The following is a 53,270-nucleotide window of genomic DNA, read 5'->3' as shown; positions in this document are numbered from 1 at the left end:
TGCATGGCATGCAGGAGGTCAGCGGTTCGATCCCGCTTAGCTCCACCAATTACTGCCAGGGTTTGCATTGCAGACTTTTGCGAAGGTTACGTCCCCTTCGTCTAGTGGCCTAGGACACCGCCCTTTCACGGCGGTAACAGGGGTTCGAGTCCCCTAGGGGACGCCACGTTTACCCGCGTTTTGCGGGACTTTAAAGGCTCATTCGCATATTGAATGGGCCTTTTGTTTTTTCTACCGAAAAAATCCCAACGCCGCCCTCCGTTCTGGGGTAGACATTTTTCGTTCGCTCACTGCTAAATCCCCCTTTTGCCCTTGGGACATCAACATGAGCTGGGACCTGCCCACACCTTTCATCATCGACGTGCATGTCGGCAGTGAAGACATCGATGGCCTGGGGCATGCCAACAATGCCGTCTACGTCACCTGGCTGGAGCGGTGCGCCTGGCGGCATTCCCAACGCCTGGGATTGGACCTGGCGGCGTATCGCCGGCTTGATCGCGCCATGGCGGTGGTCCGTCACGAAATCGATTACCTCGCCGCCGCTTACGAAGGTGACGAATTGGAATTAGCCACCTGGATCGTCGACTGGGACCAGCGTCTGCGCATGACCCGACGCTTTCAGCTGCGCCGTGCGCGCGATGGGGTAGTATTGCTCCGCGCCCGGACCACCTTTGCCTGTATCGAGCTCTCTACCGGCAAACCCAGGCGCATGCCTGCCGAATTTCTGGAAGGTTACGCGCCAGCGCTGATCCTGGCCTGAAGTACGCGCAAATTTTGCTAGACTGCCGCCTTTTGCGCCGAGATCATTCCATGCAAATTGCTCTGGCCCCGATGGAGGGGCTGGTCGACAACATTCTGCGAGACGTGCTGACCCGCGTAGGCGGCGTCGATTGGTGCGTCAGCGAATTCATCCGCGTCTGTGATCGTCTGCTGCCAGCTTCTTCGTTCCATAAACTGGCCCCCGAGCTGAGCAACGGCGCGCATACGGCGGCAGGGGTGCCCATGCGTGTGCAACTGCTGGGGTCTGACCCGGCGTGCCTTGCCGATAACGCTGCATTGGCCTGCGAGCTGGGCGCCCCGGTAATCGACCTCAACTTTGGCTGCCCTGCCAAGACGGTGAACAAGTCCCGGGGCGGGGCGGTGCTGCTCAAGGAGCCTGAGCTGCTTCACGCCATTGTCCGCGAGGTCCGGCGCGCGGTGCCTGCCTCGATCCCCGTCACCGCCAAGATGCGCCTGGGTTTTGACAGCCCGGACGGGGCGCTGGACTGTGGCGTGGCCCTGGCCGAGGGCGGGGCGGCCCATTTGGTGGTGCATGCGCGGACCAAGGTTGAAGGCTACAAGCCACCCGCGCACTGGGAATGGGTGGCGCGCGTTCAGGACGTGGTCAAGGTGCCGGTGTTTGCCAATGGCGAGATCTGGACAGTCGAGGACTGGCGTCGTTGCCGGGAAGTCAGCGGCGCCGAGCACATTATGCTGGGGCGTGGCCTGGTGTCTCGCCCGGACCTGGGTATGCAGATCGCCGCCGCCAATGCCGGGACGCCCTACCAGGCCATGGGTTGGGATCAACTGCTGCCGCTACTTCAGGCATTCTGGCGGCAGGCCCAGGCCAAACTGTCACCCCGTTACGCCCCTGGACGCATGAAGCAGTGGGTCGCCATGCTAACGCGCAGCTACCCCGAGGCCGTACTTCTGTTTGCCGAGTTGCGCCGCGAAGAGGACTGCACGCGCATCGGGCGCTTGCTTGGCCTGACGCCGACGGCAGATGAAGCACAGGTAGCGTGACCGCCTGGCACCGCCGAAATTTTTTTTGGCACTGCCCTTGAAAGCACATTGATGGGCCATATCTCTTGAGTACGCGATGCCGAATTCGGGTCGCGTAATGACTTACTTGCTGATATCTCAGGAGTTATGACCATGACTACCGCTTTCTCTCTTGCACCACTGTTCCGCCACTCCGTTGGTTTCGACCGCTTCAATGACCTGTTCGAATCCGCGGCCCGCAATGAGGCCGGTAGCAGCTACCCGCCCTACAACGTGGAAAAGCACGGTGATGACCAGTACCGCATTGTGGTTGCCGCGGCTGGTTTCCAGGAAGAGGATCTCGACCTTCAGGTCGAAAAAGGCGTGCTCACCGTTACCGGTGGCAAGCGTGACAATGGCTCGGCAGAAGTGACATACCTGCACCAGGGCATTGCCCAGCGCGCCTTCAAGCTCTCCTTCCGCCTGGCTGACCACATCGAGGTCAAGGCTGCTGGCTTGGCCAACGGTCTGCTCAGCATCGATCTGCTGCGTATCGTGCCTGAAGAAGCCAAGGCCAAACGCATCCCGATCAACGGCGAGCAACCCGCGCTGAATTGATCCAGCGCATCAACAGGAAGGGCACCCTAGGGTGCCCTTCTTGCGTTGTGCTGGCGCGCCGCCACTTCAGGGCGCTTGCAACAGTTGCCGAAACGCCTGCAGCGGCAAAGGCCGGCTGTGCAGGTAGCCCTGGTACAGGTGACACCCCAGTTTTTCCAGAAACGCCAGCTGTTCGGCCAGCTCTACACCCTCGGCGATTACCGCAAGCCCAAGGCTAAGCGCCATGGCCACGATGGCGCGGACGATTTCAGCATCGTTGGGGTCTATCGTCACGTCACGGACGAACGTCTGGTCGATCTTCAGGGCATCGACTGGAAGGCGTTTGAGGTAGGTCAGCGAGGAATACCCTGTGCCGAAGTCGTCCATGGCAAACGTTACCCCGTGGCTTTGCAACTCTCGCATCTTGGCGATGGTGTCTTCTAGGTTCTGGATGACGATACCTTCGGTGATCTCGAGCTTGAGCAGTTTCCTGGGCAGTTGACTGTCGTCGAGGCAGCGCAAGACGCGGCCAACAAAATCTTTCTGGCGAAATTGCCGCGGGCTGATGTTGACGCACAGGCTGAAATCGTCGACATCGATCAAGCCGTCGGCCAGCAGGTGGGCGCAGGCAACGCACGCCTCATCGAGTACCCAGTTGCCCACCTCCAGAATCAACCCGCTTTCCTCCAGGACCTGGATGAACTGGCCCGGCGACTGCTGGCCGAGTTGAGGGTGGTGCCAGCGTAGCAGCACCTCGGCGCCGACGATCCGTTTGTCGCGCGCGTCGACCTGTGGTTGGTAATGCAGGGCCATTTCGCCACGGGCCAGCGCCAGGCGTAGATCACTCTCCATGCGCAGGCGTTCGCTGGCCGCCTTCTGCATGGTGGCGTGAAACAGTTGAGTCGTATTGCGCCCGGAGTCCTTGGCGCGGTAAAGCGCGATGTCGGCGCGTTTGAGCAGATCGGCTGGGGTTGTGCCGTGGTCCGGGATCAAGGCCACGCCAATGCTGGGGGTCACCTGCAGGCGCTGGCCGTCGAGTGACATGGGCTGGGCCAACAGGGCGCGTACGGTGTCAGCCAGCTGGCGAACCGTATGCTCCACCTCATCACGATTGCCTTCCAGGCCGCTGAGCAGTACCACGAACTCGTCACCACCCAGCCGTGCCACGGTGTCCTCCACACGTACGCTGGCCTCAAGCCTGGCCGTGATGATCTTGAGCACGGCATCACCGACCGGGTGGCCCAGCGAGTCGTTGATGTGCTTGAAATGATCCAGGTCGAGGAAAAGCAGGGCACCACGCAAGTCGCGCCGCTTGAGCAGGGCAATCTGCTGACCCAGCCGCTCCATCAGCAGGGCACGGTTTGGAAGATTGGTCAGCGGGTCATGGTAGGCAAGGTGACGGATCTGTGCCTGAGCTTGTTTCAGTTGGCTGACGTCCCTGGCGGTCATCAGCAGGCACTCTACATCGTTGAGCATGATCTGCTCCACGGACACCTCTACCGTCAGGAGATCGCCGCGCTTGTTGCGCCCCAGCATTTCCCGATGATGTACCCGGCCATGCTCGCGCAGTTCAGCCAGCAAGGCGGTTCGCTGTTGCGCATCGGTCCAGATTCCGATGTCGAATACGGTGCGCCCGACGACGTCGCCCGCCGAGTATCCAGTCAGCCGGCAGAAACCGTCGTTGATTTCCAGGTAGCGCCCAGTTAGGCATTCGGTGATGGTGATGGCGTCCGGGCTTGAGTGAAACGCCTTGGCGAATTTCTCTTCGCTGGATTTGAGCGCAGCCTCTGCCCGCTGCTGTTGAGTGATATCGCGCAGCGTGGTGACGCTGCAGGGTTGGTTGTCCACCGTGATGAGGCGGCTGGAGATCAGGCAGGTCAAGGCTTCGCCACTGCGGTGGTGGACGACCAACGCCACGTTGCTCAAGACCTGCTCGCGGATGACCCGCTCGATGCGGTGGGCTCGCAGGGCAGATTCGGCCCACAGGCCTATCTCCTGGGCCGTGCGGCCGATCAACTGCTCGGTCGTCCAGCCGAAGGTGTGGGTAAAGGCGGGGTTGATCTCGATGAACTGTCCCGTGTCCTGACGCGTCACGCAGATCGGGTCGGGGCTGACTTGAAACAGGCTGGCAAACTTTTCTTCCGAGGCACTGAGGCGAAGCTCGCGTTCAACCTGGTCGGTGATGTCGAGCAGGGTGCCCGCCATGCGCAGAGGGTTGCTGTGCTCGTCGCGATACAAGCGCGCACGGCTTTCGATATACCGCGAGACGCCGTTCTCCAACTGTACCCGGTACGTGAACTGATAATTGCCGGCCGGCCCTTCGCGCAGGCTGCTGTAGGCCTTGCGCATGGAGAGGCGCTCCTGTTCCGGAACGCCTTCGAAAAACGCATCGAAGGATTCGTGAAAGGCTACTGGCGGCAGCCCGTGCAGTTGTGCAGCCCGGGCCGAACCGTAGAGCATGCCGCTGGGAATGTGCCAGTCCCACGTGCCCAGCTGCGCCGAGTCCAGCGCCAGGTCCAGACGCTCCTGGCTGTCCTTGAGGGCAAGGTCCGCGCGCTTGCGCTCGGTGGTGTCGACGAAGGTACTGAGCTGATAGGTGGTGCCTTCGAGCTCGATGCCCTGGGTGCAAAGGATGCCATCATGGACCTTGCCGTCGCTGCCGCGGAATTGCACCTCCATGGTCAACGGGCCGCCGCTCAGGCGGGAAGAATCGAGCATGTGCTGGCGTTGCGCGGCGTCGGCCCACAACCCCAATGCCACGCTGGTGCGGCCGATGACTTGGCTGGCGGGCCAGGCGAACGTATCTTCGAAGTGCTGATTGACTTCGAAGATCATGCCGTCATCACGACGGGTCAACAAAATGGCATTCGGGCTCAGGTGGAAGAGGGTAGCGAGGCGCTTTTCGGAATTCATTAGCGCGGTTTCCCGCTCGCGCTGGCGCGTGATCTCGCGTACTACCCCAATCATCTGCGGTCTGCCGTGCGGGTCGCAAGTCAGGCTGCCATTGATCTCCAGCCAATGCAGGCTGCCGTCTGGCCAGCGAATGCGGTGGCGCATGGCTCGCCCTACCGGTTCGCCATCGAACACCGCCTGAAACGCCTTGCGTGTTCGCGCGCGGTCCTCCTCGGCCAGCAGGTCCAGGTAGTCGATGTCTCCGGGCAGGGCGCGCAGCGGGTCGAAACCGAACAGGGCCTGGGTGCCCCGGGACCAACTGACCCGGCCGCTTTCGATATCCCAAAGCCACGCACCCAGGCGTGCACCGTTCAGGGCAGCCAACAGCTGCGGCGCACTCTGCCAAGCCTGCTCCGCCGCCTCGGGCTCTGCCGCATGGATTCGCGGCAGGCGCATCAAGCGATTTGCTGATTTGGGCATGATTACCAGACCTTTGGCATGGGACACATCCTTGAAGGGGCCGGGCTGACGGCTATTCAGGCGCTTGCCGCATGGCCATCGAGCAGGGCCATGAACGCCTTGGCAGCGTTGGACAGGGTGCGCTCGGTGTGCAGAATGTAGCCTAGCTGGCGGGACAACCCAATGCCGGGCAAGGCGATGGGCGCCACCTGTTCGTCAAGCATCGTGCGCGGCAGCACGCTCCACGCTAGGCCGATCGATACCATCATCTTGATGGTTTCCAGGTAGTTGGTGCTCATGGCGATGTTCGGTGTCAGGCCTTGGCTTTCGAACAGACGCTGGACAATGTGGTGGGTGAACGTATTGCCCCCTGGAAACACGGCGGGGTGGCACGCCACATCAGCAAGGGTAACGGCGTCGTTGTTGGCCAATGGGTGCTCCGGGGCGGCTACGAAATCCAGCGCGTCCTGCCATACCGGTACAGCGTTGATCAGGGGATGAGGTTCAGGTGCCAGGGTGATGACGGCGAGTTCGGCTCGACCATGCAGAATCTCATCGTAGGCCTGTTCCGAATCCAGGAACTGAATATCCAGCGCCACTGCCGGGTATTGGCGGGTGAAAGCCCGCAGCAGTGGGGGGAGGCGGTGCAGGCCGATGTGATGGCTTGTTGCCAGGGTCAGGCGCCCCCCCACTTCCCCTGACAGATTGGTCAGCGCCCGTCGGGTATCCTCCAGTACGTTGAGAATCTGGTAGGCCCTGGGCAACAGTGCCCGCCCGGCTTCGGTCAAGGTTATCTCGCGGCCCAGGCGGTCGAATAACCGTGTGCTCAACTGCTGCTCCAGGCCAGCAATGCGCTTGCTGACAGCGGGCTGGGTCAGGTACAGGCGTTCTGCCGCACTGGAAAAGCTGCCAGTTTCCGCAATGGCGATAAATGCGCTGAGATTGGCCAAGTCCATTTACTGAATTCCTTTTGGTTATCCAAAGGATAAAAAATATGAATTTGAGTTATTCAATCTAACCCCCTAGCATCGCCCATACAAGCCAAGTGGTCTTTGGCATAGAAAGACGCTGATGAGGAACAGTCCGATGGCTGGCAAAACGCTCTACGACAAACTCTGGGAAGCCCACGAGGTCAAGCGCCGTGACGACGGCTCGTCCTTGATCTACATCGACCGTCACATCATCCATGAAGTGACCTCCCCGCAGGCTTTCGAAGGGCTGCGCCTGGCCAAGCGCAAGCCATGGCGTATCGATGCCAACATCGCCACGCCCGACCATAACGTGCCGACCACCCCCGAGCGCAAGGGCGGGATCGAGGCCATCGTCGACCAGGTGTCGCGCCTGCAGGTGCAGACCCTCGACGAGAACTGTGACGAATACGGCATCGTCGAATTCAAGATGAACGACGAGCGCCAGGGCATCGTTCATGTCATCAGCCCCGAACAGGGCGCTACCTTGCCAGGCATGACCGTGGTCTGCGGCGACTCGCATACCTCAACCCACGGCGCCTTCGGTGCGCTGGCCCACGGCATCGGCACCTCCGAGGTCGAGCACGTGCTGGCTACCCAGTGCCTGGTGGCCAAGAAGATGAAGAACATGCTGGTGCGGGTCGAGGGGCAACTGTCGCCGGGTGTCACGGCCAAGGACATCGTCCTGGCGGTAATCGGCAAGATCGGCACTGCCGGTGGCAACGGTCACGCGATGGAGTTCGCCGGCAGTGCCATTCGCGCGTTGTCGATGGAAGGCCGCATGACCATCTGCAACATGTCCATCGAAGCCGGTGCCCGTGTCGGGTTGGTGGCCACTGACGCCACCACCATCGCTTATGTCGAAGGCCGCCCGTACTCGCCCAAGGGCGAGCAGTGGACCCGTGCTGTCCAGGCCTGGAAAGACCTGGTCTCCGATGAAGATGCGGTTTTCGATACCGTGGTCGAACTCGATGCCACGCAGATCAAGCCGCAGGTCAGCTGGGGTACCTCGCCAGAAATGGTGCTTGCCGTCGACAAGCGTGTGCCGGACCCGGCTGCCGAAGCCGACCTGGTCAAGCGTGGCTCCATTGAGCGCGCCTTGAAGTACATGGGCTTGAAGGCCAACCAGGCGATCACCGATATCCGCCTGGATCGCGTGTTCATAGGCTCGTGCACCAATTCGCGCATCGAAGACCTGCGCGCGGCAGCGGAGATCGCCAAGGGCCGCAAGGTGGCGAGCAGCGTCAAGCAAGCCATCGTCGTCCCCGGCTCGGGCCTGGTGAAGGCTCAGGCCGAGCGCGAAGGCCTGGACAAGATATTCGTCGAAGCCGGCTTCGAATGGCGCGAGCCAGGTTGCTCGATGTGCCTGGCCATGAACCCCGATCGGCTGGAAAGCGGCGAGCACTGCGCATCCACCTCCAACCGTAACTTCGAAGGGCGTCAGGGCGCAGGTGGCCGCACGCACCTGGTGAGCCCGGCCATGGCCGCCGCAGCCGCCGTCACCGGCCACTTCATCGATGTCCGCGAGTTGATCCAAGGGAGCGCAGCATGAAAGCTTTCACTCAGCACATTGGCCTGGTTGCGCCGTTGGACCGTGCCAACGTCGATACCGACCAGATCATCCCCAAGCAGTTCTTGAAGTCGATCAAGCGCACAGGCTTTGGCCCCAACCTGTTCGACGAATGGCGCTACCTGGACGTAGGTCAACCCTATCAGGACAACAGCAAGCGCCCGGTAAACGAGGAATTCGTGCTCAATCACCAGCGCTACCAAGGCGCCAGCGTGTTGTTGGCGCGGGAGAACTTCGGTTGCGGGTCCAGCCGTGAGCATGCCCCTTGGGCACTGGACGAGTACGGCTTTCGGAGCATCATCGCGCCCAGCTTTGCCGACATCTTTTTCAACAACAGCTTCAAGAATGGCTTGTTGCCGATCATCCTCAGCGATGAAGACGTCGATGAGCTGTTCAAGCAGGTGGAAGCTGCGCCAGGTTACCAGCTGACCATCGACCTGCAGGCCCAGGCGGTCACACGCCCAGATGGCAAGGTGCTGCACTTCGAGATCGACGCATTCCGCAAGCATTGCCTGCTCAATGGCCTGGACGACATTGGCCTGACCCTGCAGGACAGCGATGCGATCAAGGCGTTCGAGGACAAGCACCGTGCTGCGCAACCCTGGCTGTTTCGCGACGCCTGACTAAAGCCTGCGCGCTCGCCGGCCTGCTTGCCAGCAGGTCGGTGCAAGCGGCGTCACCCACGCACCGTGGCTCAAGCCAGTGCCACTGGCGCAATGGCCGAGCCCATATCGGCGACTACTCCACCACCAGGACATTCCAATGACGCGCACGCAGCATACCGATGTGGTTCAGCGCCAGTTCGGCGATCAGGCTGGGGCCTACCTTAGCAGCGCCGTGCATGCTCAAGGCAGCGAGTTCGCGCTGTTGCAGGCCCAGTTGCAGGGGCAGGTCGACGCACGCGTGCTGGACCTGGGCTGCGGGGCAGGTCACGTCAGCTTCCAGATTGCGCCGTTGGTGGCGCAGGTGGTCGCGTACGACCTTTCCCAGTCCATGCTGGACGTCGTCGCCAACGCTGCCGCCGATCGTGCGCTGACCAATATCATGACCGAGCGTGGCGCGGCAGAATCCCTGCCGTTTGCCGATGCTTCGTTCGATTATGTGTTCAGCCGCTACTCAGCCCATCACTGGAGCGACCTGGGCCTGGCGCTGCGCGAAGTGCGCCGCGTGCTCAAGCCAGGCGGTGTGGCTGCATTCATTGACGTCATGTCGCCGGGTAGCCCGCTGCTGGACACGTATCTGCAAGCAGTAGAGGTGTTGCGCGACACCAGTCACGTTCGCAATTACTCTGCTGCCCAGTGGCAGCGCCAGGTCAGCGAGGCCGGCCTGCGTGTTCGCAGTCATGCCCGGCAGTCACTGCGCCTGGAGTTCGGCAGTTGGGTCGAGCGCATGCGCACCCCTGAGCTGATGCGCCTGGCCATCCGCGAACTGCAGCAAGCCATGGGCGAAGAAGTACGGCAGTATTACCAGATCGAGGCCGATGGCTCGTTCAGCACGGATGTGCTGGTGCTGTGGGCAGAACGTTAAGCCTTTTTCGGCGCGGCCCCATTCGCCGCGCTGCGTGAATGCATAGAGGAAAGCATGAGCAAGCAGATTTTGATTCTTCCGGGTGATGGCATTGGTCCTGAAATCATGGCCGAAGCCGTCAAGGTGCTGGAGCTGGCCAATGACAAGTTCCAGCTCGACCTGAGCCTGACCCATGACGTGATCGGTGGCGCAGCCATCGACAAGCACGGGGTGCCGCTGGCCGATGAAACCCTGGAGCGTGCACGCCAGGCCGATGCCGTGCTGCTCGGCGCCGTGGGCGGTCCCAAGTGGGACAAGATCGAGCGTGACATTCGCCCTGAGCGCGGCCTGCTGAAGATCCGCTCGCAGCTGGGGCTGTTTGCCAACTTGCGCCCGGCCATTCTCTACCCGCAGCTGGCCGATGCGTCCTCGCTCAAGCCGGAAATCGTCTCTGGCCTGGACATCCTCATCGTGCGCGAGCTGACCGGCGGCATCTACTTCGGTGCCCCACGTGGTCAGCGCGAGCTTGAAGGTGGCGAGCGCCAGGCCTATGACACCTTGCCCTACAGCGAAAGCGAAGTGCGGCGCATCGCCCGCGTGGGTTTCGACATGGCGCGGGTGCGTGGCAAGAAGCTGTGCTCGGTGGACAAGGCCAACGTTCTGGCTTCCAGCCAGCTGTGGCGTGAAGTGGTCGAGAGCGTGGCACAGGATTACCCGGATGTGGAACTGAGCCACATGTATGTCGACAACGCGGCGATGCAGCTGGTGCGCGCGCCGAAGCAGTTCGACGTCATGGTGACCGACAACATGTTCGGCGACATTCTGTCGGATGAAGCTTCCATGCTGACCGGTTCCATCGGCATGCTGCCTTCGGCGTCGCTCGATGCCAACAACAAGGGCATGTACGAGCCTTGCCACGGCTCGGCGCCAGACATTGCCGGTGCAGGGATCGCCAACCCGTTGGCCACCATCCTGTCCGTGTCGATGATGCTGCGCTACAGCTTCGACCAGTCGGCTGCCGCCGAGGCCATCGAGCAGGCGGTCAGCCTGGTGCTTGACCAGGGCTTGCGCACTGGCGACATCTTCTCCGAAGGCTGCCGCAAAGTAGGTACGCAGGAAATGGGCGACGCAGTAGTCGCAGCGCTGCGGAATCTGTAATCTCTCTGGCCCGCCATCCCCAATCCCGATGGCGGCCCACTTTTAGCAAAGGTGTAGTTGCGATGAAACGTGTAGGTCTGATCGGTTGGCGCGGCATGGTTGGTTCCGTGCTCATGCAGCGAATGCTGGAGGAGCAGGATTTCGACCTTATCGAGCCCGTGTTCTTCACCACCTCCAATATTGGTGGCCAAGGCCCGAACGTGGGCAAGGATACCGCGCCGCTCAAGGACGCGTATTCCATCGAAGAGCTCAAGACCCTCGACGTGATCCTGACTTGCCAGGGCGGCGACTACACCAATGAAGTGTTCCCCAAGCTGCGCGAAGCAGGCTGGCAGGGCTACTGGATCGATGCGGCCTCGTCTTTGCGCATGCAGGATGATGCAGTCATCGTGCTCGACCCGGTCAACCGCAAGGTCATCGATCACCAGCTCGACGCCGGTACCCGCAACTTCATCGGCGGCAATTGCACGGTCAGCCTGATGCTGATGGGCCTTGGCGGATTGTTCGAAGCCGGTCTGGTGGACTGGATGAGTGCCATGACCTACCAGGCAGCGTCCGGTGCAGGGGCGCAGAACATGCGCGAGCTGATCAAGCAGATGGGCGCCACCCATGCGGCGGTCGCCGATGACCTGGCCAACCCGGCCAGTGCCATCCTCGACATCGACCGCAAAGTGGCCGAGGCCATGCGCAGCGAGGCCTATCCGGCTGAAAACTTCGGCGTCCCCCTGGCCGGCAGCCTGATCCCCTGGATCGACAAGGAATTGCCCAACGGCCAAAGCCGCGAAGAATGGAAGGCGCAGGCCGAAACCAACAAGATTCTGGGTCGCTTCAAGAACCCGATTCCGGTGGATGGCATCTGCGTGCGCATCGGTGCCATGCGTTGCCACAGCCAGGCGCTGACCATCAAGCTGAACAAGGATGTGCCGATCGCCGACATCGAAGGCATGATCAGCCAGCACAATCCTTGGGTGAAGCTGGTGCCCAACCAGCGTGAAATCAGCATGCAGGAACTGACCCCTACCAAGGTGACCGGCACGCTGAATATCCCGGTTGGACGTTTGCGCAAGCTGAACATGGGTTCCCAGTACCTGGGGGCGTTCACGGTGGGTGACCAACTGCTGTGGGGCGCTGCCGAGCCGCTGCGTCGCATGTTGCGGATCCTGCTGGAACGTTGATACAGCCATCTGTACCCGAACCCGCGCTGCTTCCAGCGCGGGTTTTTTATTTTGCGGCGCGCAGTGCAGGTGGCAGGGGAAGTCTGCGCACAGCGGGCGACTCCCTGCCACGGGTCGGCGTTGGCCTCGGTTGTGTAATGCAGGTAAAGTGCCGCTCCCGTTTCGCCAGAGGCAGCCTGCAATATGAAACCTTCATTCGATATCGCCGTCGTCGGTGCCACCGGCAGCGTCGGTGAGGCGTTGGTCCAGATTCTCGAAGAGCTGGATTTCCCGGTCGCCACCCTGCACCTGCTCGCCAGCATCGAGTCAGCGGGCAGTAGCGTGATGTTCGCCGGCAAGAAGCTCAAGGTACGTGAGGTCGAGGGGTTCGATTTCGCGCAGGTCAAGCTGGCGTTCTTTGCAGCCAGTGCCGCGGTCAGTCGCAGCTTCGCCACCGACGCTGTGCAAGCGGGCTGCACCGTCATCGACCTGTCCGGTGCCCTGGACAACGCACTGGCTGTCGTTCCAGAAGCCAACGCCGATCAAGTGGCTGGGCTGAAGCTGCCCGCGCTGATCACCAGCCCCTGTTCAGGCGCCGTGGCCGCCGCCGTCGCCCTGGCCCCGATCAAGCATTTGCTGGACATCGAGCATGTTCAGGTGGTGGCGTCTTTGGCAGTGTCGGCTCAAGGCCGTGAGGCGGTCAACGAGCTTGCGCGGCAAACGGCCGAGTTGCTCAATGCCCGCCCGTTGGAACCGCACTTCTTCGACCGCCAGGTCGCCTTCAACGTGTTGGCCCAGGTCGGCAAGGTCGACGAACAGGGCCATACCACCGTGGAGCGGCGCATGGTGCAGGAGCTGCGCGAGCTGTTGGGCCAGCCTGAACTGAGTATTTCAACAAGCTGCACTCAAGTCCCGGTCTTTTTCGGCGATAGCTTCAATGTGGCCGTGCAGTGCCGCCACGCCGTGGATCTGGCGGCCGTCAACCAGGCGTTGGAGGTGGCGCCTGGCATCGAACGGGTAGACCTGGACGACTATCCAACGCCGGTGGGCGACGCAGTCGGGCAGGACGTGGTCTATGTTGGACGTGTACGCCATGGTGTTGATCAAGCGCAGCAGCTCAACCTTTGGCTGACCACCGACAATGTGCGCAAGGGCGCGGCGCTAAACGCTGTGCAGGTGGCGCAATTGTTGATTAAACACGGTCTGTAAAAGATACTGGCAGGCACTTTTGTCCTGCTCTGCCTGCACGTTTCGGGACGATCCATACAAGGGAAGAGTTCATGCTTCGAATCCGCAAACTGGTTCTGGCCATGGCAGCAGCCTCGGCGCTGTCCTCGGGCATGGCCAATGCTCTGGGCCTGGGAGAGCTGACCCTCAAGTCGGCGCAGAACCAGCCCCTGGAGGCCGAGATCGAACTGCTCGATGTGCGAGACCTGACCGCGGCGCAGTTGGCACCGAGCCTGGCCCCGCCTGAGGAATTCGCCAAGGCAGGCGTGAACTTCTCGAGCGCCCTGCAGGACTTGCGCTTCACGCCCGTGATCAACCCCAATGGCCGAAGCGTGCTTCGCGTGACCTCCAGCCAGCCCATGCCGGGGCCAGTGGTCAAGTTCCTGGTGCAGGTGATGTGGCCTCAAGGCCGCCTGTTGCGTGACTACAACGTCCTGCTGGATCAGGCCAAGGCCCAGGGCCCAGAAGCCGCAACAGGCAATGTCGCCGCTGCGACCACCGGCCCTGGCAGCTACACGACCCAGCGCCGCGATACTCTGTGGCAGATCGCAGCGCGTAATGCCCAGGGTGGATCGATCCAGCAAACGATGATCGCGATCCAGGCGCTGAACCCGGATGCGTTCATCGGCAACAACATCAACCAGCTCAAGGTTGGCCAGGTATTGCGCCTGCCCGATCAGCAACAGATCCAGAGCATCGCCCAAGGCGAAGCCAATCGCGAGGTCGCTGAGCAGTACGCGGCTTGGCGCGAGGGGCGTCGCCTGGGGCCGCGTGCCCGCCAGCTCGACGCCACCCGGCGTGGTGCCGCAGACGCCGCGCCCGCTGCCATCGCCCAAGGCGACAACCTGCGTCTGGTCAGCCCCGGCAACCAGCCTGGTGCTGGGCAGGCCAAGGCGCTGAACGACAAGTTGGCAGTGGCGCAGGAAAGCCTGGACACCAGTCGCCGCGACAACGAAGAACTCAAAAGCCGCATGTCCGACCTGCAGAGCCAGTTGGACAAGCTGCAGCGCCTGATCGAGCTCAAGAACGATCAGTTGGCCCGGCTGGAAGCGCAAGGCGCGGCTACCCCTGCGCCAGCAGCGACTGTCCCTGGCGAACCCGGTCAGCAGGCCCCGGCGCCGTCCCAGGCGGCTGTGCCTGTGACCGATCCGGTGCCGACGGCGAGCCAGCCGACCGTTCCCGATCAACCCGTGATCGCGCCAGCGCCCTCGGTTGCGCCAGACGCTCAACCCGCCGCACAAGCTCCGTCGGGCAGCACCCTGGACGACGTGCTCGCAAGCCGCTGGTTGCTATGGCTGATCGCCGGTTCTACCGTCTTGGTCCTGGCGCTGCTGCTCTGGCTGCTGGCGCGTAAGCGCAGGGCCCAACAGGAAGCCGAAAAGCATTTGCGCATGGCGCGCGCTTTGGAGGAGGAGCAGATCGAGGGTTTCGATCCAGAGGACGACAGCCTTGATGGCGTCGAAGTCGTGCCCCCGACTGTTACGCTGTCGCCAGCCGCAGTCGCCGCCTCAGCGGCAGCCGCAGCGGCCTCTGAAAAACCGGCTGCACAGCCTGTGCGTGAGCCTGCGGCAGACCCTTATGGGCCATTGTTGGCACAGGCGGACACGTGCATTGCCGAAGGCCGCCTGAACCGCGCCACCGAGCTGCTGGAGCCTGCAGTTGCCAGCGCGCCCAGACGCGATGACCTGCGCTTGAAGTTGATGGAGGTCTATGCCCGCCAAGGTGATCAAAGCGCATTCGCCGAGCAGGAGCGCCAGTTGCCGGCGACGGCCGGGAACACGGCAGAAGTGGCCAGCCTTCGCGAGCGTTACCCGGCGATGTTGGCCCTCGCCGCAGCCGGCGTGGGGGCTGCTGCCTTGGCAGCCAAGCTAGACGAGCAGTATGTGCAAGGGCTGCTCGATGATCAGCCAGGTTCACCGCATGCAGAGCCAGCAGAGTCGGACACACAGGCCGCCGCCGGGCCGGACGCCTTCGACGATATTCCGACGCTCGACACTGCGGCGCTGGATGATCAGGCGCTGGAGGACAACTTCGACTTGAGCCTGGACGACCCCTCTCCCGAGCCCGCGACATCGGCTGCCGACCCGGCCGATGAGGCGCTCTCTGCAGGAGGGCAGATACAAGACCCGGCCGATGCAGACTTCGAAACCTTGCTGGCGCAGGCCAGTGCTGGAGCTCAACCCGCCCAGGACCTGTCCGATTTCGACCTGGACATCGGTGAGCCCGAGGGGGCGGGTGGTCGGGATGACGCTGCGCCAAGTACGGTCGATCCGGTACCGGCTTTCGATCCGGCCACCGATTTCGACCTGCCGGCGGACTTCGACCTGTCCCTGCAGGACGACTCGCCAGGCGCGCAGCAGTTCGCCTCCGAGCTCGATGACGTCAACGCCGAGCTGGACAAGCTTTCACAAAGCCTGGAGTCGCCCTCCCTGGAGCCTCACTTCACTGCCGAGGACGCCGCTGCGCAACCTGAGCTCGAACCGATCGACGACCTGGATTTCGATTTCTTTTCCGGAGCCGACGAAGTGGCCACCAAGCTCGATCTGGCCCGCGCCTACATCGATATGGGTGATCACCAGGGCGCTCGCGACATCCTTGATGAAGTGGTCAAGGATGGCGATGAGCGTCAGCGCGAGGAAGCAGAGGACATGCTTTCGCGTCTGGTCTAGGCCCTCGCGTGAAGCCCTTGGGTTGTAACGCGTGAACCTGATGGCAGCCCTGAACGGCTGCCATTGTCGTTATAATCCCCGGCATTTGGTTCACCAACAGGTTGCAGATTCTTGGACATCATCGACACCGCCTCGGCCGAATCCGCTGCCGAAGGCTGCACGCGCATCGCCCTGGGTGTGGAATACAAGGGCGCCCGCTACCGCGGCTGGCAGCGTCAGGCCAGCGGCGTGCCCAGCGTTCAGCAAGCGTTGGAACAGGCACTTTCCAAAGTGGCCAACGAACCCATTTCAGTCGTTTGTGCAGGGCGTACCGATGCCGGCGTGCATGGCTGTGGGCAGGTCGTGCACTTCGACACCCGAGCGGTGCGTGATGAACGTGCCTGGACCATGGGCACCAATTTCAACTTGCCCCATGACATCAGCGTCGTGTGGTCCAGGCCCATGCCTGCCGATTTTCATGCGCGGTTCAAGGCTTGTGCCAGGCGCTATCGCTACGTGATTTACAACGACCCGATTCGGCCTGCTCACCTGGCCGAGGAGGTGACCTGGAATCATCGCCCGCTCGACGTCGAGCGCATGGCCCAGGCTGCCTCAAGTTTGCTTGGCACCCATGATTTCAGCGCGTTCCGCGCTAGCCAGTGTCAGGCCAAGTCGCCGATCAAGCACATTTACCACCTGCGGGTGACGCGTCACGGGCAGATGATCGTGCTGGATGTCCGGGCTACCGCCTTCCTGCATCACATGGTGCGCAACATTGCTGGCGTGCTGATGGCTATCGGCGCAGGGGAGCGGCCGGTTGAGTGGGCGCGCCAGGTGCTGGAGGGACGGGACCGCCGCGAAGGTGGCGTCACGGCCCACCCCTACGGGCTTTACCTGGTCCAGGTGGAGTACCCAGAGGCGTTTGCGCTGCCTGAGCGTTACATTGGCCCACACTTTCTGACGGGCTACGATGCATTGGCGGACTGACGCACGAAGCGCCATTTGCTAAGATTCCGCCTTTGACCGCGCAAACAGGTGGCTGTCCATGAGCATCGTTCGCAGTAAAATCTGCGGGATCACCCGCATCGAAGACGCTCTGGCAGCTGCCGAGGCCGGCGCCGATGCCATCGGGCTGGTCTTCTATGCCAAGAGCCCGCGTGCCGTGAGCGTACAGCAGGCGCGTGCCATCATTGCCGAGCTGCCGCCCTTCGTGACCACGGTCGGGTTGTTCGTCAATGCCACGCGTTGCGAGCTGAGCGAAATACTCGAAGCGGTGCCCCTGGATCTTTTGCAGTTCCATGGTGATGAAACCCCGCACGATTGCGCAGGCCATCACCGGCCGTGGATCAAGGCACTGCGAGTACGCCCGGATGACGACCTGAAACTTGCGTGCCGGCAATATGCTGGCGCATCCGGTATCTTGCTGGACACCTTCGTGCCGGGTGTGCCTGGGGGCACGGGCGAAGCGTTCGACTGGTCACTGGTGCCTGCCGACCTGGGCAAGCCGATCATCCTGGCCGGTGGCCTGTCGGCGGACAACGTCGGGCAGGCGATCGCCCAGGTGCGCCCGTACGCGGTCGATGTCAGCGGCGGGGTCGAGCAAGCCAAGGGCATCAAGGATGCGGCCAGAATAGAAGCATTCGTACGCGCGGTGAAACAGGCTTGAGCAGATGTGACGGCAGGCAGCGTGCCATCGTCCATAGCTATCTCAGCCCCGTGGGCCGGCTGGCCCCGCGTGGGGCGGTCAACCGAATTGTTCAGGGTGGCGCGGCAGGGGTACTGAACCCGGATCGTCGTTTCACCCACGTTTTAAGCATTTGAGCTCAAAAGGGCAGGGCAGGCCGGCTACGCTGGCCCCCTCCCGCCGATACTGGAGAAAGAAAGCATGAGCAACTGGTTAGTCGACAAACTGATCCCTTCCATCATGCGTTCCGAGGTGAAGAAGAGCTCGGTACCTGAAGGCCTGTGGCACAAATGCCCGTCCTGTGAGGCCGTGCTGTACCGTCCGGAGCTGGAAAAGACCCTGGACGTATGCCCCAAGTGCAACCACCACATGCGCATCGGCGCACGTGCTCGCATCGATATCTTCCTGGATGCCGAGGGCCGTGCCGAGCTGGGCGCTGATCTTGAGCCGGTCGACCGGTTGAAGTTCCGCGACGGCAAGAAGTACAAGGACCGCCTGACCGGCGCGCAGAAGCAGACCGGTGAAAAGGACGCCCTGATCTCCATGAGCGGCACCCTGATGGGCATGCCGATCGTGGTCAGTGCGTTCGAATTCTCCTTCATGGGCGGTTCCATGGGTGCCATCGTCGGCGAGCGCTTCGTGCGCGCAGCCAATTATGCCTTGGAGCATCGCTGCCCAATGGTGTGTTTCTCGGCTTCCGGCGGTGCCCGCATGCAGGAAGCGCTGATCTCGCTGATGCAGATGGCCAAGACCTCTGCCGTGCTGGCGCGTCTGCGTGAAGAAGGCATCCCGTTCATCTCGGTACTGACCGACCCGGTCTACGGTGGCGTGTCCGCCAGCCTGGCGATGCTGGGCGATGTCATCGTTGGCGAACCCAAGGCCCTGATCGGCTTTGCCGGCCCGCGCGTCATCGAGCAGACCGTACGCGAGAAGCTGCCTGAAGGCTTCCAGCGTAGCGAATTCCTGCTGGAGCACGGTGCCATCGACCTGATCATCTCTCGTGGCGACCTGCGTCCACGGCTGGCGCGCCTGCTGGCCCAGATGACCGGCCAGCAGACGCCGGTCGAAGCCCTCGAGGCGGCTGCGGTCGCGTGATGACCCAACGGACCCTTGGCGAGTGGCTCGCCTATCTTGAGCAGTTGCACCCCTCGGCCATCGACATGGGGCTGGAGCGGTCGCAGGCGGTGCTGGCGCGCCTGGCGTTGGGCAAGCTTGCCCCACGTGTGGTGACGGTAACGGGCACCAACGGCAAGGGGTCGACCTGCGCGTTCCTCGCTTCGCTGCTGCGTGCCCAGGGGTTGAAGGTTGGCGTGTACAGCTCGCCGCACTTGCTGCGCTACAACGAGCGGGTGATCATCGACGGCGTCGAAGCCAGCGATGCGCAGTTGTGCGAGGCGTTCGCAGCGGTCGAGGCGGCGCGCGGCGAAATCTCCCTGACCTATTTCGAGATGGGTACCCTGGCGGCGTTCTGGCTGTTCGAGCGTTCGCAGCTCGACGCAGTGGTGCTGGAAGTCGGGCTGGGCGGGCGGTTGGACACGGTGAATGTCGTGGACGCCGACATCGCGCTGGTGACCAGCATCGGGGTCGACCACATCGATTACCTGGGCGATACCCGCGAGCAGGTGGCCTTCGAGAAGGCCGGTATCTTCCGTGCCGGCAAGCCTGCGCTCTGTGGCGACCTCGATCCGCCCCAGCCGCTCCTGGACAAGGCCAGCGAACTGGCGGCCCCGCTGCGGTTGCGGGGTCGCGACTTCGACCTTCAGGTGGCCGAGCATGGCTGGAGCTGGTACGGGACGTCCGGCGAAGGTGAAAAAGTCACCTTGATGGACCTGCCCCTGCTGGACCTGCCCATGGAAAACGCAGCCTTGGCCCTGCAAGCCTACCTGCTGAGCGGCCTGCCCTGGAGCCCTGCGCAGCTGAGCCAGGCATTGGTCCAGACGCGCATCACGGGTCGTCTCGACCGGCGCGTGATCCACTGGCGTGGCGTCGCGGTGGAGCTGCTGCTGGATGTGGGGCATAACCCACATGCAGCGCAGTACCTGGCCCGGCGTCTGGCATCCCGACCACTGATCGGTCGGCGTCTGGCCGTGTTCGGCTTGCTTTGCGACAAGGACCTCGAGGGTGTGATTGCGTCCTTGCATCCCTTGGTCGATGAGTGGGCCGTTGCGCCGCTTGCCACCCCGCGTACCCGGCCCGCCGCGCAATTGGCAGAGGCCCTGACGAACCTCGGCGCCACGGTGAAGTCTTATGCCAGCGTCGACGCTGCCCTGGAGGGGCAGTGCGCGAACGCCACGGCAGATGATCAGATCCTGCTGTTCGGTTCGTTTTTCTGTGTCGCTCAGGCGCTGGAATGGTTGCAGCGGCATCCCCAGGAGGGTGGGATAGATGGCAGTGCTGGATAAAGGAATGAAGCAGCGCATGATCGGTGCGCTGGTGCTGGTGGCGCTGGCGGTGATTTTCCTGCCGATGCTGTTTTCGCGGCAGGATGAAATGCGTGAGGTGCATGTCGATGCCCCAAAAGCGCCTGCTGCACCGTCGCTGCCTGAAGTAAAGGTCGACCCTGTTGCCGTGCCAGAACCCCAGGCCTTGCCGGAGCAAGCGGACCCGTCGCCGGTGGTGGTAGACGAGTCGTCCGCGCCTGCGCGTGCGCCCAGCCAACCCATCACGCCGTCGCCGCAGACACAGCAGGCCCAGCCTGCGCCGGCGGCCGTGGCCAAGGCCGAGCCCAAGGCGCCGGCCGCTTCTGCGCCAACTGCGACGTCGACCAAAGCTGCCGCGTCGTCCAAACTCGACGCCAACGGCCTGCCGGTCAGTTGGTCGATCCAGTTGGCGAGCCTGTCCAACCGGGCAGGCGCCGAGAAGCTTCAGCAGACCTTGCGTAGCCAAGGCTACAACGCCTATATCCGTGCGGCCGGTGGCATGAACCGGGTGTATGTCGGCCCGCTTATCGAGCGTGCCGACGCCGAGCGCACCCGCGATGCCATCAACCGCCAGAACAGCCTCAAGGGCTTTGTCGTGCGCTTCCAGCCGGAACGCAGCTGAAGGCGAGGGGCGGCATCACCGTCCCGTGCCAGGCAGCGAGCCTGCGGGCGGTGCCCTGCAGGCTCGCTGTGCTGGCTGGATCATCCACTGACATTCCGCTTACCCAAGCCCTCGTCGCTCTGGTAAAATCCGCCGCCTCAACGATCTGCAGGCAGCACCGTGGCATTTACCCTGGTTGATTGGGCGATCATTGCGATCATCGCCGTCTCCACACTGATCAGTCTCAAACGCGGCTTCGTCAAGGAAGCCCTGTCCTTGCTCATCTGGATCATTGCCGGTGCGGTGGCGTGGATGTTCGGTGGCTCGCTTTCGGTGTACCTGGAAAGCTATATCCAGACGCCCTCCATGCGCGTGATCGCAGGCTGCGGTATCTTGTTCGTCGCCACCTTGCTGGTGGGGGCGATGCTCAATTTTCTCATCGGCGAACTGATTCGTGTCACCGGCCTGTCGGGCACCGATCGTTTTCTGGGCATGGTCTTCGGCGCCGCCAGGGGCGGCCTGCTGGTGGTCGTGGCACTCGGGCTGCTGAGCCTGGGGCCGGTTCAACAAGACACGTGGTGGCAGGAGTCTCGCCTGATACCTCGGTTTCTACTGGTAGCCGACTGGTCCAAAAACCTGGTTGTGGGCTTCACCAGCCAATGGATGTCCGGCGGAGCGATCAGTACGCCGTCTGATCTTCCGTTCAAGGAGCAGCTGCTCGGGCCGACCCGGCCTTGAGCGCTATTCACTCAAGTTTCATCAAAGTAGGGGTTGCGTCGCATGTGTGGCATCGTCGGTATCGTCGGTAAGTCGAACGTCAATCAGGCGCTGTATGACGCGCTTACGGTCCTCCAGCACCGCGGCCAGGACGCTGCCGGTATCGTGACCAGCCATGACGGCCGGTTGTTCCTGCGCAAGGATAATGGCCTGGTGCGCGATGTGTTCCAGCAGCGCCACATGCAACGCCTGGTGGGCAGCATCGGCATCGGCCATGTGCGCTACCCGACGGCGGGCAGCTCGACCTCCGCCGAGGCCCAGCCGTTCTACGTCAACTCGCCCTACGGCATCACCCTGGCCCACAACGGCAACCTCACCAACGTCGAGCAGTTGGCCAAGGAGATCTACGAGTCGGACCTGCGTCACGTCAACACCAACTCCGATTCCGAAGTGCTGCTCAACGTATTCGCCCATGAGCTGGCCGTGCGCGGCAAGTTGCAGCCTACCGAAGAGGACGTGTTCGCCGCGGTCTCCCATGTACACAGCCGTTGCGTCGGCGGTTACGCTGTCGTTGCCATGATCACCGGCTACGGCATCGTCGGTTTCCGCGATCCCAACGGTATCCGCCCGGTCGTCTTCGGTCAGCGCCACACCGACGAAGGCGTGGAGTACATGATTGCTTCGGAAAGCGTTGCGCTCGACGTGCTCGGCTTCACCCTGATTCGCGACCTGGCGCCAGGCGAGGCGGTCTACATCACCGAAGAAGGTCAGCTGTACACCAAGCAGTGTGCCGAGGCGCCGAAACTGCAGCCCTGCATTTTCGAACACGTCTACCTGGCCCGCCCGGACTCGATCATGGACGGTGTCTCGGTGTACAAGGCGCGTCTGCGCATGGGCGAGAAGCTCGCCGACAAGATCCAGCGCGAACGCCCGGACCACGGCATCGACGTGGTCATCCCCATTCCGGACACCAGCCGCACGGCCGCGCTTGAGTTGGCCAACCACCTGGGCGTGAAATTCCGCGAAGGCTTCGTCAAGAACCGCTACATCGGCCGCACCTTCATCATGCCGGGCCAGGCTGCCCGCAAGAAGTCGGTCCGCCAGAAGCTCAATGCCATCGAGCTTGAGTTCCGCGGCAAGAACGTCATGCTGGTTGACGACTCCATCGTGCGCGGCACCACCTGCAAGCAGATCATCCAGATGGCGCGCGAGGCCGGCGCCAAGAATGTCTATTTCTGCTCCGCAGCCCCTGCAGTGCGCTACCCCAACGTCTACGGCATCGACATGCCGAGCGCTCACGAACTGATCGCCCACAACCGTACCACCGAGCAGGTGGCCGAGTTGATTGGCGCCGACTGGCTGGTCTACCAGGACCTGCCTGACCTGATCGATTCGGTCGGTGGCGGCAAGATCAAGATCGAGCACTTCGATTGCGCGGTATTCAACGGTGAGTACGTCACTGGCGATATCGACGAAGCCTACCTTGACCGCATCGAGCAGGCCCGCAATGACCTGGCCAAGGTCAAGACGCAGGCGGTCAGCGCAATCATCGACCTCTACAACAACTGATTTCAGGGAGCGATGGCATGACCGATCAATGGGATGCCGGGCGACTGGACAGCGACCTGGAGGGTGTCGGCTTCGACACCCTGGCAGTGCGCGCCGGTCAGTGCCGTTCACCGGAGGCCGAGCACAGCGAAGCGCTGTTCCTGACCTCCAGCTACGTGTTCCGTACGGCTGCCGATGCGGCTGCGCGTTTTGCCGGTGAAACCCCGGGCAATGTCTATTCGCGCTATACCAATCCGACCGTACGGGCATTCGAAGAGCGCCTGGCGGCGATGGAGGGTGCCGAGCAGGCCGTGGCCACCTCCACCGGCATGGCGTCGATTCTGGCCGTGGTCATGTCGCTGTGCAGTGCAGGCGACCACGTACTGGTCTCTCAGAGCGTGTTCGGGTCGACCATCAGCCTGTTCGAGAAGTATTTCAAGCGCTTCGGCTTGCAGGTGGACTACGTGCCGTTGGTCGATCTTGCCGGCTGGGAGCAGGCCATACAGGCCAATACCAAGCTGCTGATCGTCGAGTCGCCGTCCAACCCACTGGCCGAATTGGTCGATATCGCTGCGCTCAGCGAAATCGCCCATGCCCGTGGGGCCATGCTGGTGGTCGACAACTGCTTCAGCACACCGGCCTTGCAGCAACCGCTCAAACTCGGTGCCGACATCGTCTTCCACTCCGCCACCAAGTTCATCGATGGCCAAGGCCGCTGCATGGGCGGTGCAGTGGCAGGCCGTGCCGAACAGATGAAGGAAGTGGTCGGTTTCCTGCGCACGGCAGGCCCGACGCTCAGCCCATTCAACGCGTGGGTATTCACCAAGGGCCTGGAGACGCTGCGTCTGCGTATGCGGGCTCACTGCGAGAGTGCTCAGGCACTGGCGCAATGGCTGGAACAGCAGGACGGTATTGAAAAAGTGCATTACGCCGGCCTACCAAGCCATCCGCAGCACGAATTGGCCAAGCGCCAGATGAGTGGCTTCGGCGCTGTGGTGAGCTTCGAAGTCAAGGGCGGCAAGGAAGGGGCCTGGCGCTTCATCGATGCTACACGGGTCGTTTCGATCACCACCAACCTGGGTGACAGCAAGACCACCATCGCTCATCCGGCCACCACCTCCCACGGCCGCCTGACGCCCCAGGAACGTGCGGCTGCCGGCATCCGCGACAGCCTGATTCGTGTGGCCGTGGGCTTGGAGGACGTGGCGGATCTGCAGGCCGACCTGGCGCGTGGACTGGCGGCATTGTGATCGAAATTGGTCTCAACACGCCCGGCCACAACGGCCGGGTCGCTTTGGTCACCGGTGCTGCGCGCGGTATCGGCCTTGGCATCGCCGCCTGGCTGATCTGCGAAGGTTGGCAGGTGGTGCTCAGTGACCTCGACCGCCAGCGGGGGGCGAAAGCGGCCAAGGCCCTGGGGGATAACGCCTGGTTCATCACCATGGATGTGGCAGATGAGTCCCAGGTCAGTGCCGGGGTGTCCGAGGTGCTCGGGCAATTCGGCAGGCTTGACGCGCTGGTGTGCAATGCTGCGATTGCCAACCCCCACAGCCAGACGCTTGAAAGCCTGAGCCTGGCTCAATGGAACCGCGTGCTGGCCGTCAATCTCAATGGCCCGATGCTGCTGGCCAAGCACTGTGCGCCTTACCTGCGCGCGCACAATGGCGCCATCGTCAACCTGACGTCCACGCGGGCGCGGCAGTCCGAGCCTGACACTGAAGCTTATGCCGCCAGCAAAGGGGGCCTTGTGGCACTCACCCATGCGCTGGCCATCAGCCTGGGCCCGGAGATTCGTGTCAACGCCGTGAGCCCGGGGTGGATCGATGCCCGGGATCCCTCTCAGCGCCGTGCCGAGCCGTTGAGCAATGCTGACCACGCCCAGCACCCCACCGGTCGCGTGGGCACCGTCGAGGACGTTGCAGCGATGGTCGCCTGGCTGCTGTCCCGGCAAGCAGCGTTCGTGACCGGTCAGGAGTTCGTGGTCGACGGCGGCATGACCCGCAAGATGATTTACACCTGAAGGCCCTTTTGGACAGACCAGAAGAGGAGGGGACCGCAAGGTCCCTTTTTCGTGCCCGGGCTTGGCTGGGCACAAATCAAGGTGTGCTCGGCTTTGCACTGGGTTAGCGTTAGCCGCACCTGCGAGTTGGAAAAAAACTCAACAGGGCTATTGACTTAGCGTCGTCACCTGCGTAAATTTCGCGGCCTCAGCGAAGCAAACGCAACACGTTACATCGCGAGGGTGATTAGCTCAGCCGGGAGAGCATCTGCCTTACAAGCAGAGGGTCGGCGGTTCGATCCCGTCATCACCCACCACTTCCTGAGATGTTCCTGACGCTCAAGGCTTCGCAAGAAGCTAACAGCCAGAGAGGAATGCACTGCGCAGCGGTAGTTCAGTCGGTTAGAATACCGGCCTGTCACGCCGGGGGTCGCGGGTTCGAGTCCCGTCCGCTGCGCCATTTTGATTAACAGATGGGTGCTTGTCGCCGGTCTGAAGCCACAAGGTCCAGCACCTTGGGCTGACCCAGTTTCAATCGGGCGCAAGCCTGAACGATACGCAGCGGTAGTTCAGTCGGTTAGAATACCGGCCTGTCACGCCGGGGGTCGCGGGTTCGAGTCCCGTCCGCTGCGCCATCTTCGCTCCAAGGTCCCTAGAACACCTTGAGGCACCCATGAACGAATGGTCATTGCACCGTTTTTCATGCCTTCCCCCAGCTTATCTGGTGGGTAGACCCAAGTTTCAATCGGGCGTAAGCCTGAATGATACGCAGCGGTAGTTCAGTCGGTTAGAATACCGGCCTGTCACGCCGGGGGTCGCGGGTTCGAGTCCCGTCCGCTGCGCCATCTTCGCTCCAAGGGCCTTTGAACACCTTGGCGCTACGTGAAAGCGACCTTCGGGTCGCTTTTTGCGTTTTTGGCGTTTGCCGTATTTACCTTGCCGCCTGCATGAAACCTTGCGGGTACTTCACCGACCAGTGGTTCCTGTACCTGGCTGCTGTGTTGCACAATAGGCACCTTCTTGAAATACCCGGAACCCTCGATGACAAGATCTTCCGTTTCTGGTGCGCTCGTGCTGGCCGCCCTGTTGGCCGTACTGAGCGGTTGTGCGTCCAAGAAACCTGCGGTGTACGAGCATGAGAACTTCGATGACTCAGGCACGTTCTCGCGCAGCTTTCCCTTAGGTGATGCCAACTCCTGCGAAGCGGCCCGCCGTGCGTTGCTCAGCCAAGGCTATATCATCACCAGCAGCGGCCCCAACCAGGTGGTCGGCAACAAGAGCTTCCAGCAGAACAGCGATAACCACCTGCAGATCAGCTTCAACGTCACGTGTGCCCCGGATGCGAGCGACGAACAGCACTCGACCATGTTCGCCAATGCCCTGCAGGACCGCTATGCCCTGAAAAAGTCCAATACATCGGCAAGCTTGGGCGTAGGGGTGCTGGGTTCGGTGTCGATGCCGATTGGCTCGAGCGATGACTCGATGGTGAAAGTCGCCAGTGAGACAGTCACGGCCGCGCAGTTTTACGACCGCTACTTCGCGTTGGTGGAAAGTTACCTGCCCAAGCCCAAGCCCAAGGCGCAATCGTTGAGCCAGCCCAAGGCCGAACAACCCGCGCCGAAGACCGAGAAGCCTGCGGTGGAACTGGGCTTGCCGGAGCAGGCTGCGGCCAGCCCGGCGCCGGTACCGGTCGAGGCTGCACCGGCTGCGCCAGACACGGCCCCCAAGGACGGTGCCTCACCCGCCGCGTTTGCGCCCGACCAGCAGACTGTCCAGGCACCTGCCAGTGGGGATCAACTGAGCTCGCAGCCCGTCGCGCCTCCCGCCGATGCAGCACCCATCGAGGTGCAGCAGGCTGAGCCGGTCACGCCAGCCCCGCAGGATCAAACGGCCCCTCAAGGCCAGCCCTCGACGCCATGAGTCTGCAGGGCCGGTGCCGCCACGATTCGGGCGTCGAGGCGGCCAGGCCCTAGCCAGGTTTGACAGACCGGTCGATCAGCGGCACGCCGCTGAGTTCTTGCAGCGCTTGGAACGTGATTTGCGCGCAAATCTCGACCACTTCGAGCCCCGCTGGTGTCACGTCCATTACCGCGAGGTCCGTGTAGATGCGGCTCACGCAACCAATGCCTGTCAGCGGGTAGGTGCATTTGCTCACCAGTTTGCTTTCGCCGGTTTTGGTCAGGTGGTCCATCATCACGAACACCTGTCGGGCGCCGGTGGCCAGGTCCATCGCGCCGCCCACTGCCGGGATCGACCCCTCGGCGCCGGTGTGCCAGTTAGCCAGGTCGCCGTTTACGGAAACCTGGAAAGCGCCGAGCACGGCGATGTCCAGGTGCCCACCGCGCATCATCGAAAATGAATCGGCATGGTGGAAATAGGCGCCACCGGTCAGCAGCGTCACATGCTGCTTGCCAGCGTTGATCAAGTCATCGTCCTCCTCGCCTGGCGCAGGGCTTGGGCCCATGCCCAGTACACCATTTTCACTGTGCAGGAACACTTCCTTGTCGCCCAGGTAGTTGGCGACCAGGGTGGGTGCGCCGATACCCAGGTTGACGTAGGCACCTTCCTCGATGTCGGCTGCAACGCGCTGGGCCATTGCCTCACGCGAGCGTCGTTGGGTGATGGTCATGGACGGGCCTCAGAATGGGTGATTGGATGGGCGGCGTCCGGGACCGCCACCACGCGTTGCACGAAGATGCCCGGTGTGACGATATGCTCCGGGTCCAGCTCACCCAGCGCGACGATCTGGTCGACCTGGACGATTGCAGTCTTGGCAGCCATGGCCATGATCGGTCCGAAATTGCGGGCGGCCTTGCGGTAGATCAGGTTGCCCCAGCGATCACCCTTGTGCGCCTTGATCAAGGCGAAATCGGCATGCAACGGCATCTCCAGTACGTACTGGCGACCGTCGATCTCCCGCGTTTCCTTGCCTTCGGCGAGCAAGGTGCCATAGCCGGTGGGTGAAAAGAAGGCGCCGATGCCAGAGCCTGCCGCGCGAATGCGCTCGGCCAGGTTACCTTGCGGTACGACCTCCAGCTCGATCTTGCCAGCCCGGTACAAGGCGTCGAAAACATACGAGTCGGATTGGCGCGGGAACGAACAGATGATCTTGCGCACGCGTGCGGCCTTGAGCAATGCAGCGAGGCCGGTGTCGCCGTTGCCAGCATTGTTGCTGATGATGGTCAGGTCGCGTGCACCCGTGGCGATCAACCCGTCTATGAGCTCAGAGGGCATGCCAGCGGTACCGAAGCCGCCGACTAGCAGGGTCGAGCCATCGGTGATGCCCGCCACGGCGCTGGCAATGGTTGCATGGGTCTTGTCGATCAAGGCGTAGCTCCCGTCGATGCTTTTAAAAATGCCATCGTGCAGTGCACGATGCGCCCAGCACTGGCTGGCGCTTGATGGGGGATGAACGTGAGCTAGCTTGCCGCAAGCCGGGCCATGGGCGCAGTGGTCAAGGCAGTTTCTGGGCGATTACCGAACCATTGTTGCAAGCGCGCGCCGCGTCGGTCCGTGTTAGGGACGTATTGGATTAAACGAACGCGCCCGCCCACAGGTCCATGTTCCTGATACGAGAGGGCGCACGGCGCGAAATGCATCGTCACGTCACCCCCATGTCATGTCACCGCTAAGGTGCCGACGAACTCAGCAACCCGTATTCGGATAAGGACGCAGGAAGATGGACGATTACCAGGAAGAGCTACTGGAATTTCAGGCCCACGAGATGGACACGCCCGAACCGGCAGAAGACGCAACCGAACTCTAGTCCCCGCGTCGCTGCGTGCGGCGGTACGTGCCAGGCGTAAGGCCAGTCCAGCGCTTGAACGCGCGCTGGAAGGCCTCTGCCGAAGCGAACCCCAGCAGGTAGGCGATTTCGCCGAAGCTCAACTGGGTATCGCGGATGTAGGTCTCGGCCAGGTCACGCCGCGTGCCGTTCAACAGGTCACGAAAACGCGTGCCTTCTTCTGCCAGCCTGCGCCGCAGCGTCCAGGGCGGCAGTTGAAGCTGCAGGGCAATTTCGTCGAGCTCCGGCTCACGTCCCCCATTGAGCAGCGGCCCGAGCAGGTGGGTGATGCGTTCGCCCAGGCTACGCACGCGCGTCAGCTGCTGCATGTGTGCCTCGCTTACGGTCAGCAGTTGATGCCAGGTGCTGGGGCAATGCCTGGGGTTTGGCAGTTGCAGCGTGGCGCGGCTCAGGCGCAACTGGTTGCACTCGGCGGCAAAGCGGACCGGCGCGCTGCACAGGGGCTGATAGAGGGGGGCGTAGCTTGGGGCTGCAAACTCGATGTCCACGCGCTCGGCCAGCACTGGCGTACCGACCAGGTCGCCCAGCTGGGCCAGCCAGCCGGCGAGCAGCGAGTCGACCACAAAGCGGTTATAGGCGTTGTACGGGCTGATGGAGTAAAAACGCAGCCAGGCGCCTTCGCCATCTTCGCAGTAAGTGGACTGGCCTCGATAGTTGGAGGCGTACAGCGGCTCGAAGCGCAGCAAGGTGCGCGCCGCCTCGCCCAGGGTTGGCGCTTGCGCTGCCGTGACCCCGGCCAGCCCGGTATGGGCCAGCCGGCTTAACTGGCCAATCTGCAAACCCAGTGCAGGTTCGGCGCACAATGCGATGGCGGCGTGGCCCAGGTGCATGTAGCGCGGTATCGACAGGCGCGCATTGGCCTGGGCCAGCCGCGCCGTGTCCAGGCCATAGCGTTCGAGCAAGGGTGCAGGGTCGTGGCCCAGCCGTCGAATCGCGTCCGCCAAGGGTTGCACGAAGCCTACCGACAGGTCGCCCAGCCTTACCTGCGGGCGGCTCATGGTGCTAGAGCCATATATTCAGCAAGCGGGCACCTGGGCTGGGTGGCCCGGTCAACAGGTCGCCGGCTTGCCAGGCAAATCCTTGCCCATCGGCGCCTTGCTCCCAGAACTGGCCGCGCATGAAGACGCTCACACTGCTCACCTGATGACCGACAGGCGCGGTCAGCCGGTGCCAGGCCTCTTGCTCGCTGACCTCGCCACGCTTGACGGGCAAGCGCGTGCTGACAGGCTGGTGGCGATTGCCGCGCCAGGGTGTCAACCAGCTGTGCCTGCCGCTCAGAAAGGCAGGGATGGCCACCAGTTCGACCGATTGGGCCAGCAGCTGCTGGTGATTTTCCGGATACCAGCTGTCGCTCCCCACCAATACCCCAAGCCGCCCCGCAGGCGTGTGCAGCACCTGCAGAGGCTGGTCCACACCAGGGTGGATGAACCGCCTGTTCTCGCTGTCCGGATAGTGCTGGCGCTGGGGTTGGCCCAGGATGTTACCGTCACCGGCGAATACCACGCTGCTGTTGAACAGCGGCCCGCGCCCGGGGTGCAATGCACCCTCGCTGACATAGGGCTGCGGAAGCACGATCGAGCCAGCTACCAGGGTGACGCCGAATTCCTTGGCCAAGCCGCCGAACACCTGCTGGTAATCGGCTGCCATCTGATCGGCCTTCATGCGCAGATGGGCATCGGCCCGTCGGTCATCGCCCTCGGCCGCAAGCATGGCCCAGCCATAGCGAAGCGGGTTACTCAGCTCGAACCATTGCAGTGCTTCACGCTGCTGGGTCACCTGGTAGAACGCGTTCTTCTCGCCACGTGCCCACAGCCAGGTACCGATGTGCTCAGGCAATACCACCACGGTGCGAGGCGTGATCAGGCCTAGCGTGCGCGCCTGCTCGAGGTAGGCGGCAAGTTTGCGGTGCAGGCGTTGCAGGTCCTGGTAGTCCCCTGGGTACAGCAGCGGCTCGACGCCCAGCAGGTTGCCATGCTCGCCGGGTTGCCCGTGGTTGACTGCCAGCTCGATGCGCAAGTCAGACAGGTAGTGCCCCTGTGGGCGCTGTTGGGTCCAGAAGGCGTAACCACACAGGGCGGCGATCACCCCCAGCAGCAGGGCACTTGTCAGAAATTTTTTCATGAAACGCTACAAGGCAATGGGCATGAAGGAGCCCTAGGGTAGACGCGCTGTTCGGGATGATCAATAACTTGTCAGTTCTGGTCATTGAGCCGGTTCAAACGGCTGTTTACTGTCTGCTTCATATAACGACAGGGCCGCCTCAGGGCGAAATGCCCGTTTACCGTGATCATCAGAGAAGCCGAACCATGACCGACACTCGCTACCCGCACCTGCTGGCCCCGCTGGACCTGGGCTTCACCACGTTGCGCAACCGTACCCTGATGGGCTCCATGCACACGGGTCTTGAGGAACGTCCAGGCGGGTTCGAGCGCATGGCTGCCTATTTTGCCGAACGGGCGCACGGCGGCGTAGGCCTGATGGTCACCGGTGGCATTGCACCCAACGATGAAGGCGGTGTTTACGCAGGCGCCGCCAAACTCAGCACCGAAGCCGAAGCCGAGCAGCACCGTATCGTCACCGAGGCGGTGCACGCCGCAGGGGGCAAGATTTGCCTGCAGATTCTTCACGCCGGGCGCTATGCCTACAGCCCGCGCCAGGTGGCGCCAAGCGCCATTCAAGCGCCGATCAACCCGTTCAAGCCGCGGGAATTGGACGAGGCGGGGATCGAAAAGCAGATTGCCGACTTCGCCCACTGCGCGCTGCTTGCGCAGAAAGCTGGTTACGACGGTGTCGAGGTCATGGGCTCGGAAGGCTATTTCATCAACCAGTTCCTCGCCGCTCACACCAACCACCGCACCGACCGTTGGGGCGGCAGCTACGACAATCGCATGCGCCTGGCCGTGGAAATCGTCAGCCGGGTGCGCCGCGCGGTGGGTCCTAACTTCATTATCATCTTCCGCCTTTCGATGCTCGACCTGGTCGAGGGCGGCAGCACCTGGGACGAGATCCAGACCCTGGCCAAGGCCATCGAGCAGGCGGGGGCAACGTTGATCAATACCGGTATTGGCTGGCACGAGGCGCGCATTCCCACCATCGCCACCAAGGTGCCGCGTGCAGCCTTCAGCAAGGTCACCGCCAAGTTGCGCGGGGTAGTGGGTATTCCTTTGATCACCACCAACCGTATCAATACGCCAGAAGTGGCCGAGGCGGTGCTGGCCGAAGGGGATGCGGACATGGTGTCCATGGCCCGTCCGTTCCTGGCCGATCCTGCCTTCGTCAACAAGGCTGCAGCCGGGCGTGCTGATGAAATCAATACCTGCATCGGCTGCAACCAGGCGTGTCTGGACCATACGTTTGGCGGCAAGCTGACCAGTTGCCTGGTAAACCCAAGGGCCTGCCATGAAACCGAACTCAACTACCTGCCCGTGCGCATGGCCAAGCGCATCGCTGTCGTGGGCGCCGGCCCAGCAGGCCTTGCCGCTGCAACGGTGGCTGCTGAGCGTGGCCATGTGGTGACCTTGTTCGAATCGGCCAGCGAAATTGGCGGTCAGTTCAATGTTGCCAAGCGCGTGCCAGGCAAGGAGGAATTCAACGAGACCCTGCGGTATTTTCGCAACAAGCTGCGCAGCACTGGCGTCGACGTGCGCTTGAACACGCGCGTCGACGTGCCAGCGCTTGTGGCCGGCGGCTATGACGACGTCATCCTCGCGACCGGCATCCTGCCGCGTGCACCGGCGATCCCGGGGATCGCGCACCCCAAGGTGCTCAGCTACCTGGATGTGCTGCTCGAGCGTAAGCCTGTGGGCAAGACAGTGGCCGTGATCGGCGCAGGGGGCATCGGTTTCGATGTATCCGAATACCTGGTGCATCAGGGCGTGTCCACCAGCCTGGACCGCGAAGCGTTCTGGAAGGAGTGGGGTATCGACACCCACCTCGAAGCCCGCGGCGGTGTAGCCGGTATCACACCCCAGCCCCACCCGCCTGCCCGGCAGGTGTACCTGATGCAGCGCAAGACCTCCAAGGTAGGGGATGGCCTGGGCAAGACCACTGGCTGGATCCACCGTACCGGCTTGAAGAACAAGCAGGTGAAGATGCTCAATGGGGTCGAGTACCTGGCCATTGATGACGCAGGCCTGCACGTGCGCATTGGCGGTGGCGAGCCGCAGGTGCTGGCGGTGGACAACGTGGTGATCTGCGCAGGCCAGGACCCGCTGCGCGAATTGCAGGACGGGCTGGTGGCTGCGCGGCAGTCGGTACACCTGATCGGCGGTGCTGACGTGGCGGCAGAGCTCGACGCCAAGCGGGCGATCGACCAGGGGTCGAGGTTGGCGGCGCAGCTTTGATTCACCGCCCGCGCCAGATGCTCTGCTGATAGACTGGCGCCCATGCCTGTCGAACTCCCCTTGGCCCCTCTGCAACGCCTGACATTGCCCTGGCTGGCGAGGGCCCAGGTCGAGGCTGCCATCCTGCGCCTTGACCTGATCGACCCCCTGATCAGCGGCAACAAGTGGTTCAAGCTGCGCCACCATCTGGAACAGGCGCTCGATGCCAAGGCCTCCGGCCTGGTGAGCCTGGGCGGCAACCATTCCAACCACCTCCATGCGCTGGCCGCTGCCGGCAAGCGCTTGGGCCTGGCCACGGCCGGCCTGCTGCGGGGTCATCCACGCCAAACACCCACCGTGCAGGATTTGCAGGCCATGGGCATGCAACTGCACTGGCTGGGCTACGAGGGCTACCGTGGTCGTAACGAGGCGGGTTTCTGGACGCCTTGGCACACGCACTATCCCGGCTGGCATTGCATCCCCGAAGGCGGAGGCGGGCAGGCCGGTGCGCAGGGATGCGCGTCGATCGTGACTCAACTGCACGCGCAGCTTGCGACGCTGGGCTGGTCGGACTATGACGCCTGGTGGTTGGCCGCTGGCACGGGCACCACGCTGGCGGGCCTGGTGCTGGCCGAATCAGGGGCCCATGCCGTGCATGGGGCGCTGGCCGTACCCGAGCACTATGGCGTGGCCGAGACCGTGGCGGCACTAGCCGGCACGCAGGGCTACCGCCTGCACAGCGCCAGCCGGGGCGGCTTCGGCAAGTTCGACGATCAACTGCTGGCCTTCATCGCCGATTGCGAGCAGCAGGCCGGCGTTCCTTTCGAGGCGCTCTACACCGGCAAGGCATTGCTTGCGCTCAAGGCTCAGGTCGAAGCCGGGCTGTTCGCGCCCGGCACTCGCCTGGTGTTCGTCCATACCGGCGGTTTGCAGGGCCGCCGGGGTTACTTGTAAGGCAGCATGCGCAACAACGTATTGTCGCGTTTGACGTAGTGATGATAAAGGCCGGCCAGTGCATGCAGTCCGATCAGCCAATAGCCCCATGTGCCGATACGCTCATGCCAGCCTTTGATGAACTTGGCCAGGTCCAGATCAGGACCGATCAGGTGCGGCAACTCCAGGCCATAGAACGGTACCGGTTTGTCGGCGGCGCTGAGGATCAACCAGCCGGCCAGCGGCATGCCGATCATCAGCAGGTAGAGCAGCAGGTGAACCAGATGGGCCAGCCCGGTTTGCCAGGCCGGAGGTTTAGGGGATATGGGCGGCGCGCGATGAAGCACGCGCATGGCCAGGCGCAGCCACACCAGCACGAATACGCTCAGGCCCAACATGAAATGCAGGTCTTTCATCAGGTTGCGCTCTGCACTGTCGCGCGGGAAGATTCCGCGAAACTCGATACAGGCATAGACAGCGGCCAGCAGCACCAGCATCAGCCAGTGCAGGACAATGGACACGCGCGCGTAATGGCGCGCCGGGGTGCTCGAAACCATGCTTGTTCCTCATCGGTCGGTGGGGTGGCGCTCTTGGTGGCGCTCAGGTCCAGTTTACGGTTTACCCAGGCTGTATCATTGCTCTAGGTCGGTGAAAAATATGTTGCCGCCCATGAGCGGGATCTGAGGTCACAGGGCCAAGTCGCCCGGCCACTGATCAGCAACCAGAAACACCCGCTCTATCTCTTGCCAGCTGCCGTCCTGCTGCCGCTGCACATTGACCAGCAATTGCGCAGGCGCATCGCGTGCCAGCAAGTGCAGCCAGGCGGCGAACTGAGCTGCGCTCCAGACCTCGCAAGCCGCACACCGTGCGGGGGCGAGCCAGGCACTGCGCACCAGCGGTTGCCAATGCGCGCCGGGTGCGCTGATCCAGTCCTTGCGATGCAACCAGCGGCCACGCAGGTGCAGGGGGTGTACACCCAGTGGCGCCTCGCTCGGGGCCAGCGCCGGGTAGAACAGGTAGCCCCCCATCCACATGCTGGCCTGCACCGGGGGCAGGTCGAGCCGCTCAAGGGCGGTACGGCCCTGGGTGCTGGCCGACATGGGCAACTGGTGGCGGCGGATGTGTTCCAGCTTGGCTTGCAGGCGATCGTGGCAGCCAGGCCCTAGCCAGCCGCCCGGGTCGGTACCAAAGCGCTCGGGGCCCAGGTACAGCTTGATGGCCAGCTCCAGGTGATGCACCCCGTCGCGATCACGCAGCACCACATCCAGCTCGCCCAGGGTCCGGCCGTCTTCACGGATAGCCAAGTTGGCCGCCAACAGTTCCACGCCGGGCGCCTGTTGCAACGCAAATTGCCACAGGCGCTCGTAATACAGCCCAAGGCGGCGACTGCCAAGGCCCTTGAGCCAGTGCTGCAAGGGCGTGTCATCAATGTCCAGCCCGTACAACCAGGCCTGCAATGCCTGCGGCCGTTCGATCCAGAGGCTGCCTGCCAGCGGGTGGCGCTGGGGGCAGCCTGCGCGCTCGAGCAGCGGCGGCGAGAGCAGGGTCCAGGCAAGGTCACGCACCGCAGGGCGCTGTAATAGCCGGGGCAGGTGCACGAGCGAAGGAAATGGCATCATCCTGCGAGCATAGCCGGTTTGCCGCTGCTTCGTGGTTCGCCCATAATCGCTGCATCGTCACCCGTCGCAGAGCCTTGCAGGAGCCCCATGGAGCAATTTCGCAATATCGGTATCATCGGTCGTCTCGGCAGCTCGCAGGTGCTGGACACCATCCGCCGACTGAAAAAATTCCTCCTCGAGCGCCACTTGCACGTGATCCTCGAAGACACCATCGGTGAAGTCCTGCCGGGCCATGGGCTGCAGACCTCCACCCGCAAGCTGCTGGGCGAGGTCTGTGACCTGGTCATCGTGGTCGGCGGCGACGGCAGCCTGCTGGGCGCTGCGCGTGCCCTGGCGCGGCATAATATCCCGGTACTGGGCATCAACCGGGGCAACCTGGGCTTTCTTACCGACATCCGTCCGGATGAGTTGGAAGAGAAAGTCTCCGAAGTGCTCGATGGTCACTACCTGGTCGAGAACCGTTTCCTGCTGCAAGCCGAAGTGCGCCGTCACCAGGAGGCGATCGGCCAGGGCGATGCGCTCAACGACGTGGTCCTGCACCCAGGCAAGTCCACCCGCATGATCGAATTCGAGATCTACATCGACGGCCAGTTCGTCTGCAGCCAGAAGGCCGACGGCCTGATCGTCGCCACCCCGACCGGCTCCACGGCCTACGCTTTGTCCGCCGGCGGCCCGATCATGCACCCCAAGCTTGATGCAATCGTCATCGTGCCCATGTACCCGCACACCTTGTCTGGGCGGCCGATCGTCGTCGATGGCAACAGCGAACTAAAGATCGTGGTGGCCAAGGACCTGCAGATCTACCCGCAGGTGTCGTGCGACGGTCAGAACCACTTCACCTGCGCACCCGGTGACACCATCACGGTGAGCAAGAAGCCCCAGAAGCTGCGCCTGATCCACCCGCTGGACCACAACTACTACGAAGTCTGCCGCACCAAGCTTGGCTGGGGCAGCCGCCTGGGGGGCAGGGACGACTGATGCTGGATCCGGCGCGCAGTTTCGACATCATCGGTGACGTTCACGGCTGTGCCTTGACCCTTGAGCGCTTGCTCGATGCCCTCGGTTACCAGCGCATTGCCGGCGTCTGGCGCCACCCTCGGCGGCAGGCGCTGTTCTTGGGCGATATCGTGGACCGCGGCCCGCGTATCCGCCAAGCCCTGCACATCGTTCACGACATGGTCGCCGCCGGGCAGGCGCACTGCATCATGGGCAACCACGAATACAGTGCACTGGGCTGGGTGACGCCGGCACTGCCGGGCAGCGGCAAGGCCTTCGTGCGCGAACATACCCCTCGCCACGCCAGGCTCATCGACGAAACCCTCACCCAGTTCGCCAATCACCCTGCGGACTGGCAGGCGTTTCTCGACTGGTTCCAGACGCTGCCACTGTTCATCGATGCCGGTCGTTTCCGCCTGGTCCACGCCTGCTGGGATGCAAGCCTGATCGAGCCGCTGCGGCGCCAGTACCCCGACGGGCGCGTCGATCGCCACTTCGTCCAAGCCTCGGCGGTGAGCGGCAGCTTTGCCGCCAACGTTTGCAACCGCCTGCTGCGCGGCACCGACATGCGCCTGCCCGATGGCCTCACCCTGACCGGTGGCGATGGCCTGACCCGCGCGTTCTTCCGCACCAAGTTCTGGGAAGATGATCCGCAGACCTATGGCGATATCGTTTTCCAGCCCGATGCGCTGCCGGCGGAGGTGGCCAACACACCGCTCAGCCACAGCCAGAAAAGCGCGTTGCTGCGCTATGCCGAGGACGAGCCCATGCTGTTTGTTGGCCATTACTGGCGCAGCGGCCGGCCCGCACCGATTCGCAGCAACCTGGCCTGCCTGGACTACAGCGCCGTGCTGTACGGCAAGCTGGTCGCCTACAGGCTGGACGATGAAACCCGTATCGACCCCCGCAAGTTCGTCTGGGTGGATGTCGACCGACCACAGGCTAGCCAATGAACATTATCCAAGTGATGCGCCTGCCGCTGACGGTCGACCTCAGCGGTTTCGTGCAGATGCTGCAACGCTTGCAGGTGCCGCACCGGGTCAGCGAGGAGGGCGAGGACCAGGTACTCTGGGCGCCTGAGGCCCTGGCTGACGAGGTGTTGCACCTCTACCAGCGCTACCCCGATGGCAACGCCGACCTGCAGGCCGAGCCTGACGCCGCGCTACCCGACCAGCAGGGGCAGGACATGTCACAGCCGTCGCTGCTGGCCCAGGCCAAGGCCTGCAAGGTCACCGCCCTGACGCTGTTGCTGACGTTCGTGGTCGCCGGGCTTACGGGCCTGGGCGACAACTTCACCACCATCGGCTGGTTCACGTTTCTCGATTTTCACGTGCAGGGCGATTACCTGTACTTCACGCCGCTGGCCGAGGGTCTGGCGCACGGGCAATGGTGGCGGCTGGTCTCGCCGATGCTGCTGCATTTCGGTGCGCTGCACCTGGCCATGAACAGCCTGTGGTTCTGGGAGCTGGGCAAGCGCATCGAATTGCGCCAGGGCCCATGGACGCTGCTGGGGCTTACCGCGCTGTTCAGCCTGGTATCGAACCTGGCCCAGCACTACACCACAGGGCCTGGCCTGTTCGGTGGGCTTTCAGGCGTGCTCTATGGCCTGCTCGGGCACATCTGGCTGTACCAATGGCGGGCACCGAACCCGCACTTCAACCTGCCCAAGGGCGTGCTGGTGATGATGCTCCTCTGGCTGGTGGTGTGCCTGACCGGCGTCGTCGGCACGCTGGGCCTGGGCCAGATCGCCAACGCCGCGCACGTCGGAGGGTTGCTCATCGGATGCCTGACCGGGCTCTTGGGTGGGGCGCTCGCCCGGCGTAAACTGTCGGCTTGAATCAGGAGACAACATGTCCACTTTCGCGCAAATGATCGAAAACATCACCCCGGAAATCTACGAGAGCCTGAAGCTGGCCGTGGAAATCGGCAAATGGTCGGACGGCCGCAAGCTGACTGCCGAGCAGAAAGAGCTGTCCCTGCAAGCGGTCATTGCCTGGGAGATGAAAAACCTGCCCGAGGACCAGCGCACCGGTTACATGGGCCCGCAGGAATGCGCGTCCAAATCCGCCCCCGCCCCCAACATCCTGTTCAAGTCGGACTCGGTACATTGATCGAACTCGCTCGTGGCTCGTTGAGCAAGATGGCCGTCAGCCTGGCCGACCCCGTGGTGCAATACAGCTTTCGCCTAGGCGATACCCTGGTGCCGGTCAACCCCCTGATCGGCAAGCCGCTGCGCCTGCAATACCTGGGTGCCATCCACTGCAGCCACTGCGGCAAGCGCACCAAGAACAGCTACAGCCAGGGTTACTGCTACCCCTGCATGACCAAGCTGGCCCAGTGCGACATGTGCATCATGGCTCCGGAGCGCTGCCACTACGACGCAGGCACCTGCCGCGATCCGTCCTGGGGCGAGCAGTTCTGCATGACCGACCACGTGGTCTACCTGGCCAACTCCTCCGGTATCAAGGTCGGTATCACCCGCGCCACCCAGCTGCCCACCCGCTGGCTCGATCAGGGGGCCAGCCAGGCCTTGCCTATCCTCAGGGTGGCCACTCGGCAGCAGTCCGGGCTGGTCGAAGACCTGCTGCGCAGTCAGGTGCCGGACCGCACCAATTGGCGCGCCCTGCTCAAGGGTGACGCCGAGCTGCTCGACCTGCCGGCATTGCGCGATCAGGTGCTGGAGGCATGTGCCGAAGGGCTTGGCCAGCTGCAGGCGCGCTTCGGCCTGCAGGCGATTCAGCCTCTGACCGACGCCGAGGTCGTGCACATGACATACCCGGTCCAGGCTTACCCGACCAAAGTGGTCAGCTTCAACCTGGACAAGAACCCGATCGTGGAGGGTACGCTGCTGGGCATCAAGGGCCAGTACCTGATCTTCGACACCGGTGTGATCAATATTCGCAAGTACACGGCCTACCAGTTGGCCGTGCTCCAGTAAAAGGGACCTGCAGATGCGTACCGAACAACCGCAAGTGATCCATCTCAAGGACTACAAGGCGCCTGAGTACCTGATCGACGAGACGCACCTGACCTTCGAGCTGTTCGAAGACCACACCCTGGTCCACGCGCAACTGATCATGCGCCGCAACCCGGTGCACGGGGGCGGCCTGCCTGCGCTGGTGCTCGACGGCCAGCAACTCGAACTGGTGCGCGCCGCCCTGGACGATGAACCCTTGCAGGAAGGCGACTACCAGATCGACGCAAGCAGCCTGACCGTTCAGCCACGGGCAGAGCACTTCACCCTCGACACCACCGTCAGGATCCATCCCGAAACCAACACGGCGCTCGAGGGCTTGTACAAGTCCGGCAAGATGTTCTGCACCCAGTGCGAGGCCGAGGGTTTCCGCAAGATCACCTACTACCTCGACCGCCCCGATGTGATGAGCATCTTCACCACCACGGTGATCGCTGAACAGCACCGCTACCCGGTGCTGCTCTCCAACGGCAACCCGGTAGGCAGCGGCCCTGCCGAGGACGGCCGTCACTGGGCGACCTGGGAAGACCCGTTCATGAAGCCGGCCTACCTATTCGCCCTGGTCGCAGGCGACCTGTGGTGCGTGGAAGACACCTTCACCCGCCAATCGGGCCGTGATGTGACCCTGCGCATCTATGTGGAGCCGGAGAACATCGACAAGTGCGACCACGCCATGGTCAGCCTGAAAAAGTCCATGCGTTGGGATGAAGAGGTCTACGGCCGCGAGTACGACCTGGACATCTTCATGATCGTCGCGGTCAACGACTTCAACATGGGGGCCATGGAGAACAAAGGCCTGAACATCTTCAACTCCAGCTGCGTGCTGGCGCGCGCCGAGACGGCCACCGATGCCGCGCACCAGCGGGTCGAAGCCGTGGTAGCCCATGAATACTTCCACAACTGGTCGGGCAACCGCGTCACCTGCCGCGACTGGTTCCAGTTGTCGCTCAAGGAAGGCTTCACGGTGTTCCGCGATGCCGAGTTCAGTGCCGACATGAATTCACGCACCGTCAAACGCATCGAGGACGTTGCTTACCTGCGCACCCATCAGTTCGCCGAGGATGCGGGCCCCATGGCCCACCCGGTGCGCCCGGACAGCTTCATCGAGATTTCCAACTTCTACACCCTGACCGTGTACGAGAAAGGCTCGGAAGTGGTACGCATGGTGCGCACGTTGCTGGGGGCCGAAGGCTTCCGCCAGGGCAGCGACCTGTATTTCGAGCGTCACGATGGGCAGGCGGTGACCACCGACGACTTCATCAAGGCCATGGAAGACGCCAACGGCGTGGACCTGACGCAGTTCAAGCGCTGGTACAGCCAGGCCGGTACGCCGCGCCTGGAAGTGACCGACGCCTACGACGAAGCGGCGCTCACCTATAGCCTGACGTTCCGCCAAAGCTGCCCACCCACCCCGGACAAGGCCGAGAAGCTGCCCTTCGTGATCCCGGTCGAACTGGGCCTGCTCGATGCCCAGGGCAACGACCTGCCGCTGCAATTGGCGGGCGAGTCCTCGGCAGTGGGCAGCACCCGGGTGCTGTCGGTGACCGAGGCCGAGCAGACTTTCGTCTTCCAGGGCATCCAGGCACGGCCGTTGCCGTCGCTGCTGCGCGGTTTCAGTGCCCCGGTCAAGCTGAGCTTCCCGTACGACCGTGACCAGTTGATGTTCCTGATGCAGCACGACAGCGACGGCTTCAACCGCTGGGAAGCCGGTCAGCAACTGGCCGTGCAGGTGCTGCAGGAGCTGATCGGCCAGCACCAGCGTGGTCAGGCGCTGCAACTGGACCCGCGTCTGGTCAGGGCGTTGGCTACGGTACTGGGCGACACTTCGCTCGATGCTGCCATGGTGGCCGAAATGCTCTCGCTGCCAGGGGAGGGCTACCTGACCGAGATCAGCCAGGTGGCCGATGTGGACGCCATCCACGCAGCCCGCGAGTTCGCCCGCCGGCAAATTGCCGAGCAATTGTTCGAGCCACTCTGGACGCGTTACCAGGCCAACCGCGCGGTCTCGCGTGACACCGCGTACGTTGCCTCTGCCGAGCACTTTGCCCGCCGCAGCCTGCAGAACATCGCCCTGTCGTACCTGATGCTCAGCGCTGAACCGCAGGTGCTGCAAGCGACCCTGGAGCAGTTCGAGCAGTGCGACAACATGACCGAGCGCCTCACGGCCCTGGCGGTGCTGGTGAACTCACCCTTCGAGGCCGAGCGCGCCAAGGCCCTGGAAAGCTTTGCAGAGCACTTCAAGGACAACCCCCTGGTCATGGACCAATGGTTCAGCGTGCAGGCGGCCAGTACCTTGCCAGGGGGCCTGGCACGGGTGAAGGCGTTGATGCAGCACCCCGCGTTCAACCTGAAGAACCCGAACAAGGTGCGCGCGGTGGTCGGTGCCTTTGCCGGCCAGAACCTGGTCAACTTCCATGCCGCCGATGGCTCCGGTTATCGCTTCCTGGCGGATCTGGTGATCGAGCTCAATGCCCTTAACCCGCAGATCGCCTCCCGGCAGTTGGCGCCGCTGACCCGCTGGCGCAAATACGACGCCGCCCGCCAGGCCCTGATGAAGGGTGAGCTGGAGCGGATTCTGGCTTCTGGTGAGCTCTCCAGCGACGTCTATGAAGTGGTGAGTAAAAGCCTGGCATGACGCCGGGGCCCGCTTGAGGGCCCCGGTTTCAACTGCCGACGTTGTTACGCTGCACAGGCAGCGCCTGCGGGTGAGTCGTGTTCGCCCGCAGGCGCTGCATCCTCTGCGCGCGAACGGCTCGTCCTGCGCCGATAACAAAACATAACACCCCGCCCGTTGTGCTCCGCCAAATCCTCCCGTTACGATCACCGCACGCCCTTGCAGGCCTCTATTGCGGGCATTTGTGCGTCCTGCAAGGTATTGACCCACCCAACAAAAATACAATCGGGGGCAGTCATGAGGAAATCGAGCAGGCGCGCTGGATGGCCGGTAGCGGCCGCTGCAGCGCTCACCCTTGCACTGAGTGGATGGCAAGGCGCGCAGGCTGCGTCAGCCGATGAATACTCCACCGAATCGGCCAAGGCCAGTCAAAGGCTGTTGATCGACGCTGCCCATGCGGGCACGCGTGTGGTCGTGGTCGGCGACCGGGGCCATATCCTGTTCTCTGACGACCAGGGCAGCACCTGGACCCAGGCCCGTGTGCCAACCCGCCAGCTGCTGACGGCCGTTTTTTTCCTTGATGACAAGCGCGGTTGGGCCGTCGGCCACGATGCGCAGATCCTCGCCACTGGCGACGGCGGGGCGACCTGGAGCAAACAGTTCGAAGACCTGTCACGCGAAGCACCCTTGCTCGACATCGTGTTCCTCGACGCCCAGCACGGCCTGGCCGTGGGCGCCTACGGCGCTTTGCTCGAAACCACGGACGGGGGCCAGCATTGGCGGGACGTGGCCGAGCGCCTCGACAACCCCGATCAGTTGCACCTCAATGCCATCGCCCAGGTACGTGACGCTGGCTTGTTCATCGTTGGGGAGCAGGGCGGCATGTTCCGCTCCGAGGACAATGGGCAGCACTGGCAGAAAGTCGAAGGGCCTTACCAGGGGTCGCTGTTCGGCGTGATCGGCACTGCCCAGCCGCGTACCTTGCTGGCGTTCGGCTTGCGCGGCAACCTGCTGCGCTCTACCGACTTCGGCGACACCTGGCAATCCATCCCCTTGCAGGCTGCGCGAGGCGAGCTCGAGTTCGGCCTGGCCGGTGCCACGCTGCTCGACGACGGCACTGTCGTGGTGGTCGGCAACGGCGGCAGCGTGCTGCGCAGCACCGATGCCGGCCAGACCTTCAGCGTCCACAACCGCCCGGACCGCATCGCCCTGTCCGGTGTCAGCGCCCTGCCCAACGGCGAGCTCCTGCTGGTAGGGCAGAGCGGCGCCCACATCGCCAATGCCAAGGGGCTCGACGCCGCCGACAGTGAGGCACAGCCATGAGCAGCCAGGAGCACCTTCCCATGCAGCCGCATCATCAGGACAAAGCCACACTGCTCGAACGCCTGATCTTCAACAATCGGCCGGCGGTCATCATCCTCTGTGTGCTGGTCAGCCTCTTCCTGTTCTGGCAAGCCACACAAATTCGCCCCTCCACCAGCTTCGAGAAAATGATCCCGTTGCAGCACCCCTTCATCGAACAGATGATGGAGCACCGCAACGATCTGGCCAACCTGGGCAACACCGTGCGTATCTCGGTCGAGGCGGTCAAAGGCGACATCTTCGACAAAAACTACATGGAGACTCTGCGCCAGATCCACGACGAGGTGTTCTACATCCCTGGCGTCGATCGGGCCGGGCTCAAGTCGCTGTGGAGCCCGAGCGTGCGCTGGAGCGAAGTCACCGAGGAGGGGTTTTCCGGTGGCGAGGTGATTCCCAACACCTATGACGGCTCGCAGGCCAGCCTCGATACCCTGCGCGACAACGTGCTGAGGTCCGGGCAAATAGGCCGGCTGGTGGGCAACAACTTCAAATCCAGCATCATCGACGTGCCACTGCTGGAAAGTTACCCCGACCCGCAGGACCCGGGGCGGGTGGTCAAGCTCGACTACCAGCAGTTCTCCCACTTGCTCGAAGAAAAGATCCGCGACAAGTTCCAGGCCCAGAACCCCAATGTGAAGGTGCATATCGTCGGGTTCGCGAAGAAGGTCGGTGACCTCATCGACGGGCTGGTCATGGTGGTGATGTTCTTCGGCATCGCCCTGCTGATCACCTGGGTGTTGTTGTACTGGTTCACCTGGTGCATCCGCAGCACCATCGCGGTGCTGATTACCACTTTGGTGGCGGTGGTGTGGCAACTGGGGCTGATGCACGCGGTCGGCTTCGGCCTGGATCCGTATTCGATGCTGGTGCCGTTTCTGATCTTTGCCATCGGTATTTCCCACGGTGTGCAGAAGATCAACGGCATCGCCCTGCAATCGAGCGATGCAGACAACGCCCTGACGGCGGCCAGGCGCACGTTCCGGCAGCTGTTCCTGCCGGGCATGATTGCCATCCTCGCCGATGCCGTGGGCTTCATCACCCTGTTGATCATCGACATCGGCGTGATCCGCGAACTGGCCATCGGTGCCTCCATCGGCGTCGCGGTGATCGTCTTCACCAACCTCATCCTGCTGCCGGTGGCCATCTCCTATGTGGGTATCAGCAAGAAAGCCATCGAGCGCAGCAAGCGCGACGCCACGCGCGAGCACCCGTTCTGGCGACTGCTGTCGCGCTTTGCCAGCCCCAGGGTGGCGCCTGTTTCCATCGCCCTGGCCCTGGTCGCCTTCGCCGGGGGCCTGTGGTACAGCCAGAACCTGAAGATCGGTGACCTCGACCAAGGGGCACCGGAGCTGCGGCCCGACTCGCGCTACAACCAGGACAACAACTTCATCATCAGCAACTATTCCACCAGCTCCGATGTGCTGGTGATCATGGTCAAGACGGCCGCCGAGCAGTGTTCGGTGCATTCGACCCTGGCGCCGATCGACGAGCTGATGTGGACCATGGAAAACACGCCTGGGGTGCAGTCGGCCATTTCCCTGGTCAGCGTGTCCAAACAGGTGATCAAGGGCATGAACGAGGGTAGCCTCAAGTGGGAAACCCTCTCGCGCAACCCCGATGTCCTCAACAACTCCATCGCACGGGCCGATGGTCTGTACAACGGCGATTGCTCGCTGGCGCCGGTGCTGGTGTTTCTCAATGACCACAAGGCCGAGACCCTCGAACGGGTGACGGCGGCTGCCAAGGCGTTTGCCGACAGCCACGACAGGGAAGGCTTGCAGTTCCTGCTGGCTGCCGGCAATGCCGGTATCGAAGCGGCCACCAACGAGGTGATCAAGTCGGCCGAGCTGACCATCCTGATCCTGGTCTACCTGTGTGTGGCGATCATGTGCCTGATCACCTTCCGCTCTTTCGCCGCAACCCTGTGCATCGTGCTGCCCTTGGTGTTGACCTCGGTGCTGGGCAACGCGTTGATGGCGTACATGGGCATCGGCGTCAAAGTGGCGACGCTGCCGGTGGTTGCGCTGGGCGTGGGTATTGGCGTGGACTATGGCATCTACATCTACAGCCGCTTGGAGAGCTTCCTGCGCGCTGGGCTGCCGTTGCAGGAGGCCTATTACCAGACCCTGCGCTCCACCGGCAAGGCTGTGCTGTTCACCGGCCTGTGCCTGGCCATCGGGGTGTGTACCTGGATCTTCTCGGCCATCAAGTTCCAGGCGGATATGGGCCTGATGCTGACCTTCATGCTGTTGTGGAACATGTTCGGGGCGCTGTGGCTGCTGCCGGCGCTGGCGCGGTTCCTGATCAAGCCCGAGAAGATGGCAGGCAAGGCGGGGTGCTCGATTTTCGCCCATTGAAACGACCGGTTGGTGTGCGTCCATGGGGGTATAATGCGGGGTTTTTCCACACGCAATGTCCCGTACAGGTACCCCCATGTCCCCTCTCGCCAGCGCCTTGCAACACTGCGACATGCTTTTGATAGACGGCCTTCACGCGTTCGATTTCACCTGCGACGAGCAGGGCCTTGCCATCGAATGCATGGACGGCCGCCAACTGCGCCGTTGGGTATTCACCGCCGCGCAGGTCGATGCAGCCAGTAAAGAAGTGAACGACTGGCGCATCTGCACTGCCGAAAGTGAGCACCGACTCATCTGTCTGGATGCATTTCGCGCCCCGGAAGAAGACCATGAACCGGACCTGGAAGACCCTGCTAACCGCTAGTTGCATGACCCTGACCTACACTGCCCAGGCTGCCACCTTGCTGGTTGGCACCTACACAGACGGTGCCAGCCAAGGCATCTACCGCTACGCCTTCGACAGCGAAGCCGGCACAATCCGCCCCGAGCCGCTGCAGGTGGTAGAGAGCGTCAGCCCCTCGTGGCTGGTGCTTTCCGAAGACAAGCGCCTGCTGTTTGCCGTCAATGAAACCGCAGACGGTCACGTCAGCGCATTCAACATTGCCAGTGATGGGAATGTACGCCTGCTCGATCAACTGTCTAGCCAGGGCGACGAGCCTACCCACGCCAGCCTTAGCCAGGACCAGCGTTACCTGTTCGTGGCCAACTACGCGGTCGATCCCGACCCAGGCGGCGGCCTTTCGGTGTTGCCGGTTGACAGGCAGGGTGCCTTGCAGCCGGTGATTCAGCAGGCGCGCCACCAGGCCAGCGGGGTCAACCCCGAGCGGCAGGCCAGCGCCCATGTCCATTCGGTGGTGCCGTCCCCGGACGGCCAGCATGTCTATGCCAGCGACCTGGGTGCTGACAAGGTGTTCGTCTACCGCTATGACGGGGCGAGCACGAACAAGCCACTGACCCCGTCACAGCCTGCCTCGGTTTCGTTGCCTGCGGGCAGTGGACCACGCCACTTGTTGTTCGACGCCAGCGGTAAGCATGCCTACCTGACCTTGGAGATGCATGCCGAAGTGGTGATGTTCGATGTCCGGGAGGGCGACCTGATCGAACGCCAGCGTCTGCCACTGACCGAGCGCCAGGAGGCGGCTGCCAAGGCGGGCGCGGGCTTGCACCTGTCGGCAGACGGTCGCTTTCTGTACGTCAGCAACCGCGGCACGGCCAACGAGATCGTCGTGTTCAGCGTCGGCAAGCAGGATGGACGGTTGGCGTTGGTGCAACGTCGTTCGGTCGAAGGTGACCACCCCCGTGAATTCGCGCTGGACCCCAGTGACAGGTTCCTGCTGGTCGCCAATCAGAAGAGCAACCAGATCAAAGTCATGCGCCGCGACCCGCTCACGGGCAAGCTGGGGGAAACGGTACAGACTTTCGATCAGCCGGCGCCGTCGGATCTGAAGTTCATGCGCTGACCTTCGCGTGCGATGACAGCTGTTGTCACTTGGCCATAATGGCTCTGAATAAGTCCGAGTCCAACCAGCCCTGCAGCCAGCCACGCACCCGCGGGTAGGGGGCTGTGGCAAACCAGTCGGGCTGGGCCGCGGCGAACTGCCGGATCAGCGGCAACAGTGCGGCGTCGGCGATACTTGGGTGCTTGGCCAGCAGGTAGGGTCGGCCGTGAAGCAGGTGCTCCAGGCGTTCCAACCAGTGTTGCGCAGCTTCGCGGTAGTCGTGCTGTGAGTGCTGTGGATAGCGCTCGGCATACTTGTACAGGTTCACTTGGGCCTTGAAGGTGGTGTCGTTGACGGCAATCAGCGCTTCGGCTTGCTGCGCCGCTTCGGGCGAGCTCAACAGGCGCCAGTCTTGCGGGTCGTTCTGCGCCAGTGCCCAGCGCATGATATCCAGGCTTTCATCGAGCACCTGGTTCCCGGTGTCCAGCACCGGAACGGTGCCCTTGGGTGACAGCGCCAGCAGGACGGCGGGCTTGTGTTTCATTGCCACCTCCTGCACGGTCACCTCACAGCCGGCATAGCGCAACGCGAGCCGGGCACGCATGGCCCAGGGGCAGCGGCGAAACGAATAGAGGATCAACCGCACACCTCGACGTCACTCAGGCCGTTGCCCAGGCGCCGGACCTGAATTTGCACCGGTATGCGCTCGTGCATTTCCTGCACGTGGGAAATCACCGCGACCTTGCGACCCTGGGCCTGCAAGCCGTCCAACGCGTCCATGGCCAGTTGCAAGGACTCGGGGTCGAGGCTGCCGAAACCTTCGTCGATGAACAGCGACTCGATGCGCAACGTGCTCGATGCCATCGAGGCGAGCCCCAAGGCCAAAGCCAGGGAAACCAGGAAGGTCTCACCCCCTGACAGCGAGTGCACCGAGCGCAGTTCATCGCCCATTTCGGTGTCCAGTACCAGTAACCCCAGCGCACTGCCGCCGCGCTTGAGCCGATAGCGCCGCGCCAGTTGACGCAGCTGGGCATTGGCATGGTGCAACAGCAGATCGAGGTTGTAGCCTTGGGCGATCTTGCGGAACACATCGCCCGAGGCCGAGCCGATCAGGCCGCTGAGCCGAGCCCAGCGCTGCCACTGCTGACGGGCCTGCTCGATCTGCTCGGCCAGGGCCTGCGAGGCGTGCTGACGTCGCTGGTCATCGGCCTGTTGGGCCCGCAGTTCGGCGCAGGTCTGCTCGTGAACGACCAGACGCTCGCGCAGTTCGAGCAGCGCCTGGTCCACATCCTGGACCGAGGTGTCGAGCGTCATCAGCGCAGCGTGCTGGCGCAGGCGCTGCTCGCGCTCCTGAAGCAGCACACGGCTCTGCTCGAGGGCTTTTTCCGCGCCCTGCAGGCGCTGGCGCAGTTCACTGGCCTGGGTGTCGTCCATGGCCAGCAGGCGATCAAGCCCTGCATCGTCCAGCTCCGGGTGTGTGGCGCGCCACTGGGCGATCTGATCCTGCAGCTGCTCGGCTTCTTGCTCCAGCGCCTGCAACTGCTCGGTGCTGGCCTTCAGTTCACCGGCCACCTGCACAGCCTGGGTGTGCAAGCCTTGCAGGCGCTGGGCGAGATCCGCTTCGACCGCGCGCGCTTGCTCCAGCGCGGTGTCCATGTGCTGTTGCCAGGCCTCGGCACTGACGTGCTCGCCCAGTAACTGCGCGAGCATGGCCCGGGCATGCTCGCGCTGCTCCTCCAGGGCTTTGAGCTGCTGGTCACGCTGGGCGAGGCTTTGCACACGCACCTGCTGTTGATCGTGCAGTTTGTCCAGCTGAACCTGGCGAGCTTGCTGTTCTTCCAGCTCATCCTTGCGCTGGTCGAGCTGTTGCAGGCGCTGGGCGATCTGTTGGTCAAGGGCAAGAAACGCGTTGGCCGGATCGTCTCGCAGCGCCTTGAGCGCTTCGTCGGGCATGACCCCAGCCAAGTCCACGAGCCCTTGCTGCAGGAGGCGCTCGTCGTTTTCCAGGGCCAGGTGTTGTTGCTCCAGGTGCCGCTGCGCTTGTTGGTGCGCGTCCTGGGCGGCTTGCAGTTGCTGGTTGAGACGCGCGGCCTCTTTCTGCAGGCTGAGCAAGGCCCGCTGGCGCTTTTCGTCGTTGCCGATCTCTGTATCCAGGCGCCGTAATTGGCCGTCGAGCCAACCGCTACGGGCATGGTCGTCCTGGGGCGCCAGAGCAGGCCAGAGGGCATGTTCATGAAGCTGCGCAACCAAAGGCTGCAACTGCTCGTCCAGCGCCGGCAGTTGTTGCTGAAAGTCCTTGAGCTGAGCATTGACCACACCTAGCTGGGTGCGCAGCTCGACCAGGCGCGTGTTGAGCGCTGCCACCTGACGCTGGGCAGCCTCTTCTTCGGCTTGGTCATGTTCGCCCAGGCTTTGCAGCAACACCTCGGGCTGATGGAACGGGTGTTCGGCGCTGCCGCACACAGGACAGGGCTCGCCGTCGCGCAGTTGCTCGCGCAGGGCTTGAACCGTGGTGTTGCGGGCCAGCCGCTGGCGCTCCAGCAGTTGACGCGTCAGGTTCAGCGCCTGCTCGGCGCTTTCCAGTTCAGCCTTGGCGGCGGTGCCTTCGCCAATCAGGCGCTGGCGCTCGACCATGGCGTGCTGCTGGCGATCACGCAGGGTGGCCTGTTGCTGACTCAACTCGAGCACGCGGGCGTGTACACGCGTCAATTGCTCCACGGCGCGATGCTGCTTGCGGTTGTCCTGCAGCATGCTGCCGAGCAGGTCGATCTGTTCTGCCAGGGCGTCAGGCTGCGCCTTAGCTTCGCGGAACAGGGCGTCATGGGCGTCGCGCTCGGCCTGCAGGTGGGCAGTGGCCTGGCTGGCTTGAGCCTGCAGGCCGGGCAGTTCCTCGCGGCCTTTGCCCAGCCGGCCGCCGATCAGCATCACCTGCTTGAGCTGCGGCAGATAGGCATGCCACGCACCGGCCAGCCCGGCCAGGTGCTGGCTCTCGGCCAACGCCGTGTCGATCTGGGCCAGTTGCTGTTGACTGCGTTCTTGGCTGGCTTGCAGTTGCTGCAACTGCTGTTGGCCCTCAGCCACTTGATGTTCGGCCTGCTGGCTGTCGCTGCGCTGGACGGCCAGTTGCTGATCGAGGCGGGCCAGGTTGTCCTGGGCCGTATAGGCTTGGCGCAGCAGCGGGCCTGCCTCGCTATGGGCGGCCTGGGCGGCGGTCAATGCAAGATGTGCTGTTTCCAACGCCTGCTGCTGCTCGGCTGTCCGCTGTTGCAGCTCGGCGTGATGCCGGGTGTGTTCGGCAAGCCTGGCGATGATCGGCGCGCGCTGCGCCGCCAGTGCCTGCTGGCGGTGAAACTGATGGCGCTGCGGGGCAAGACGCTCCAGGCGCGCCAGGTCCAGGCGCGGCTCGGCCAAGGCTTGCCAGTCCTGCTCGGCAGCCTCCAGGGCAGTGCGGGCCTGCGCCTGCTGGGCTTGCAACTGGTCATGTTCGATCAACCCACCGCGCTGCTGCTCCAGCTGTCGCTCGCCAGCCTGGGCGGTTTTGAGCTCGCGTTGCGCCTGTTCCAGACGTTGGTCCAGGTCGGCGCGGGCATCCGCGGCCATGGGCAGCAGGTGGCTGGCTCGCTCTTTCAAGGCGGCATGCGCCTCGCCCGCCTCGCGTGCTCGGGCAAAGGCCCGTTGGCCCAGGCGCGAATAGATCGCGGTATTGGTCAGTTTTTCCAGCAGTTCGCTGCGTTCGCGGTCGTCGGCCTTGAGGAACGCCCCGAACTCGCTTTGCGCCAGCATCACGGCGCGGGTGAACTGTTCGAAGTTAAGGCCCAGGCGCGTCTCGATCAGCTGCTTGTATTCGTTCTTGCCGCTGCCCAGCACCTGCTCGCTGTCCAGGTCGTAGAAGCTCTGGCGGCTGAGCTGGAGCTTGCCGTTGGCCTTGTCGCGAGCACGGTTCGCCTCCCAGCGCGCCCGGTAGCGGCGCCCGTCGACGCCGACGAAATCCACCTCGGCAAAGCCACTGCCGGTACCGCGACGCAACAGGTTGCGCGGGTCCGAAGTGGGGATCTCGCCATCGCCGTCCGGCACCTTGGCCTCACGGCCGATGTCATTCAGACGTGGCACCGTACCGAACAGCGCCAGGCACAGCGCGTCGAGCAGGGTGCTTTTACCTGCCCCGGTGGGGCCGGTGATGGCGAACAGACCCGCGCCTGCCAGGGGTTCCTGGGTGAAGTCGATATCGATCGGGCCCGCCAGCGATGCCAGGTTCTTCAGGCGAATGGCAAGAATCTTCATGGTTGCTCTTCTTCGTGCTGTACGTCCTGCAGCAGCAGGGCGAAATCGGCCAGCGTCTGCTCATCGGCAGGGTCGCCATAGGCTTGCGCCCAGGCACGGTTGAACAGGTCTTGCGGGGTCATCTGGGCCAGTTCGACGAACGCCGGGCCTTCGTCGTCGGCCGTTCGGCCGGCGTACTCGGCACCAATGCGAATCAACCGCACGGCTTTGGCGTGCAGCGCGGTTTCGATCTGCTGGCGCAGGTCGGGCTGCGGCTCGTTCAATACGACGCGCACCTCCAGCCAAGGCTGGCGGTTGGGGTCATCGAGCAGGTCCACCACGGGCAGGTCGGCCAGTTGCGTCAAGACCTCGTTCAGTGGGGCCGGCCCTATGCGTTGCAGCGGCACCGCACGCGGAACTGGGCGAGCCTCGACACTGGCCAGCGCCGCGCCGTCGAAAGTGACTTCCAGCACCTGGTGGGGGTAGTTGACCTCCGCGAACGACAACGGAATGGGCGACCCGCTGTAGCGGATACGGTCTTCGCGGTTGACCTTCTGGGGCTTGTGCAGGTGGCCCAGGGCGACGTAGCTGATGGCCTTGTCGAAGAGCTTGGCCGGCAATGCCTCGGCGTTGCCGATGATCAGGCTGCGCTCGGAGTCTTCGGAGACCGCACCGCCGGCCATGTGCGCATGGCTGATGGCGATCAGCGCCTGGTCCTTGCGCTGCCTGGCCTGGGCGGCGGCGATCAGTTGTTGGTGGACCCGCGTGATGCCTTGCAGGTAGTCGTCGCCCAGTTGCAGGCCGGTCACCTCCGCCGGCCGCAGGAACGGCAAGGCCAAGCACCAGGCGGTCACCTTGCCGCGCGCGTTGGTCAGCGGAATCAGCAGCCGCTCGACATCCAGTTGCCCATCGTCCAGCCAGTGCACGCGGCCCAGTGCATGGGTGCGCAGGCGGCGCATCAACGGCGCAGGCAGCTCGATGCGCGAGCCGGAGTCGTGGTTACCGGCGATCATCACGATATCCAGTTTCGGCTGCTGTTCGTGGGCCCTGACGATGAAATCGTACAATCGCTCCTGGGCTTTGACCGGCGGGTTGACGGTGTCGAAGACGTCGCCTGCGATCAACAGCGCATCAGGCTGGCGCAGGTGCAGTTGGCCGAGCAGCCAGTCGAGGAAGCAGGCGTGTTCGAAGTCGCGTTCCTGGCCATGGAGGCTTTGGCCCAGGTGCCAATCGGAAGTGTGAAACAGACGCATGGATGACCTGTGGGTATGAAGGTGCACGGGCGGGCAAGGGCGTTATGGTACCCCATGGACGCGGCGCTGTGCGGGCTGGTAAAGCCGGTCAGTACGCGGCGCGACGCCGGTCGACGATGTGCGGCGCTACCGGCTCACTTGGGGTACAGCGGTGGCAGGCTGCCGCTCTCGCCAGTGGGCAGCAGCACCTGTTCGGCCGGTGGAATGGTGCCGATCGCCCGCCACAGGTCTTCGCCTTGCCAGTGCTGGCCGCTTTCGCTGTACAGCGCACCGTTCAACCCATCCAGGGCGTCGGACAAGGGCACGAAGCGCGCGGCCATCTCGGCCAGGGTCTGCGGTTGTTGCCGCGCCCAGGCATCCAGAGCCTGACGCGTGGCCTGGGGGTCGTTGGCCAGGCAGGCACGCTTGAGGTCGTCCAGCAGGGTCCGAGGGCTGGGCCCTGTCTGTG

At 63.3% G+C, this 53,270-nt stretch carries 44 protein-coding genes and 5 tRNA genes (1 of these 49 only partly in view); 37 read left to right on the top strand and 12 right to left on the bottom strand.

Translation table 11 applies throughout. The annotated features are described in order from the left end of the window. The first annotated feature begins 90 nt into the window (after positions 1–90). The 4 genes from ACF8E5_RS11780 (at position 91) to ACF8E5_RS11765 (ending at position 2,358) form a co-directional block, all read left to right on the top strand. Positions 91–166: transfer RNA gene (locus tag ACF8E5_RS11780), tRNA-Glu, on the top strand. 159 nt (positions 167–325) lie between these two features. Continuing rightward, a complete protein-coding gene (locus tag ACF8E5_RS11775) occupies positions 326–760 on the top strand; it encodes an acyl-CoA thioesterase (RefSeq protein WP_392475313.1) in 435 nt (144 codons plus the stop codon). A gap of 50 nt (positions 761–810) precedes the next feature. Further along, the gene (locus tag ACF8E5_RS11770) at positions 811–1,782 is read left to right on the top strand and encodes a tRNA-dihydrouridine synthase (RefSeq protein ID WP_058637682.1); all 972 of its coding nucleotides are present in this window, start codon (positions 811–813) and stop codon (positions 1,780–1,782) included. Positions 1,783–1,914: 132 nt separating this feature from the next. Further along, positions 1,915–2,358 (top strand): Hsp20 family protein, encoded by a 444-nt coding sequence (locus ACF8E5_RS11765; RefSeq protein WP_027916483.1) that lies wholly within the window; start codon positions 1,915–1,917, stop codon positions 2,356–2,358. Positions 2,359–2,424: 66 nt separating this feature from the next. Here the strand turns inward: ACF8E5_RS11765 and ACF8E5_RS11760 are convergent, their stop codons facing one another. Continuing rightward, positions 2,425–5,709 carry an EAL domain-containing protein gene (locus tag ACF8E5_RS11760; RefSeq protein WP_392475312.1) on the bottom strand — a complete coding sequence of 1,095 codons (3,285 nt, stop codon included), beginning with the start codon at positions 5,707–5,709 and terminating at the stop codon, positions 2,425–2,427. 56 nt (positions 5,710–5,765) lie between these two features. Further along, positions 5,766–6,644, bottom strand: coding sequence for a LysR family transcriptional regulator (locus ACF8E5_RS11755; protein WP_058637680.1), 879 nt, complete (start codon positions 6,642–6,644; stop codon positions 5,766–5,768). Positions 6,645–6,774: 130 nt separating this feature from the next. On the opposite strand from ACF8E5_RS11755, the gene leuC reads away from it, so the two are divergent. The 21 genes from leuC to ACF8E5_RS11650 all read left to right on the top strand — a co-directional run bounded on the left by leuC (position 6,775) and on the right by ACF8E5_RS11650 (position 26,808). Beyond that, positions 6,775–8,208: a 3-isopropylmalate dehydratase large subunit gene (gene leuC, locus ACF8E5_RS11750; protein ID WP_392475310.1), complete on the top strand. Its 1,434-nt coding sequence runs from the start codon at positions 6,775–6,777 to the stop codon at positions 8,206–8,208. Then, a complete protein-coding gene (gene leuD, locus ACF8E5_RS11745; RefSeq protein WP_058605545.1) occupies positions 8,205–8,849 on the top strand; it encodes a 3-isopropylmalate dehydratase small subunit in 645 nt (214 codons plus the stop codon). Before leuC ends, leuD begins: the two co-directional genes overlap by 4 nt. Before the next feature lie 139 nt (positions 8,850–8,988). Further along, positions 8,989–9,753, top strand: coding sequence for a class I SAM-dependent methyltransferase (locus tag ACF8E5_RS11740; protein WP_058637678.1), 765 nt, complete (start codon positions 8,989–8,991; stop codon positions 9,751–9,753). A 54-nt stretch (positions 9,754–9,807) separates the two neighbouring features. Continuing rightward, complete coding sequence (leuB, locus tag ACF8E5_RS11735) at positions 9,808–10,890, top strand: 3-isopropylmalate dehydrogenase (protein WP_023535973.1); 1,083 nt, start codon at positions 9,808–9,810, stop codon at positions 10,888–10,890. Between the two features lie 62 nt (positions 10,891–10,952). Next, positions 10,953–12,065 (top strand): aspartate-semialdehyde dehydrogenase, encoded by a 1,113-nt coding sequence (gene asd / locus ACF8E5_RS11730; protein ID WP_058637677.1) that lies wholly within the window; start codon positions 10,953–10,955, stop codon positions 12,063–12,065. A 183-nt stretch (positions 12,066–12,248) separates the two neighbouring features. Beyond that, positions 12,249–13,253, top strand: a complete 1,005-nt coding sequence (locus tag ACF8E5_RS11725) for an aspartate-semialdehyde dehydrogenase (protein WP_392475309.1) — start codon at positions 12,249–12,251, stop codon at positions 13,251–13,253. Positions 13,254–13,324: 71 nt separating this feature from the next. Then, the gene (locus tag ACF8E5_RS11720) at positions 13,325–15,940 is read left to right on the top strand and encodes a FimV/HubP family polar landmark protein (protein WP_392475308.1); all 2,616 of its coding nucleotides are present in this window, start codon (positions 13,325–13,327) and stop codon (positions 15,938–15,940) included. 111 nt (positions 15,941–16,051) lie between these two features. Next, positions 16,052–16,906: a tRNA pseudouridine(38-40) synthase TruA gene (gene truA, locus ACF8E5_RS11715; RefSeq protein WP_058605539.1), complete on the top strand. Its 855-nt coding sequence runs from the start codon at positions 16,052–16,054 to the stop codon at positions 16,904–16,906. A gap of 58 nt (positions 16,907–16,964) precedes the next feature. Then, the gene (locus ACF8E5_RS11710; RefSeq protein ID WP_145256428.1) at positions 16,965–17,585 is read left to right on the top strand and encodes a phosphoribosylanthranilate isomerase; all 621 of its coding nucleotides are present in this window, start codon (positions 16,965–16,967) and stop codon (positions 17,583–17,585) included. A 219-nt stretch (positions 17,586–17,804) separates the two neighbouring features. Next, the gene (gene accD, locus ACF8E5_RS11705; RefSeq protein ID WP_023535975.1) at positions 17,805–18,698 is read left to right on the top strand and encodes an acetyl-CoA carboxylase, carboxyltransferase subunit beta; all 894 of its coding nucleotides are present in this window, start codon (positions 17,805–17,807) and stop codon (positions 18,696–18,698) included. Further along, entirely contained in the window at positions 18,698–20,005 is a 1,308-nt protein-coding gene (gene folC / locus ACF8E5_RS11700) for a bifunctional tetrahydrofolate synthase/dihydrofolate synthase (protein WP_392475306.1), read from the top strand. The genes accD and folC overlap by 1 nt, the downstream gene beginning before the upstream one ends. Then, positions 19,989–20,645, top strand: a complete 657-nt coding sequence (locus tag ACF8E5_RS11695; protein WP_058605535.1) for an SPOR domain-containing protein — start codon at positions 19,989–19,991, stop codon at positions 20,643–20,645. Before folC ends, ACF8E5_RS11695 begins: the two co-directional genes overlap by 17 nt. 159 nt (positions 20,646–20,804) lie before the next feature. Further along, positions 20,805–21,362, top strand: coding sequence for a CvpA family protein (locus tag ACF8E5_RS11690; RefSeq protein WP_058605534.1), 558 nt, complete (start codon positions 20,805–20,807; stop codon positions 21,360–21,362). A gap of 42 nt (positions 21,363–21,404) precedes the next feature. Continuing rightward, positions 21,405–22,910 (top strand): amidophosphoribosyltransferase, encoded by a 1,506-nt coding sequence (purF, locus tag ACF8E5_RS11685; RefSeq protein WP_058605533.1) that lies wholly within the window; start codon positions 21,405–21,407, stop codon positions 22,908–22,910. A gap of 17 nt (positions 22,911–22,927) precedes the next feature. Beyond that, positions 22,928–24,139, top strand: coding sequence for an O-succinylhomoserine sulfhydrylase (locus ACF8E5_RS11680; protein WP_027916499.1), 1,212 nt, complete (start codon positions 22,928–22,930; stop codon positions 24,137–24,139). Beyond that, positions 24,136–24,909 carry an SDR family oxidoreductase gene (locus ACF8E5_RS11675; RefSeq protein WP_058605532.1) on the top strand — a complete coding sequence of 258 codons (774 nt, stop codon included), beginning with the start codon at positions 24,136–24,138 and terminating at the stop codon, positions 24,907–24,909. Before ACF8E5_RS11680 ends, ACF8E5_RS11675 begins: the two co-directional genes overlap by 4 nt. 220 nt (positions 24,910–25,129) lie before the next feature. Continuing rightward, positions 25,130–25,205 (top strand) — tRNA-Val (locus ACF8E5_RS11670). A gap of 66 nt (positions 25,206–25,271) precedes the next feature. Further along, positions 25,272–25,348, top strand: a tRNA-Asp gene (locus ACF8E5_RS11665). 98 nt (positions 25,349–25,446) lie between these two features. After that, a tRNA-Asp gene (locus tag ACF8E5_RS11660) sits at positions 25,447–25,523 on the top strand. A gap of 133 nt (positions 25,524–25,656) precedes the next feature. Next, positions 25,657–25,733, top strand: a tRNA-Asp gene (locus ACF8E5_RS11655). Positions 25,734–25,929: 196 nt separating this feature from the next. Then, positions 25,930–26,808, top strand: coding sequence for a DUF2242 domain-containing protein (locus tag ACF8E5_RS11650; protein ID WP_392475305.1), 879 nt, complete (start codon positions 25,930–25,932; stop codon positions 26,806–26,808). A 49-nt stretch (positions 26,809–26,857) separates the two neighbouring features. Here the strand turns inward: ACF8E5_RS11650 and ACF8E5_RS11645 are convergent, their stop codons facing one another. The 4 genes from ACF8E5_RS11645 to ACF8E5_RS11630 all read right to left on the bottom strand — a co-directional run bounded on the left by ACF8E5_RS11645 (position 26,858) and on the right by ACF8E5_RS11630 (position 30,814). After that, positions 26,858–27,517 carry a 3-oxoacid CoA-transferase subunit B gene (locus ACF8E5_RS11645; protein ID WP_058637669.1) on the bottom strand — a complete coding sequence of 220 codons (660 nt, stop codon included), beginning with the start codon at positions 27,515–27,517 and terminating at the stop codon, positions 26,858–26,860. Then, on the bottom strand, positions 27,514–28,215 hold the full coding sequence (locus ACF8E5_RS11640; RefSeq protein WP_058637668.1) for a 3-oxoacid CoA-transferase subunit A: 702 nt from the start codon (positions 28,213–28,215) through the stop codon (positions 27,514–27,516). The genes ACF8E5_RS11645 and ACF8E5_RS11640 overlap by 4 nt, the downstream gene beginning before the upstream one ends. Before the next feature lie 435 nt (positions 28,216–28,650). Further along, complete coding sequence (locus tag ACF8E5_RS11635) at positions 28,651–29,691, bottom strand: AraC family transcriptional regulator (protein WP_058637667.1); 1,041 nt, start codon at positions 29,689–29,691, stop codon at positions 28,651–28,653. A gap of 4 nt (positions 29,692–29,695) precedes the next feature. Continuing rightward, positions 29,696–30,814: a nitrilase-related carbon-nitrogen hydrolase gene (locus ACF8E5_RS11630; protein WP_145256411.1), complete on the bottom strand. Its 1,119-nt coding sequence runs from the start codon at positions 30,812–30,814 to the stop codon at positions 29,696–29,698. A 185-nt stretch (positions 30,815–30,999) separates the two neighbouring features. On the opposite strand from ACF8E5_RS11630, the gene ACF8E5_RS11625 reads away from it, so the two are divergent. Together ACF8E5_RS11625 and ACF8E5_RS11620 are read left to right on the top strand one after the other, a co-directional pair. Continuing rightward, positions 31,000–33,036: an NADPH-dependent 2,4-dienoyl-CoA reductase gene (locus ACF8E5_RS11625; RefSeq protein WP_058637665.1), complete on the top strand. Its 2,037-nt coding sequence runs from the start codon at positions 31,000–31,002 to the stop codon at positions 33,034–33,036. A gap of 42 nt (positions 33,037–33,078) precedes the next feature. Next, positions 33,079–33,969 (top strand): 1-aminocyclopropane-1-carboxylate deaminase/D-cysteine desulfhydrase, encoded by an 891-nt coding sequence (locus ACF8E5_RS11620; RefSeq protein ID WP_392475304.1) that lies wholly within the window; start codon positions 33,079–33,081, stop codon positions 33,967–33,969. On the opposite strand, the gene ACF8E5_RS11615 is transcribed toward ACF8E5_RS11620, so the two are convergent. Further along, entirely contained in the window at positions 33,960–34,505 is a 546-nt protein-coding gene (locus tag ACF8E5_RS11615; protein WP_058605524.1) for a cytochrome b, read from the bottom strand. The genes ACF8E5_RS11620 and ACF8E5_RS11615 overlap by 10 nt on opposite strands. Before the next feature lie 129 nt (positions 34,506–34,634). After that, on the bottom strand, positions 34,635–35,564 hold the full coding sequence (locus tag ACF8E5_RS11610) for a DUF1853 family protein (RefSeq protein WP_392475303.1): 930 nt from the start codon (positions 35,562–35,564) through the stop codon (positions 34,635–34,637). Positions 35,565–35,654: 90 nt separating this feature from the next. Between ACF8E5_RS11610 and ACF8E5_RS11605 the strand changes: the two genes are divergently transcribed. From ACF8E5_RS11605 to ACF8E5_RS11560, 10 genes are all read left to right on the top strand, one after another. After that, complete coding sequence (locus ACF8E5_RS11605) at positions 35,655–36,545, top strand: NAD(+) kinase (RefSeq protein WP_023533692.1); 891 nt, start codon at positions 35,655–35,657, stop codon at positions 36,543–36,545. Continuing rightward, the gene (locus ACF8E5_RS11600; protein WP_058605522.1) at positions 36,545–37,516 is read left to right on the top strand and encodes a metallophosphoesterase; all 972 of its coding nucleotides are present in this window, start codon (positions 36,545–36,547) and stop codon (positions 37,514–37,516) included. The genes ACF8E5_RS11605 and ACF8E5_RS11600 overlap by 1 nt, the downstream gene beginning before the upstream one ends. Further along, complete coding sequence (locus tag ACF8E5_RS11595) at positions 37,513–38,400, top strand: rhomboid family intramembrane serine protease (RefSeq protein WP_058637661.1); 888 nt, start codon at positions 37,513–37,515, stop codon at positions 38,398–38,400. Before ACF8E5_RS11600 ends, ACF8E5_RS11595 begins: the two co-directional genes overlap by 4 nt. A 13-nt stretch (positions 38,401–38,413) precedes the next feature. After that, entirely contained in the window at positions 38,414–38,674 is a 261-nt protein-coding gene (locus tag ACF8E5_RS11590) for a YeaC family protein (protein WP_392475302.1), read from the top strand. Then, on the top strand, positions 38,671–39,501 hold the full coding sequence (locus ACF8E5_RS11585; RefSeq protein ID WP_392475301.1) for a DUF2797 domain-containing protein: 831 nt from the start codon (positions 38,671–38,673) through the stop codon (positions 39,499–39,501). The genes ACF8E5_RS11590 and ACF8E5_RS11585 overlap by 4 nt, the downstream gene beginning before the upstream one ends. Positions 39,502–39,514: 13 nt before the next feature. After that, positions 39,515–42,172, top strand: a complete 2,658-nt coding sequence (gene pepN / locus ACF8E5_RS11580; RefSeq protein WP_392475300.1) for an aminopeptidase N — start codon at positions 39,515–39,517, stop codon at positions 42,170–42,172. 276 nt (positions 42,173–42,448) lie between these two features. Then, positions 42,449–43,474, top strand: a complete 1,026-nt coding sequence (locus ACF8E5_RS11575) for a WD40/YVTN/BNR-like repeat-containing protein (protein WP_392475299.1) — start codon at positions 42,449–42,451, stop codon at positions 43,472–43,474. A gap of 20 nt (positions 43,475–43,494) precedes the next feature. Next, on the top strand, positions 43,495–45,870 hold the full coding sequence (locus ACF8E5_RS11570) for an RND family transporter (RefSeq protein WP_197844333.1): 2,376 nt from the start codon (positions 43,495–43,497) through the stop codon (positions 45,868–45,870). A gap of 76 nt (positions 45,871–45,946) precedes the next feature. Continuing rightward, positions 45,947–46,234 carry a DUF5629 family protein gene (locus tag ACF8E5_RS11565; RefSeq protein ID WP_058637657.1) on the top strand — a complete coding sequence of 96 codons (288 nt, stop codon included), beginning with the start codon at positions 45,947–45,949 and terminating at the stop codon, positions 46,232–46,234. Then, on the top strand, positions 46,200–47,330 hold the full coding sequence (locus ACF8E5_RS11560) for a lactonase family protein (protein WP_058637656.1): 1,131 nt from the start codon (positions 46,200–46,202) through the stop codon (positions 47,328–47,330). Before ACF8E5_RS11565 ends, ACF8E5_RS11560 begins: the two co-directional genes overlap by 35 nt. A gap of 25 nt (positions 47,331–47,355) precedes the next feature. Here the strand turns inward: ACF8E5_RS11560 and ACF8E5_RS11555 are convergent, their stop codons facing one another. The 4 genes from ACF8E5_RS11555 to ACF8E5_RS11540 all read right to left on the bottom strand — a co-directional run. Next, a complete protein-coding gene (locus tag ACF8E5_RS11555; protein ID WP_392475315.1) occupies positions 47,356–47,949 on the bottom strand; it encodes a glutathione S-transferase in 594 nt (197 codons plus the stop codon). Next, positions 47,946–51,590 carry an AAA family ATPase gene (locus tag ACF8E5_RS11550; RefSeq protein WP_392475298.1) on the bottom strand — a complete coding sequence of 1,215 codons (3,645 nt, stop codon included), beginning with the start codon at positions 51,588–51,590 and terminating at the stop codon, positions 47,946–47,948. Before ACF8E5_RS11550 ends, ACF8E5_RS11555 begins: the two co-directional genes overlap by 4 nt. Then, positions 51,587–52,822: an exonuclease SbcCD subunit D C-terminal domain-containing protein gene (locus ACF8E5_RS11545; RefSeq protein ID WP_392475297.1), complete on the bottom strand. Its 1,236-nt coding sequence runs from the start codon at positions 52,820–52,822 to the stop codon at positions 51,587–51,589. Before ACF8E5_RS11545 ends, ACF8E5_RS11550 begins: the two co-directional genes overlap by 4 nt. Before the next feature lie 134 nt (positions 52,823–52,956). Further along, positions 52,957–53,270, bottom strand: the end of a protein-coding gene (locus ACF8E5_RS11540; RefSeq protein ID WP_392475296.1) for a BatD family protein. The gene runs 1,315 nt beyond the window's last position; only the last 314 of its 1,629 coding nucleotides appear in the window; its start codon lies off the right edge, out of view — the gene reads right to left on this strand; the stop codon is at positions 52,957–52,959.

The sequence above is a fragment of the Pseudomonas sp. WSY_20 genome, from assembly GCF_043104335.1.
In the GTDB taxonomy this organism is placed as follows: Bacteria; Pseudomonadota; Gammaproteobacteria; order Pseudomonadales; family Pseudomonadaceae; genus Aquipseudomonas; species Aquipseudomonas parafulva_B.
Note: the sequence above shows the minus strand (reverse complement) of the source record. Positions and strands in the feature narration are given on the sequence as shown.

Excerpts from the sequence above, each read along its gene's own strand:
- ACF8E5_RS11610 (WP_392475303.1), bottom strand. The coding sequence starts at position 35,564 with ATGCCATTTCCTTCGCTCGTGCACCTGCCCCGGCTATTACAGCGCCCT.
- ACF8E5_RS11635 (WP_058637667.1), bottom strand. The coding sequence starts at position 29,691 with ATGAGCCGCCCGCAGGTAAGGCTGGGCGACCTGTCGGTAGGCTTCGTG.
- ACF8E5_RS11775 (WP_392475313.1), top strand. The coding sequence starts at position 326 with ATGAGCTGGGACCTGCCCACACCTTTCATCATCGACGTGCATGTCGGC.
- ACF8E5_RS11560 (WP_058637656.1), top strand. The coding sequence starts at position 46,200 with ATGAACCGGACCTGGAAGACCCTGCTAACCGCTAGTTGCATGACCCTG.
- ACF8E5_RS11645 (WP_058637669.1), bottom strand. The coding sequence starts at position 27,517 with ATGACCATCACCCAACGACGCTCGCGTGAGGCAATGGCCCAGCGCGTT.
- ACF8E5_RS11650 (WP_392475305.1), top strand. The coding sequence starts at position 25,930 with ATGACAAGATCTTCCGTTTCTGGTGCGCTCGTGCTGGCCGCCCTGTTG.
- ACF8E5_RS11565 (WP_058637657.1), top strand. The coding sequence starts at position 45,947 with ATGTCCCCTCTCGCCAGCGCCTTGCAACACTGCGACATGCTTTTGATA.
- ACF8E5_RS11755 (WP_058637680.1), bottom strand. The coding sequence starts at position 6,644 with ATGGACTTGGCCAATCTCAGCGCATTTATCGCCATTGCGGAAACTGGC.
- ACF8E5_RS11545 (WP_392475297.1), bottom strand. The coding sequence starts at position 52,822 with ATGCGTCTGTTTCACACTTCCGATTGGCACCTGGGCCAAAGCCTCCAT.
- ACF8E5_RS11740 (WP_058637678.1), top strand. The coding sequence starts at position 8,989 with ATGACGCGCACGCAGCATACCGATGTGGTTCAGCGCCAGTTCGGCGAT.
- pepN (WP_392475300.1), top strand. The coding sequence starts at position 39,515 with ATGCGTACCGAACAACCGCAAGTGATCCATCTCAAGGACTACAAGGCG.
- ACF8E5_RS11550 (WP_392475298.1), bottom strand. The coding sequence starts at position 51,590 with ATGAAGATTCTTGCCATTCGCCTGAAGAACCTGGCATCGCTGGCGGGC.
- purF (WP_058605533.1), top strand. The coding sequence starts at position 21,405 with ATGTGTGGCATCGTCGGTATCGTCGGTAAGTCGAACGTCAATCAGGCG.
- ACF8E5_RS11720 (WP_392475308.1), top strand. The coding sequence starts at position 13,325 with ATGCTTCGAATCCGCAAACTGGTTCTGGCCATGGCAGCAGCCTCGGCG.
- leuB (WP_023535973.1), top strand. The coding sequence starts at position 9,808 with ATGAGCAAGCAGATTTTGATTCTTCCGGGTGATGGCATTGGTCCTGAA.
- ACF8E5_RS11680 (WP_027916499.1), top strand. The coding sequence starts at position 22,928 with ATGACCGATCAATGGGATGCCGGGCGACTGGACAGCGACCTGGAGGGT.
- folC (WP_392475306.1), top strand. The coding sequence starts at position 18,698 with ATGACCCAACGGACCCTTGGCGAGTGGCTCGCCTATCTTGAGCAGTTG.
- accD (WP_023535975.1), top strand. The coding sequence starts at position 17,805 with ATGAGCAACTGGTTAGTCGACAAACTGATCCCTTCCATCATGCGTTCC.
- leuC (WP_392475310.1), top strand. The coding sequence starts at position 6,775 with ATGGCTGGCAAAACGCTCTACGACAAACTCTGGGAAGCCCACGAGGTC.
- ACF8E5_RS11770 (WP_058637682.1), top strand. The coding sequence starts at position 811 with ATGCAAATTGCTCTGGCCCCGATGGAGGGGCTGGTCGACAACATTCTG.
- ACF8E5_RS11760 (WP_392475312.1), bottom strand. The coding sequence starts at position 5,709 with ATGCCCAAATCAGCAAATCGCTTGATGCGCCTGCCGCGAATCCATGCG.
- ACF8E5_RS11620 (WP_392475304.1), top strand. The coding sequence starts at position 33,079 with ATGCCTGTCGAACTCCCCTTGGCCCCTCTGCAACGCCTGACATTGCCC.
- ACF8E5_RS11595 (WP_058637661.1), top strand. The coding sequence starts at position 37,513 with ATGAACATTATCCAAGTGATGCGCCTGCCGCTGACGGTCGACCTCAGC.
- ACF8E5_RS11615 (WP_058605524.1), bottom strand. The coding sequence starts at position 34,505 with ATGGTTTCGAGCACCCCGGCGCGCCATTACGCGCGCGTGTCCATTGTC.
- ACF8E5_RS11630 (WP_145256411.1), bottom strand. The coding sequence starts at position 30,814 with ATGAAAAAATTTCTGACAAGTGCCCTGCTGCTGGGGGTGATCGCCGCC.
- ACF8E5_RS11765 (WP_027916483.1), top strand. The coding sequence starts at position 1,915 with ATGACTACCGCTTTCTCTCTTGCACCACTGTTCCGCCACTCCGTTGGT.
- asd (WP_058637677.1), top strand. The coding sequence starts at position 10,953 with ATGAAACGTGTAGGTCTGATCGGTTGGCGCGGCATGGTTGGTTCCGTG.
- ACF8E5_RS11605 (WP_023533692.1), top strand. The coding sequence starts at position 35,655 with ATGGAGCAATTTCGCAATATCGGTATCATCGGTCGTCTCGGCAGCTCG.
- ACF8E5_RS11590 (WP_392475302.1), top strand. The coding sequence starts at position 38,414 with ATGTCCACTTTCGCGCAAATGATCGAAAACATCACCCCGGAAATCTAC.
- ACF8E5_RS11695 (WP_058605535.1), top strand. The coding sequence starts at position 19,989 with ATGGCAGTGCTGGATAAAGGAATGAAGCAGCGCATGATCGGTGCGCTG.
- ACF8E5_RS11600 (WP_058605522.1), top strand. The coding sequence starts at position 36,545 with ATGCTGGATCCGGCGCGCAGTTTCGACATCATCGGTGACGTTCACGGC.
- leuD (WP_058605545.1), top strand. The coding sequence starts at position 8,205 with ATGAAAGCTTTCACTCAGCACATTGGCCTGGTTGCGCCGTTGGACCGT.
- ACF8E5_RS11710 (WP_145256428.1), top strand. The coding sequence starts at position 16,965 with ATGAGCATCGTTCGCAGTAAAATCTGCGGGATCACCCGCATCGAAGAC.
- ACF8E5_RS11570 (WP_197844333.1), top strand. The coding sequence starts at position 43,495 with ATGCAGCCGCATCATCAGGACAAAGCCACACTGCTCGAACGCCTGATC.
- ACF8E5_RS11725 (WP_392475309.1), top strand. The coding sequence starts at position 12,249 with ATGAAACCTTCATTCGATATCGCCGTCGTCGGTGCCACCGGCAGCGTC.
- ACF8E5_RS11575 (WP_392475299.1), top strand. The coding sequence starts at position 42,449 with ATGAGGAAATCGAGCAGGCGCGCTGGATGGCCGGTAGCGGCCGCTGCA.
- ACF8E5_RS11625 (WP_058637665.1), top strand. The coding sequence starts at position 31,000 with ATGACCGACACTCGCTACCCGCACCTGCTGGCCCCGCTGGACCTGGGC.